At 58.7% G+C, this 57,671-nt stretch carries 50 protein-coding genes and 5 tRNA genes (2 of these 55 only partly in view); 34 read left to right on the top strand and 21 right to left on the bottom strand.

Going from position 1 to position 57,671, the window contains the following annotated elements:
- Together IEU99_RS03420 and acpS are read left to right on the top strand one after the other, a co-directional pair.
- Window positions 1–5,927, top strand: the 3' portion of a protein-coding gene (locus IEU99_RS03420; protein ID WP_128889327.1) for a type I polyketide synthase. It extends 3,109 nt beyond the left edge of the window; 5,927 of the gene's 9,036 nt are visible here — the last part of the coding sequence; the start codon falls outside the window, past its left edge; it ends in the stop codon at window positions 5,925–5,927.
- A gap of 87 nt (window positions 5,928–6,014) precedes the next feature.
- Entirely contained in the window at window positions 6,015–6,401 is a 387-nt protein-coding gene (acpS, locus tag IEU99_RS03415; protein WP_128889328.1) for a holo-ACP synthase AcpS, read from the top strand.
- Here the strand turns inward: acpS and IEU99_RS03410 are convergent.
- Both IEU99_RS03410 and bcp read right to left on the bottom strand, forming a co-directional pair.
- Window positions 6,398–7,012, bottom strand: a complete 615-nt coding sequence (locus tag IEU99_RS03410; protein ID WP_128889329.1) for a TetR/AcrR family transcriptional regulator — start codon at window positions 7,010–7,012, stop codon at window positions 6,398–6,400. The genes acpS and IEU99_RS03410 overlap by 4 nt on opposite strands.
- Before the next feature lie 23 nt (window positions 7,013–7,035).
- Window positions 7,036–7,512: a thioredoxin-dependent thiol peroxidase gene (gene bcp / locus IEU99_RS03405; RefSeq protein WP_128889330.1), complete on the bottom strand. Its 477-nt coding sequence runs from the start codon at window positions 7,510–7,512 to the stop codon at window positions 7,036–7,038.
- Between the two features lie 94 nt (window positions 7,513–7,606).
- Between bcp and IEU99_RS03400 the strand changes: the two genes are divergently transcribed.
- Window positions 7,607–7,882 (top strand): DUF3618 domain-containing protein, encoded by a 276-nt coding sequence (locus IEU99_RS03400; protein ID WP_123959645.1) that lies wholly within the window; start codon window positions 7,607–7,609, stop codon window positions 7,880–7,882.
- A 69-nt stretch (window positions 7,883–7,951) separates the two neighbouring features.
- Here IEU99_RS03400 and IEU99_RS03395 read toward each other — a convergent pair whose 3' ends face one another.
- Both IEU99_RS03395 and IEU99_RS03390 read right to left on the bottom strand, forming a co-directional pair.
- Window positions 7,952–8,506 (bottom strand): nicotinamidase, encoded by a 555-nt coding sequence (locus tag IEU99_RS03395; protein WP_128889331.1) that lies wholly within the window; start codon window positions 8,504–8,506, stop codon window positions 7,952–7,954.
- A gap of 251 nt (window positions 8,507–8,757) precedes the next feature.
- A tRNA-Lys gene (locus tag IEU99_RS03390) sits at window positions 8,758–8,830 on the bottom strand.
- 478 nt (window positions 8,831–9,308) lie between these two features.
- On the opposite strand from IEU99_RS03390, the gene IEU99_RS03385 reads away from it, so the two are divergent.
- Window positions 9,309–10,490 carry a L,D-transpeptidase gene (locus IEU99_RS03385; protein WP_188358277.1) on the top strand — a complete coding sequence of 394 codons (1,182 nt, stop codon included), beginning with the start codon at window positions 9,309–9,311 and terminating at the stop codon, window positions 10,488–10,490.
- Window positions 10,491–10,764: 274 nt separating this feature from the next.
- Here the strand turns inward: IEU99_RS03385 and IEU99_RS03380 are convergent.
- The 6 genes from IEU99_RS03380 to IEU99_RS03355 form a co-directional block, all read right to left on the bottom strand.
- A tRNA-His gene (locus IEU99_RS03380) sits at window positions 10,765–10,837 on the bottom strand.
- 51 nt (window positions 10,838–10,888) lie between these two features.
- Window positions 10,889–11,518, bottom strand: coding sequence for an oligoribonuclease (gene orn, locus IEU99_RS03375; RefSeq protein ID WP_128889333.1), 630 nt, complete (start codon window positions 11,516–11,518; stop codon window positions 10,889–10,891).
- Window positions 11,519–11,545: 27 nt separating this feature from the next.
- Window positions 11,546–12,346, bottom strand: a complete 801-nt coding sequence (gene cmrA / locus IEU99_RS03370; protein ID WP_128889334.1) for a mycolate reductase — start codon at window positions 12,344–12,346, stop codon at window positions 11,546–11,548.
- A 40-nt stretch (window positions 12,347–12,386) separates the two neighbouring features.
- Complete coding sequence (locus tag IEU99_RS03365) at window positions 12,387–12,641, bottom strand: MarR family transcriptional regulator (RefSeq protein WP_128889335.1); 255 nt, start codon at window positions 12,639–12,641, stop codon at window positions 12,387–12,389.
- Window positions 12,641–14,587, bottom strand: coding sequence for a ferrous iron transport protein B (feoB, locus tag IEU99_RS03360; protein ID WP_128889336.1), 1,947 nt, complete (start codon window positions 14,585–14,587; stop codon window positions 12,641–12,643). The genes IEU99_RS03365 and feoB overlap by 1 nt, the downstream gene beginning before the upstream one ends.
- 52 nt (window positions 14,588–14,639) lie before the next feature.
- Window positions 14,640–14,987: a FeoA family protein gene (locus tag IEU99_RS03355; protein ID WP_128889337.1), complete on the bottom strand. Its 348-nt coding sequence runs from the start codon at window positions 14,985–14,987 to the stop codon at window positions 14,640–14,642.
- Between the two features lie 256 nt (window positions 14,988–15,243).
- Between IEU99_RS03355 and IEU99_RS03350 the strand changes: the two genes are divergently transcribed.
- The 7 genes from IEU99_RS03350 (at window position 15,244) to ald (ending at window position 22,370) form a co-directional block, all read left to right on the top strand.
- Window positions 15,244–15,317, top strand: a tRNA-Arg gene (locus IEU99_RS03350).
- Window positions 15,318–15,497: 180 nt separating this feature from the next.
- Window positions 15,498–17,558 (top strand): bifunctional copper resistance protein CopD/cytochrome c oxidase assembly protein, encoded by a 2,061-nt coding sequence (locus IEU99_RS03345; protein ID WP_128889338.1) that lies wholly within the window; start codon window positions 15,498–15,500, stop codon window positions 17,556–17,558.
- A 173-nt stretch (window positions 17,559–17,731) separates the two neighbouring features.
- Window positions 17,732–18,211: a single-stranded DNA-binding protein gene (locus IEU99_RS03340; protein WP_128889339.1), complete on the top strand. Its 480-nt coding sequence runs from the start codon at window positions 17,732–17,734 to the stop codon at window positions 18,209–18,211.
- Window positions 18,212–18,342: 131 nt separating this feature from the next.
- On the top strand, window positions 18,343–20,013 hold the full coding sequence (gene ettA / locus IEU99_RS03335; RefSeq protein ID WP_128889340.1) for an energy-dependent translational throttle protein EttA: 1,671 nt from the start codon (window positions 18,343–18,345) through the stop codon (window positions 20,011–20,013).
- Window positions 20,014–20,193: 180 nt separating this feature from the next.
- The gene (locus tag IEU99_RS03330) at window positions 20,194–20,616 is read left to right on the top strand and encodes an acyl-CoA thioesterase (RefSeq protein ID WP_128889341.1); all 423 of its coding nucleotides are present in this window, start codon (window positions 20,194–20,196) and stop codon (window positions 20,614–20,616) included.
- Entirely contained in the window at window positions 20,600–21,214 is a 615-nt protein-coding gene (locus IEU99_RS03325) for a DUF8185 domain-containing protein (RefSeq protein WP_229718359.1), read from the top strand. The genes IEU99_RS03330 and IEU99_RS03325 overlap by 17 nt, the downstream gene beginning before the upstream one ends.
- A gap of 82 nt (window positions 21,215–21,296) precedes the next feature.
- The gene (ald, locus tag IEU99_RS03320; protein ID WP_128889342.1) at window positions 21,297–22,370 is read left to right on the top strand and encodes an alanine dehydrogenase; all 1,074 of its coding nucleotides are present in this window, start codon (window positions 21,297–21,299) and stop codon (window positions 22,368–22,370) included.
- Here ald and IEU99_RS03315 read toward each other — a convergent pair.
- Entirely contained in the window at window positions 22,367–23,251 is an 885-nt protein-coding gene (locus tag IEU99_RS03315) for a DMT family transporter (protein ID WP_128889343.1), read from the bottom strand. The two genes, ald and IEU99_RS03315, sit on opposite strands and share 4 nt — an antisense overlap.
- The gene (locus IEU99_RS03310; RefSeq protein WP_128889344.1) at window positions 23,251–23,631 is read right to left on the bottom strand and encodes a globin; all 381 of its coding nucleotides are present in this window, start codon (window positions 23,629–23,631) and stop codon (window positions 23,251–23,253) included. The genes IEU99_RS03315 and IEU99_RS03310 overlap by 1 nt, the downstream gene beginning before the upstream one ends.
- 107 nt (window positions 23,632–23,738) lie before the next feature.
- Between IEU99_RS03310 and IEU99_RS03305 the strand changes: the two genes are divergently transcribed.
- Window positions 23,739–24,890, top strand: coding sequence for a cystathionine gamma-synthase (locus tag IEU99_RS03305; protein ID WP_128889345.1), 1,152 nt, complete (start codon window positions 23,739–23,741; stop codon window positions 24,888–24,890).
- Between the two features lie 95 nt (window positions 24,891–24,985).
- Here IEU99_RS03305 and pepN read toward each other — a convergent pair whose 3' ends face one another.
- Window positions 24,986–27,598, bottom strand: coding sequence for an aminopeptidase N (pepN, locus tag IEU99_RS03300; RefSeq protein WP_128889346.1), 2,613 nt, complete (start codon window positions 27,596–27,598; stop codon window positions 24,986–24,988).
- A 72-nt stretch (window positions 27,599–27,670) separates the two neighbouring features.
- On the opposite strand from pepN, the gene IEU99_RS03295 reads away from it, so the two are divergent.
- Together IEU99_RS03295 and IEU99_RS03290 are read left to right on the top strand one after the other, a co-directional pair.
- On the top strand, window positions 27,671–28,294 hold the full coding sequence (locus tag IEU99_RS03295; RefSeq protein WP_128889347.1) for a mycothiol-dependent nitroreductase Rv2466c family protein: 624 nt from the start codon (window positions 27,671–27,673) through the stop codon (window positions 28,292–28,294).
- Window positions 28,295–28,304: 10 nt separating this feature from the next.
- Window positions 28,305–28,769, top strand: a complete 465-nt coding sequence (locus tag IEU99_RS03290) for a ribose-5-phosphate isomerase (RefSeq protein ID WP_128889348.1) — start codon at window positions 28,305–28,307, stop codon at window positions 28,767–28,769.
- A gap of 149 nt (window positions 28,770–28,918) precedes the next feature.
- Here IEU99_RS03290 and IEU99_RS03285 read toward each other — a convergent pair whose 3' ends face one another.
- Entirely contained in the window at window positions 28,919–29,137 is a 219-nt protein-coding gene (locus IEU99_RS03285) for a helix-turn-helix transcriptional regulator (RefSeq protein WP_128889349.1), read from the bottom strand.
- 189 nt (window positions 29,138–29,326) lie between these two features.
- Window positions 29,327–29,479 (bottom strand): hypothetical protein, encoded by a 153-nt coding sequence (locus tag IEU99_RS03280; protein ID WP_188358276.1) that lies wholly within the window; start codon window positions 29,477–29,479, stop codon window positions 29,327–29,329.
- A 547-nt stretch (window positions 29,480–30,026) separates the two neighbouring features.
- Here IEU99_RS03280 and IEU99_RS03275 point away from each other — a divergent pair.
- Window positions 30,027–30,848, top strand: a complete 822-nt coding sequence (locus tag IEU99_RS03275) for a DUF2326 domain-containing protein (RefSeq protein WP_229718358.1) — start codon at window positions 30,027–30,029, stop codon at window positions 30,846–30,848.
- Between the two features lie 243 nt (window positions 30,849–31,091).
- Window positions 31,092–31,226 carry a helix-turn-helix domain-containing protein gene (locus IEU99_RS10960; protein ID WP_229718357.1) on the top strand — a complete coding sequence of 45 codons (135 nt, stop codon included), beginning with the start codon at window positions 31,092–31,094 and terminating at the stop codon, window positions 31,224–31,226.
- A 270-nt stretch (window positions 31,227–31,496) separates the two neighbouring features.
- Here the strand turns inward: IEU99_RS10960 and IEU99_RS03265 are convergent, their stop codons facing one another.
- Window positions 31,497–32,189, bottom strand: coding sequence for a metalloregulator ArsR/SmtB family transcription factor (locus IEU99_RS03265; RefSeq protein ID WP_206731214.1), 693 nt, complete (start codon window positions 32,187–32,189; stop codon window positions 31,497–31,499).
- 126 nt (window positions 32,190–32,315) lie between these two features.
- On the opposite strand from IEU99_RS03265, the gene arsD reads away from it, so the two are divergent.
- Both arsD and arsA read left to right on the top strand, forming a co-directional pair.
- Complete coding sequence (gene arsD, locus IEU99_RS03260) at window positions 32,316–32,738, top strand: arsenite efflux transporter metallochaperone ArsD (protein WP_229718356.1); 423 nt, start codon at window positions 32,316–32,318, stop codon at window positions 32,736–32,738.
- Window positions 32,729–34,501, top strand: a complete 1,773-nt coding sequence (gene arsA / locus IEU99_RS03255; protein WP_128889351.1) for an arsenical pump-driving ATPase — start codon at window positions 32,729–32,731, stop codon at window positions 34,499–34,501. The genes arsD and arsA overlap by 10 nt, the downstream gene beginning before the upstream one ends.
- A 496-nt stretch (window positions 34,502–34,997) precedes the next feature.
- Here arsA and IEU99_RS03250 read toward each other — a convergent pair.
- A tRNA-Gly gene (locus IEU99_RS03250) sits at window positions 34,998–35,069 on the bottom strand.
- 169 nt (window positions 35,070–35,238) lie between these two features.
- On the opposite strand from IEU99_RS03250, the gene IEU99_RS03245 reads away from it, so the two are divergent.
- From IEU99_RS03245 to clpX, 6 genes are all read left to right on the top strand, one after another.
- Window positions 35,239–35,312: transfer RNA gene (locus IEU99_RS03245), tRNA-Pro, on the top strand.
- A gap of 70 nt (window positions 35,313–35,382) precedes the next feature.
- Window positions 35,383–36,723 (top strand): trigger factor, encoded by a 1,341-nt coding sequence (gene tig, locus IEU99_RS03240; RefSeq protein WP_128889352.1) that lies wholly within the window; start codon window positions 35,383–35,385, stop codon window positions 36,721–36,723.
- 136 nt (window positions 36,724–36,859) lie between these two features.
- Window positions 36,860–38,116 carry an HNH endonuclease signature motif containing protein gene (locus IEU99_RS03235; RefSeq protein ID WP_128889353.1) on the top strand — a complete coding sequence of 419 codons (1,257 nt, stop codon included), beginning with the start codon at window positions 36,860–36,862 and terminating at the stop codon, window positions 38,114–38,116.
- Between the two features lie 126 nt (window positions 38,117–38,242).
- A complete protein-coding gene (locus tag IEU99_RS03230) occupies window positions 38,243–38,842 on the top strand; it encodes an ATP-dependent Clp protease proteolytic subunit (protein ID WP_128889354.1) in 600 nt (199 codons plus the stop codon).
- A gap of 15 nt (window positions 38,843–38,857) precedes the next feature.
- The gene (locus IEU99_RS03225; RefSeq protein WP_128889355.1) at window positions 38,858–39,487 is read left to right on the top strand and encodes an ATP-dependent Clp protease proteolytic subunit; all 630 of its coding nucleotides are present in this window, start codon (window positions 38,858–38,860) and stop codon (window positions 39,485–39,487) included.
- Between the two features lie 131 nt (window positions 39,488–39,618).
- Window positions 39,619–40,893, top strand: a complete 1,275-nt coding sequence (gene clpX / locus IEU99_RS03220; RefSeq protein ID WP_128889356.1) for an ATP-dependent Clp protease ATP-binding subunit ClpX — start codon at window positions 39,619–39,621, stop codon at window positions 40,891–40,893.
- Between the two features lie 69 nt (window positions 40,894–40,962).
- Here the strand turns inward: clpX and IEU99_RS03215 are convergent, their stop codons facing one another.
- The gene (locus IEU99_RS03215; protein ID WP_371869466.1) at window positions 40,963–41,649 is read right to left on the bottom strand and encodes a TetR/AcrR family transcriptional regulator; all 687 of its coding nucleotides are present in this window, start codon (window positions 41,647–41,649) and stop codon (window positions 40,963–40,965) included.
- Window positions 41,650–42,070: 421 nt separating this feature from the next.
- Here IEU99_RS03215 and IEU99_RS03210 point away from each other — a divergent pair, with 421 nt between their 5' ends.
- From IEU99_RS03210 to IEU99_RS03190, 5 genes are all read left to right on the top strand, one after another.
- Window positions 42,071–43,045, top strand: coding sequence for a malate dehydrogenase (locus IEU99_RS03210; RefSeq protein ID WP_128889357.1), 975 nt, complete (start codon window positions 42,071–42,073; stop codon window positions 43,043–43,045).
- A 76-nt stretch (window positions 43,046–43,121) separates the two neighbouring features.
- Complete coding sequence (locus IEU99_RS03205) at window positions 43,122–45,833, top strand: valine--tRNA ligase (protein ID WP_128890781.1); 2,712 nt, start codon at window positions 43,122–43,124, stop codon at window positions 45,831–45,833.
- Window positions 45,830–47,305 (top strand): bifunctional tetrahydrofolate synthase/dihydrofolate synthase, encoded by a 1,476-nt coding sequence (folC, locus tag IEU99_RS03200; protein WP_128889358.1) that lies wholly within the window; start codon window positions 45,830–45,832, stop codon window positions 47,303–47,305. The genes IEU99_RS03205 and folC overlap by 4 nt, the downstream gene beginning before the upstream one ends.
- On the top strand, window positions 47,302–47,727 hold the full coding sequence (locus IEU99_RS03195; RefSeq protein WP_128889359.1) for a DUF4233 domain-containing protein: 426 nt from the start codon (window positions 47,302–47,304) through the stop codon (window positions 47,725–47,727). The genes folC and IEU99_RS03195 overlap by 4 nt, the downstream gene beginning before the upstream one ends.
- 368 nt (window positions 47,728–48,095) lie before the next feature.
- Window positions 48,096–49,514 (top strand): cation:dicarboxylate symporter family transporter, encoded by a 1,419-nt coding sequence (locus tag IEU99_RS03190; protein WP_128889360.1) that lies wholly within the window; start codon window positions 48,096–48,098, stop codon window positions 49,512–49,514.
- A gap of 67 nt (window positions 49,515–49,581) precedes the next feature.
- Here the strand turns inward: IEU99_RS03190 and IEU99_RS03185 are convergent, their stop codons facing one another.
- Window positions 49,582–50,490 carry an ornithine cyclodeaminase family protein gene (locus IEU99_RS03185; protein ID WP_128889361.1) on the bottom strand — a complete coding sequence of 303 codons (909 nt, stop codon included), beginning with the start codon at window positions 50,488–50,490 and terminating at the stop codon, window positions 49,582–49,584.
- Window positions 50,491–50,493: 3 nt separating this feature from the next.
- Entirely contained in the window at window positions 50,494–51,417 is a 924-nt protein-coding gene (locus tag IEU99_RS03180) for a pirin family protein (protein ID WP_128889362.1), read from the bottom strand.
- An 81-nt stretch (window positions 51,418–51,498) separates the two neighbouring features.
- Here IEU99_RS03180 and ndk point away from each other — a divergent pair, with 81 nt between their 5' ends.
- The 5 genes from ndk (at window position 51,499) to obgE (ending at window position 57,248) form a co-directional block, all read left to right on the top strand.
- Window positions 51,499–51,909, top strand: coding sequence for a nucleoside-diphosphate kinase (gene ndk / locus IEU99_RS03175; RefSeq protein WP_128889363.1), 411 nt, complete (start codon window positions 51,499–51,501; stop codon window positions 51,907–51,909).
- A 334-nt stretch (window positions 51,910–52,243) separates the two neighbouring features.
- Window positions 52,244–54,859 (top strand): Rne/Rng family ribonuclease, encoded by a 2,616-nt coding sequence (locus IEU99_RS03170; protein WP_128890782.1) that lies wholly within the window; start codon window positions 52,244–52,246, stop codon window positions 54,857–54,859.
- 166 nt (window positions 54,860–55,025) lie between these two features.
- Window positions 55,026–55,331, top strand: a complete 306-nt coding sequence (gene rplU, locus IEU99_RS03165; protein WP_123934923.1) for a 50S ribosomal protein L21 — start codon at window positions 55,026–55,028, stop codon at window positions 55,329–55,331.
- 42 nt (window positions 55,332–55,373) lie between these two features.
- Entirely contained in the window at window positions 55,374–55,634 is a 261-nt protein-coding gene (gene rpmA, locus IEU99_RS03160) for a 50S ribosomal protein L27 (RefSeq protein WP_128889364.1), read from the top strand.
- A gap of 96 nt (window positions 55,635–55,730) precedes the next feature.
- Complete coding sequence (gene obgE / locus IEU99_RS03155) at window positions 55,731–57,248, top strand: GTPase ObgE (protein ID WP_128889365.1); 1,518 nt, start codon at window positions 55,731–55,733, stop codon at window positions 57,246–57,248.
- 23 nt (window positions 57,249–57,271) lie between these two features.
- On the opposite strand, the gene IEU99_RS03150 is transcribed toward obgE, so the two are convergent.
- Window positions 57,272–57,671 carry the final stretch of an alpha/beta hydrolase gene (locus IEU99_RS03150; protein WP_128889366.1) on the bottom strand. Its footprint extends 719 nt past the window's final position, so 400 of the gene's 1,119 nt are visible here — the last part of the coding sequence; its start codon lies off the right edge, out of view; the stop codon is at window positions 57,272–57,274.

The following is a 57,671-nucleotide window of genomic DNA, read 5'->3' as shown; positions in this document are numbered from 1 at the left end:
CAGCCGATGTATTGGTGGGGAAGGCCTGGCCGGCAATCTTCGCTGCTGTAGCGGCAGCCCGTGTGCCCGGCCACGATGCCGCACGCGTTGTCGAAGGCATGCTCAACCTGGTGCACCTCGAGCACCACATCACCATGCTCGACCAGCGCATCGTGCGCGCAGGCACCCATATCGCCATTGAGGCACGCGCCGAAGAAGTCCACGACACCACCATTGGGCGCCTGGTACTGATCCGCGCCGAACTTCGCGTTGATGGCGAAGTATGCGCGAAGCTCTCCGAGCGCATGGCCATCCGCGGACGCCGCGGCTCCGATGTGGCCAGGACCAATACCTCGGCACTGCCAAGTGTTGCAGATGCACCACGCTCCTTCCGCGCCCAAGCCAGGCTCAAAGCACCGCAATCCATGCGCGCCTTTGCCGCTGTATCCGGTGATCACAACCCCATCCACACCTCAGATACCGCAGCCGCACTCGCCGGCCTGCCGGGTGTGATTGTGCATGGCATGTGGACTTCCGCCATGGCCGAATTGGTGGCTTCGAGTGCTTATGCGGATGAGACTGTGAGCACCCCTGCCGCCAAGATCAAGGAATTTACTGCCACGATGCTGGCCCCGGTACTGCCTGGGCAAGAAATTGAGTTCCTCGTAGAGCGCAGCGGCATTGATACCCGCCCAGGCTGCGGTGAAGTGCGCGAAGTTACCGCCACCGTCAACGGCACCGTCGTGCTTAGCGCAACTGCCGTGATGGCTCAAGCACGCACCTTCTATGCCTTCCCCGGACAGGGCATCCAACATCAGGGCATGGGCATGGAGGCGCGTTCTCGTAGCGCGGCGGCCCGTGAGGTTTGGGATCGCGCCGATGCGCATACCCGAAACCAATTGGGCTTCTCGGTGCTGCACATTGTGGAGCACAACCCCACCGAGGTGCGAGTCCAAGGCGAAACCTTCACCCACCCGAAGGGCGTGCTCTTCTTAACGCAATTTACCCAGGTGGCCATGGCTACCCTTGGCGTGGCACAAGTCGCTGAGATGCGTGAGGCTGGAGTGCTTCAAGAACGCGCATTCTTTGCAGGCCACTCGGTAGGCGAGTACAACGCGCTGGCCGCCTTTGCAGGCGTGCTGAGCCTGGAAAATGTGCTCGAAATTGTCTACCGCCGCGGGCTTACCATGCACCGCCTCGTGCAGCGCGATGAAGAAGGCAACTCCAACTATGGCCTTGCTGCCTTGCGTCCTCACAAGATGGGCTTAAGCGCGGCGGAAGTCTTTGAGTATGTGCAGCAGTGCAGTGCCGACTCGGGTGAATTCCTAGAGATTGTGAACTTCAACCTCGAGGGCAAACAATATGCGGTGGCCGGAACCGCCAAGGGGCTTCGTGCTTTGGCCGCCGATGCTGAAACTCGGGCTCCCGGTGCACGTGCCTTTATCCAGATCCCCGGTATCGATGTGCCATTCCACTCCACGCAATTGCTCGACGGTGTGGATGATTTCCGCGAGCACCTCGATCAGCTCATCCCCGAAGATGTCGACCTCGATGTCCTCGTTGGCCACTATGTGCCGAACTTGGTGGCGCGTCCCTTCGAGCTCAGCCGCGAGTTTGTCCAAGCCATGTGCGATGTGGTGGACGCGCCGGTGCTGCACGGCATCATTGAAGATTTCGATGCTTGGGCCGAAACCCCAGTCAAGCTGGCGCGCACGCTTCTGGTGGAACTGCTGGCCTGGCAATTCGCCTCACCGGTGCGCTGGATTGAAACCCAGGATCTCCTCCTTGATGCCGAAGAAGCCGGTGGCCTTGGCGTGGAGCGCTTTGTAGAAGTTGGTGTGGCGAATGCGCCTACCTTGTCTAATCTTTTGGCTCAAACCCAGGCGCTGCCAAAGCACCGCGATGCCAATGTTGAGATCCTCAATGCTGAGCGCGACCGTGCCATCGTCTTTGCCACCGATGAGCTCCAGCGCGTCGTTGCTGAGCCGGTCGAAGATGAGGCTCAAGCACCCGAAGCCGCACCGCAACCCGATGCCGCAGTACAGGCTGCGAACCAACAACCCACCGAGGTGTCCGCGGCAGCGCCGAGCGGGGGACCGCGCCCCGAGGATCTTCAATTTGGTCCGGCAGAAGCAACGGCGATGCTGATCGCTTTGTGGACGAAGGTGCGCCCCGATCAAATGGCGCCGAATGATTCCATCGAAGCACTGGTAGAAGGCGTTTCCTCCCGCCGTAACCAGTTGCTGTTGGACCTGGGCGTGGAGTTCGGGCTTGGCGCCATCGATGGTGCGGCCGATGCGGAATTGGCGGATCTGAAGGCCACGCTCAACCGCATGGCAAAGGGCTATAGCCCCTTTGGTCCCGTGCTCAGTGACGCTATTAGTGATGCGCTGCGTCGCATCACCGGCCCCACCGGCAAGCGTCCTGGTTATATCGGCGAGCGCGTGTCCCAGACCTGGGAACTTGGGCCCGGCTGGGTGCAGCACGTTACTTCCGCGGTGGTGCTTGGCGCCCGCGAAGGCGCATCGCTGCGCGGTGGCGATCTTGCCACCTTAAGCCAGGCAGCACCTTCCAATGCCTCCGAATTGGATTCGCTTATCGACGAAGCGGTCAAGACCGTGGCCGCTGCACATGGGGTCCAGGTGGCACTGCCAGGTGGTGGCGGCGCAGGTGGCGGCGTGGTCGATTCTGCTGCTTTGGGCGCATTTGCTGAGCAAGTCACCGGCGAGCAGGGCGTCTTGGCTGCCACTGCGCGCACCATCTTGGAAAACCTTGGCCTCAACGACGCATCGAGCCATGATTTCGCCCCGAGCGATAGTGATGCCGCGGTGGTGGAGCTGGTGAGCAGGGAGCTCGGCTCCGATTGGCTGCGCCAAGTTGCCCCGAGCTTTGATGCCAATAAAGCCACGCTCATCGACGATCGCTGGGCCAGTGCCCGCGAGGACCTCTCGCGTATTGCCGCTGGTGAGCAGCTCGATGTCTCCTTCCGCGGCGCCGGAGAAATTGTTGCAACCCAGGCCGAATACCTAGGCCTTGATTGGGCGGCACAGCAGGCACGCGATGCATCGAAGCTGGACTACGCCGATGATGTTGCCGTGGTCACCGGCGCATCACCTGGATCAATCGCTACCGCCGTGGTAGAACGCCTGCTGGGTGGCGGCGCAACGGTGGTGCTGACCACCTCCTCGCTCAACCACGATCGCCTGGAGTTTTATAAGCAGCTCTACCGTGGCGCAGCCCAAGGGCAGGCAGCCTTGTGGGTGGTGCCAGCAAACCTTTCCTCCTTCAGCGATCTCGACGCACTGGTGGAATGGATTGGTGCCGAGCAGGTCGTCACCGTCAATGGCGCATCCAAGGTGCTCAAGCCTGCACTGGTGCCCACCTTGCTCTTCCCATTTGCAGCACCACGAGTATCGGGTTCCTTGATGCAGGCAGGTGCGCAATCGGAGCTGCAGATGCGCCTACTGCTGTGGTCGGTAGAACGCCTGATTGCCGGTTTGAGCGGCATTGGCCATGGCACCCATGTGGGCGAGCGCCTGCATGTGGTGCTGCCCGGTTCGCCAAACCGTGGTCGTTTCGGCGGCGATGGTGCCTATGGCGAGTCCAAGGCTGCGCTCGATGCGCTGGTGAATCGCTGGCATGCAGAAAGCTCCTGGCAGCCCCACACCTCCTTGGTGCACATGCTCATTGGTTGGGTCCGGGGCACCGGACTCATGGGTGGCAACGACCCGCTGGTCGAGGCCGTTGAAGCCGCTGGCGTGCAGACCTACTCCACTCAGGAGATGGCTGCCAAACTGGTGCAACAGATCAGCCCTGAGGTGCGTGCCCAGGCAGCGAAGGCACCTGTAGAGGTCGATGCCACCGGCGGCCTTGGCCAATCAGATGTGAATTTGTCTGAGCTTGCCCAAAAGGTACGCGCGGAACAAGGCGCGCAGGAAGACGTCGAAAAGCAACAACGCACCCTCCAAGCACTGCCGAACCTTCCAGAGGTACTTGCTGGCAACGCCCCGGACTTCCAGGGGCAGGTCAGCCAATCCCTCGATGAGATGGTGGTGATTGTTGGTACAGGCGAGCTCGGGCCTTGGGGTTCGGCGCGCACGCGTTTCGAAGCCGAGCTGCAAGGTGATCTCTCTGCCGCCGGTGTGGCCGAATTGGCCTGGACCATGGGACTGATTCACTGGGATCAGGATCCAACACCCGGCTGGTATGACCAGGAAGATCAACCGGTTGAAGAAGCCGAAATCTACCAGCGCTTCCACGATGAGGTGCTCGCGCGCGTCGGTGTGCGCCGCTACCACGATGATTTCGGGATGGTGGATAACCTCGCCCCTGAGCTGACCAATGTCTACCTCGACCGCGACCTAAGCTTCAATGTCGCAGATGAGGCCACCGCCCGCAGCTTCGTGGAGTCGGAACCGGAAAGCACCACCGCGCTTTTCGACGAAACCACTGGCGAATGGGTAGTAACGCGCAAGGCAGGTTCTGCTGTTCGCGTGCCAAGGCGCATGACCATGAGCCGTTTCGTTGGCGGGCAAATCCCTGAGGGCTTCGATCCTTCCGTCTACGGTATTCCCGCCGATATGGTGGATAACCTCGACCGCGTGGCGCTGTGGAACATCGTGTGTACCGTCGATGCATTCCTCAGCGCAGGCTTTAGCCCCGCAGAGCTTTTGGCAGCCATGCACCCGGCACGTGTTTCCTCCACCCAAGGCACCGGACTTGGCGGCATGCAGTCGATGCGTTCGCTGTATATCGACGGCATGTTGGCAGAACCTCGCCAAAACGACATCCTCCAAGAGGCCCTGCCCAACGTGATGGCGGCGCACGTCATGCAGTCCTATGTGGGTGGTTATGGTCAGATGATCCACCCCGTGGCTGCTTGCGCCACCGCCGCTGTGTCGGTGGAAGAAGGCGTAGACAAGATCAAGCTCGGCAAGTCCGACTTTGTGGTTGCAGGCGGCTACGATGACCTCTCCATCGAGGGCATCACCGGCTTCGGCGATATGGCAGCCACGGCTGATTCCAATGAACTTGCAGCCAAGGGCATTGAAGATCGCTACTTCTCCCGCGCCAATGATCGCCGACGCGCAGGCTTCGTTGAATCCGCAGGTGGCGGCACCGTATTGCTTGCCCGTGGTTCCGTGGCCGCCGATCTGGGCTTGCCGGTGCTTGGCGTTGTTGGTTTCGCAGAATCCTTCGCCGATGGTGCGCACCAATCCATTCCGGCCCCAGGCCTTGGTGCATTGGGTGCTGCACGAGGTGGGCGCGATTCCCGCCTGGCCCGCGCACTCCAGCAAGTCGGTGTTGGCGCAGATGATGTGAAGATCGTGAGCAAGCACGATACGTCCACCAATGCCAATGACCCGAACGAGTCTGACCTGCATGAGCGCATCGCCCGCGCCATCGGACGAAGCGAAGGCAACCCGCTGTATGTGATCTCTCAAAAAACGCTCACCGGCCATGCCAAGGGTGGCGCAGCGGCATTCCAGCTCGTGGGGCTCACCCAGGTGTTGGCCACGGGTGTTGTTCCGGCCAATATGAGCCTGGACTGTGTGGATCCGGTGCTTGCAGAACATGAGCACCTGGTGTGGTTGCGTCGTCCCCTCGACCTTTCACGCCAAGCGCCCAAGGCAGGTTTTGTTACCTCACTTGGCTTTGGTCACGTCTCTGCCTTGATTGCCGTGGTGCACGCTGGTGCCTTCGAGGCCGCCTTGCTTGCCCAACGCGGCGAAGAAGCGCTGCAGCAATGGCGTTCACGTGCCCAGGCTCGTTTGCGCCAGGGTGCTCGACGAGTCCTCGAAGGCATGTATGGGGTGGCAACGCTGTATGAGCGCCCCAAAGATCGCAACCTTGGCAATGTCAGCGCCAAGCAGCAAAAGGAGCGCGAGGCAGCCATCCTGCTGGATGATCAAGCCCGCTTGATCGAGGGCGTGCTGAGAACTCACTAGGCCCTTGATGCTTTGGCCCCACCTTGAGGCAACCGCCGGGTGGGGCCTTTCCTTTTGGTGAAAAACTGACTGTGCCACACTACAGGCATGGTCATTGGCACAGATTTGGTGTACGTTCCTGAGTTCGCCCGCCAGCTCAGCATGCCCGGAAGCCGATTTGAGTCAGTATTTAGCGCACAAGAGCTTCGAGTGGCGGGGCAAAAGTCCGATAGGGCGCAGCACCTCGCGGGCCGCTGGGCAGCGAAAGAGGCATGCATCAAAGCCTGGGGGCAATCACGCTATGGCCAGCCGCCACTGCTTGAAGACGCACCATCGGTGTGGGCGGATATTGAAGTGGTGCCGGATGCCTTTGGGCGTGTGGCGTATCGCTTCCACGGCCACGTAGCCGAGCATCTTTCGCAGGCCAAGGTGGCCTTGAGCATTTCGCATGATGGTGATTATGCGATTGCACAGTGTTTGCTCGAGATGAGCTAATTCTGCGCTGCGTCGAAGAGGTAGGCGAGAATCATGCGCTTGATTTCGCGGACCGTTGTGTCAAAGCGAGCGTCATCGATGACCGCGAAATTCAACAGCGAGGTCATGGTGTGCACCAAGATGCGCGCAAGATCGCCGCGCTCGGCGTCGCTACGCTGCGGGGCAAGGGGGCGAATGACCTGGCCGAGCAGTTCTAACAGCGGGGCTTCGGTGGCAGCAGCCGTGGCGCGAGTGGCGGGGGTGGATTGCACCGCATGCCACACGGCCCTGCGCGAAGGGTCTGCGCGCCACATCAGCGCCAGGTGATCAATGAGCTCATCTAAGACCACGGGCCATTGCACGCCGGGGACTTGCTCAGCAAAGCGCTGCATCTCTGCGATGGCGCCGGCGGTGTCTTGGCGGTCGAGTTCGCAGATGAGAACGTATTTGTTGGCGAAGAAGCGATAAATGGTGCCGATGGGAACGCCCGCGCGTTTCGAAACCTCATCAAAGGTAAAAGACTCAAAGCCTTGCTCCACCAGCACCGCACGTGCCGCGGTGAGGATTCTTTCAAAAGACTCCCGGCTGCGCTGCTGGGCCGGGCGCCTCCGAGGCACCAAAATCTCGCTCATACTCAATGCACCTTGGCTAAAAGTTAGGAGGAGGGGAGATCCCGGATTAGGCGCGCAACGTGGCCAGTGGCTTTGACGTTGTACTGCGCAAGCGCAATGGTGCCGTCTTCTTGAATCAGGAAGGTCGAGCGGATTACGCCCTGGACGACCTTGCCGTAATTCTTCTTCTCGCCAAAAGCGCCATAGGCCTTCATCACGTCCTTGTCTTCGTCGGAAAGCAAGGGGAAGGTCAGCTCGTGGTCTTCGCGGAACTTGGCGAGTTTTTCAACCTTGTCGGGCGAGATTCCCACGACGGCAATGTCTTGGTCGTTGAGTTGAGTCAGCGAGTCGCGGAAGTCGCACGCCTCTTTTGTGCAACCTGGGGTATTAGCGCGAGGGTAGAAGTAGACGATGACTTTTTGGCCACGGAAATCTTCCAGGCTGGTGGTTTCGCCCTGGTCGTTGGGCAATGAGAAGGCAGGTGCGGGGTCGCCGACTTGGAGGCGAATCTGTTCAGTCATGGCTTTAAATGTACCGGCTTCGTGGAATTTGCTCTTGAAGTACTAAGGTATAAGGAGATCTCAAACAACGAACTTTTGCTAGGGAGTCCCTCAAGTGGCACGCAACATTGATGATATTCAGCGCGACATCGAGCGCACCCGCCGTCAGCTCGCCAGCACCCTGGACGAGATTGCAGACCGTTCCAAGCCATCGAACCTTGTCGATGACGCCAAGAACCAGGCAAGCGCCAAGCTGAAGGATCCGCAGGTGCAAAAGACCCTCCTGGGTATTGGCGCAGCCGTGGCCGGCTTGGTCATCCTCGGTGTTGTGCGCGGCCGCAAGAAGAACAAGGACCTCAAGGAGCTTCAGCGCCTGCTCGCTGAGCGCTAAACAAGGCCTTTTACAGCACGGAGATCGCTAGATGCCTCCGTGCTGTTTTTTGCTGCCCATTGTCAGGTATTAGGCAAGCTGCGCGCCGGTGCCAACCATCTCCTGGAAGGCCTGCTCGGCGGCTTCCTCACTCACCGGCGAACAGAGCTCTGTGAGCACTCGGACCTCAAAGCCTTCTTCAAGGGCATCGAGCACGGTCGCTTTGACGCAGTGGTCGGTGGCGATGCCGACGACGTCGATGATGTCGATGTCATGCTCACGCAACCAGCTTGCTAGATTGCTGCCATTGTCAGCCGCGCCCTCGAAGCCCGAATAGGCCGCGGTGTACTGGCCCTTATAGAAAATCTCTTGGATATGCTCAGCATCCAGGTTGGGGTGGAAGGCTGCACCCTCAGTCTCTGCCTTGCAGTGCACCGGCCATGAATCCTTGAAATCCGGCGAGTCGGAAAAGTGATCACCCGGATCAATGTGCCAATCCTTCGTCGCAACAATCGCGCTATAGCGATCTGCATGCTCGAGGATGTGGTCATTGATGGCTGCTGCTACCTCAGCGCCGCGCTCGGTGGCGAGGGAGCCTCCGGGGCAGAAATCATTTTGGACATCGACTACGACTAGGGCGCGCATCGCCCCTCCTAACTTTCTTCACAACTTTGGAAGTTTTAAGCCTACGTGGCATTGCGTGCTCTGTGGCCGTAGAGGAGCGGTTTTCTTGAGGTGTTTGCCGGAAAGCATCGGTGCTTTCTCGTCTTCGGTGCCCCAGCTTGGGTAGGGGAGCATGCAAAGCTCTTGAGAAATAACAGATGGGTTTCAGATGGCTCGGGATAAAAAAGAACCCGGCCACCGCGTGTTAAAACGCTGTGACCGGGTGTTTTCTGTGCGCCATCAGGGACTCGAACCCCGAACCCACTGATTAAGAGTCAGTTGCTCTACCAATTGAGCTAATGGCGCATCTTGTACAGTTCGGCGTGTTGGCCGCGCTGTGCAACGAAGAAGAATATAACAACGCCGCGAGCTATTTGTAAAATCGCCAGGTGAGAGCGTCAATTTGGCTTAAAAGTTTCTGCTCGGAATTTCTCCTAACTTGCTGCTGTTGATGTATCTACAAGCACCGCGCTAAAACTCGCTCATGTGTTCGACTCCTTGGGTCGGGCGCTAGGGGGTGTGGTGCCAAGATGAAGCTATGGAACCTGAGAAAGCATTGAGCAAAAGCGGGTGTGTCAGCGCATCTATAGCCTGCGAGAAGGCTGAAATGATATCGCTTTTCTGCAGCTCAAGGCATTTTCGGTGAAATGCTTCGAGAAAATAACAATGTGCTAACGCTTCGCGTTGTAAGTGCGTTGTTTTCGGTACTCCGGTTTACGATAGGAAACGCTGCGGTCGATACCGCGCGAAGTGACAGCGAATAGTGAAGGCTTGTGTGGAAGTTGTGAAATTGCCAAATGCACGTGGAGGGCGAACCGCATTTTTGAAGGTGGTAGGTGCAGTTGGAGCTGCTCTACTGCTCGCATCGTGCACCATCGGTACCAACGATGAGGCCCAAGACCAACAGCAGGAGGTAGAAAAGCAACATCCTCCTGTGGTGAGTGTGAAAGACGACGCTGAAGACATCAGCCCCATCAAGCCCGTTGAGGTGAAATCGGAGGGTGATGGCCTGGAAAAGGTCACCATGACCAACGAAGAGGGCAAGAAGGTCAAAGGCAAGATGTCCGGTGATGACCGAAGCTGGAGCACCGACGAGGTTCTTGGCTACGGGCGCACCTACACCGTTGAGGCAAAGGACAAAAACGGCGAGACCACCAAGTCCTCATTTACGACCCTCGCACCGGCATACACCGCCTATGGCGCCCTTTCTCCCATCGAGGGCTCCGAAGTAGGCGTAGGACAAACCATCGCTGTGCGTTTCCCCTACGCCATTGAAGACCGCAAGGCGGCCCAAGACGCCGTCGAGGTCACGACCGAACCGGCTGTGGAGGGTGCCTGGTACTGGCTGAGCCCCTATGAGATGCGCTGGCGCCCGGAGGACTACTGGGAGCCTGGCACCAAGGTCAAGGTAGACGCCAAACTCTACGGCAAGAACTTAGGTGGCGGAGTCTACGGCGAAGCCGACAATTCCACCGAGTTCACCATCGGCGACCGCGTGGAAGCCGTCGCGGATGACAACACCAAGACGATGAACGTCTACAACAATGGCGACCTGGTGAAGTCCATCCCGATTTCGATGGGCTCCGATCAGTGGCCTACTCCGAATGGCGTGTACATCATTGGTGATAAGAATCCGACCATGATTATGGACTCTGAAACCTATGGCCTTGCCCATTCCAATGGTGGCTATCGCCTCACGGTGAATTACGCAACGCAGATGTCATATTCGGGCATCTATGTGCACGCAGCCCCGTGGTCTGTGTGGGCCCAGGGTAGCCAAAACACCTCCCACGGCTGCATCAACGTCACCACCGAGTACGCGAAGTGGTTCCAGGATTACGTCAAGCGTGGCGATATCGTCACCGTGAAAAACACCATCGGCGGTGTGCTCAACGGTGCTGACGGTCTTGGCGACTGGAACATCGACTGGGACACCTGGAAGAAGGGCAACGCCGACCAAGGCTAAGCACCAAGACCTAAGTAAACAAGGCCTAAGTCTCAGCGCCCAACACCAGAGCGCACCTGCACTCGGCAAGAAGCCAACACTGCATCAGGGGTGGAACCAATTTTTAAGGTTCCACCCCTTCGTGCTTTTGCCAAACAGCACCTCTAAGAGGCACGCACCATGAATCGGGGGGTGCAGGGACTGGCTGCGACTGGCAACGCCAACAAACAGCCGCCCCCCCCCAGAGAGCAGAAAAGAAGGGCTGAAAGTTAAACTTTCAGCCCTTCATCTTAGGGGTGGCTGACGGGACTCGAACCCGCGACACCCAGGATCACAACCTGGTGCTCTACCAGCTGAACTACAGCCACCATTGCTGCTGTAAAAAGCAGCGATAGCAATACTAACCCATCGCCTGAACTTTACAAAAACTGCTGGTAAGAGGCGGTACTGTCCTCGGCTGCCTGCGCTGCTTCCTCGCTTGTGGCATCAAGACGAAACAGGCTGCGACGGTAATAATCTAACTCGCGCACAGACTCCACAATGTCGGCCAACGCGCGGTGTGCCATGCCCTTTTCCGGCTGGCGGTGATACACCCTGGGCGCCCATCGCTTTGCCAGTTCCTTAATCGAAGAAACATCCACCATGCGATAGTGCAGGGCGGCATCAAGGCGAGGCATGTGCTCGCGGATAAAGGAACGATCCGTCGCAATGGAATTACCGGCAAGGGGAGCGGGTTGATCCTCGGGGCAGTACTCGGCGATGAGCTTTAGTACTGCGTCTTCTGCTTCGGAGATGCTGATCGACGATGCTTTGATTTCCTCGGTGAGCCCGGAATCGTTATGCATGCGGGTAACAAAGTCATCCATCTGCGCGAGTTCTTCCTCGCTTGCATGCACCACCAGATCCACACCCGGCCCAAGAATATTCAGATCCGCATCGGTGACGAGAGCCGCCACCTCCACGATGACGTGGCGCTGAGGATCAAGGCCGGTCATCTCCAGGTCGATCCACACCAGGCGGTTATCTTTGGGCGAAAGCGTTTCAGACATACTCCCCATCCTAACTTTCCACCAAAGTTAGGAGAGGTTGGAGTAGAACTTGCCCATCACCGGAGCAAGCACCGCCGTCGGCGCCACCAGGGAAATGGCATTCATCGCCTTCGACAGCGGCCCTGGCACGACGCGTCGTTTGTTCTTGGCGATGGCTTCGAGCGTTTCGCGCGAGCAGGATTCGTAGGTGGTCCAGAGGAAGTCTGGCACGACTTTGTCTACTACTGATTGTTCTGCTTCGGGGATTTCCGCTTCGCGCACAGGCCCTGGGGCGAGCAGGGTGCAGTGCACGCCGGTGCCTTTGAGTTCGTAGTGCAGCGCCTCGGTAAAGGCATTGACTCCTGCTTTGGTAAAGACGTAGGTGGCGTTGTTGGGGATGGGCACGTTGCCGGCGGCTGAGCCGACGTTGCAGATGGCGCCTTCTTTCCGCTTGAGCATCTGCGGCAGCACCGCGTGGGTGAGTTCGAAGACGGCGGTGGCGTTGAGTTCAAACTGGGTGGTTTCGTAGTCCCAGTCTTGATCCTTGAAGGGGCCGAAGCTTGCGATGCCTGCTGAATTGATCAGGATATTGACTTCGGTGTTTTCTAGCTTTTCGACGAGCCCCTGGCGCGCCTCGGGATCCGCCAAGTCGCAGGGGTAGGCGATCGCATCGACGCCGTGGGCGGCGTGAAGCTCTTGAGCGAAGGCCTCGAGCACTGCTTTTCTGCGGGCAACGAGCATGACGTTGTAGCCCATGCGCGCAAGATCTTTTGCCATGGCATAACCGATGCCTTGGCTGGCGCCGGTGATGACGGCGTAGGCGTTGATGCTTGGTTTGGGCAATGCCATGAAAGCTCCTTGATCAGCGGTTGTGACAGTGCCCTTCATCCTAGTGCTTTGGCCCTGGGGCTTTGAGCGTGAGCGTGGTCAACCCCCTGCCGCAGGTGGCGCTTTCATGTGTGCAGTGCATCGCGCAGCTTGTGCATGCGGAACTATCGCGACTACTTGCCAGGTATCCGGTATCGCTGAGGTGGCCAAGGGCGGCGCTAATGGTGCTGCGGGATAATCCGGTGGCGCGTTGAATTTCTGGCACTGTGCGCGCACCATCGCGCATCGCCTGCGTTACTGCCGAAAGCGGCCCCATTAGAACCACACCTTGAGCAAGTGGAAGGTGGCAACGGCCAGCACCCAGGCGGAGGTCAATTGGATGACCATGCCAAAGAGCATCCACTTGGTGCCGATTTCTCGTTTCTGCGCAGCAAGGGTGGCAACGCACGGTGTGTAGGAAAGCAGGAAGATCATAAAGGCCCACACAGCCGCGATGGTGTGACCACCTGAGGCTTCCTTGAAATCCTGACGCACTGCCTGAGCAAGAGGCGAGGAGGCTTGTTCGTTGGGATCGGCGTCGGTGACGTCGTCAAGCTGATAGGTCTGTGCCCACGAAGAAATCACGGCCTCTTTGGCTACAAAACCCGTGAGCAAGGTGCCAGAAATGGACCAGGATCCAAAGCCTGCGGGCTCAAACACCGGGGCGATGGTCTCAGAGACGCGCCCATAGACGCTGTCTTGGGGTGGAAGATCATCATCGGCGAAGCCATAGCCGCCAACCACGGGGGTGGATTGCAGGAGGAAGACCACTGCCACCGTGGCAACGATGATGCCTCCGGCGGTGTGCAGGAAGCCTTTGAGGCGTACCCACATCACCGACAAAGCCAAGCGCAGGCCGGGGAATTGATACACGGGCAGGTCGATCACCAACGGTTCGGTGCCCATGCGCCGCCACAGCGTGTGCTTCATGCCAAGGCCCACCAAAATGACCAGGGCAATGGAGATCACGTACATGGCAAACACCACGCTGCCTGCGTGATCCGGGAAGAAGGTGGTGGCTAACATCACGTAGACGGTCAGGCGCGCTGAACAAGAAGTAAAAGGAATCAGCAGGGCGGTGAGCAAGCGCTGGCGGGGCTGGCCTAACACGCGCGTGGCCGAAATGGCTGGCACATTGCAGCCGAAGCCCACAATCAAAGGGATAAAGGCTTTACCGGGTAGACCGATGGCCTTCATCAAACGGTCGGTGACCACCGCGGCGCGCGACATGTAGCCCGAATCTTCCAAGACCGCGAGGATCAAAAACATCAGCGCCATCAGTGGTGCGAAGGTCAGCACCATGCCCACGCCACCGATGAGGCCATCGACAATCAGGCCGGTGAAAAATGGGTGCGATAAGCCAATGGTCTCAAGGAAGGAGCGGGCGGTATCGCTGACCGGGCCGCTAAAGAAGGATTCGAGCGAATCCTGGAAGGGGGCAGCCACCGTCGTGGTGATCTGGAATACCAGCCACATGCAGGCCAAAAAGAGTAAGGGGCCAAACAGTGGGTGCAAGGCTACGGCGTCGATTTTTTCCGTGGCGCTTCGCTTTTGTTGCTCCTTGGCATCCAGGGCTGCGGTTACGGCGTCTTCTACCCAGGCAAAGCGGGCATCGGCAAGCTCGAAGGCATCCTCACTTCCCGGGGTACGCAGGGTGCGTTTGGGTTGTGTCAGGCGCTTGGCCACGGCCTGTTCCACCGCCGCTAAGTTTGAGCGGCGTCGAGGATCAACGGCAAGCACCGGCACGCCGAGCGTTTCGCTGAGCTTTTCCGTATCCACGGTGCTGCCATAGCGTGCCGCAACATCGGCCTTGGTCAGTACCACCACGATGCGGTGATCTTGTTCTGCAAGCTGGGCCACCATATACAGGCTGCGGCTTAAGGCGGTGGCATCAACGGCCACAAGCACGAGGTCTGGGCGATCCTCCGGGGCGCATTCCACCACCAATTCGCGGGTGAGTTCCTCATCCGGGCTGATCGGATCAAGGGAATAGGCGCCGGGGAAGTCGATCACATCGTAGGTGCCAGATTGGGTGCGCCAGGCTCCGCGGCTGACCTCCACCGTGGTGCCCGGCCAGTTGCCCATTTTCGCCTTCGCGCCGGTAAGGCCATTAAACAAGGTTGATTTGCCCGCGTTGGGTGCACCAACGAGCGCAATAATCGGCGCGCCTTGAGGTGCCGGATTCGATCCGTGACTTTCGCAATGGCAAGTGGAGGTGGACATGCTTGATCATCCCTCGTGAACAGTAGGGCAGTAGTTGCATCGGTGTGCGGGCTTAGGCCACGTGCACAAGCATTTCGGCTGCGGTAGCGCCGTCGACTGCGTAGCGCGTGGTGCCGATCTTGAGCACTCGGCCACCGGCGCTCGTCTTTTGGGTAACAGTTACGTGCATGCCAGCGCGTAACCCGAGTTCTGCCAATCGTCTCTGGGTAGTGGAAGAAAGCTTGTGCTGGGCAATGCTTGAGATGGTGCAGGTGCGTCCGCAGGGGACGGCGTTGAGAGTGAATGTTTCCGTTTCGCCCTGGCATTCTGGGCACTGGAGGGTGTCGTTGGTGCCATTGGTGCAACGTTGTTGGGCTTCGCGTGAGCGACGTCTCAACGTCTTGGCGAGTGCTCCAAACATGACTGTGCTCCTTAGTTGGCGCCTTTCACGGCGCCATGTGGAAAACCCTGAGCTTGTTTAGGCTGGGCTACACTTGCTTATGTTTCCGAGCCTACTAGGCGAGCCTAAGCTTTGTGAGCTCAGCTTTTGTGTAATCAATCACCGTGCAACCCTGGGGTAGTGGGGCAGAAAACAGCACGCCCGCTATTCCAGCAACTGCTGAGCAACTGGGGTTTTGAAGCCTCCTTATTGCCTGCGGTAGGATGCTGTGCGCAATGCCTCCATAGCTCAGTGGATTAGAGCAGTCGGCTTCTACCCGATTGGTCGCGGGTTCGAATCCTGCTGGGGGCGCAACTTCACTCTTTCCCCCGTGGCACTAGGCACGGGGGTTCTTTCATCCCCTTGGCCATGCCCCTCGGCTTTCATCCCCCCCCCGGCCATGACCCTTCACTCAGGCAAGCAAACCTGTGCACAAGCGCCAAGGGACAAGCAAACGCAGCACTGTAACACCCAAGGGTTAGGCTAGTGAGCATGCTTTCTGCGCAACAAGCCTCCAACGTTCGGTCAATGTGGCCGCTGTACCTGTTGTTCTTCCTCGTTGCCGGTTCAGTAGGCGCAATGATCTCCTGGGGCTTTTTGTCGGAATCGCTGGCAGCCCTCGGCATCCCAGATCCCGGTCCATTCACTACCGCCGGCCTGCCATTTTTCCGCGCCGTGGGGTGGCTCATGGCGGCACTGGCCACCGGATCATTTCTGGCCTCCACCTTCCTCATCTCCCCGCAACCTGCACCCAACCTGCTCAAAGCACGGCTTTCTGTGGACGGTGCACTCGCTGCTCGCACCGGCTCAGTGGCGGCCTTGTGCTTCGGCTTCATCTCCTTATTGATGATCCCCCTGGTGCTTTCCGACGTCTCCGGCCAGCCCTTCAGCGAGGCCGTACAGCCCGATATGTGGCCAATGGCCATTGAGCGCGTCTCCGCGGCATTTGCGTGGATGTGGTCGGCAATCTTCGCCTTTATCATCGGCATAGCCTCGCTGTTGAGCAGGGCATGGCGCACCCAGTTTTTCTGGTTCATCGGTTCGATTCTGATCATCGTCCCGCTCGGGCTCGAAGGACACTCCGCAGCCGGTGGCGATCACGACTACGGCACCAACTCCTTGCTCTGGCACCTAATCTTCATGCTGCTGTGGGTCGGCGGGCTCATGGCGCTGATTGCTCATGCTCGTCGCTTAGGCCCAGGGCTGCCCACCGCGGTTCGCCGCTATTCCGCCGTGGCGTTGTGGTCGGTGATCGTGATGGCCATCTCCGGTGTGGTCAATGCGGCCATCCGCGTTCGCTTTGAAGATCTCCTCAGCTCCGGCTATGGGCGCCTGATCGTAGCCAAAGCACTCCTGACCATCGTCCTGGCACTCTTTGGCCTCATCCATCGCAAGATGACCATGCCAAAGCTGCGCCAAGCAGACACCCGCGGGCGCGCCTTTACCCGCGTGGCCATCGTGGAAGTACTGGTGATGGCCGCTATTTCCGGTGTGGCCGTCTCCTTAGGGCGCACCCCGCCGCCACCGCCGCGGGTGGTGGACCTGAGCCCAATGGCCCTAGAGATGGGCTATAACCTCAGCAAACCCCCAACGTTCTGGGGTGTGTGGACGGTGTGGCGCTTCGACATCATGTTCTCCACCCTGGGCCTGATCATGGCCGGTGCCTATATCTATGGCCTGCTCAAGCTCAAAGCCCAAAATAAACAGTGGAAGTGGCAGCGCAGCTTCTGGTTCTTGCTTGGCTCTTTGGGCCTAGCGGTAGCAATGAGCTCGGGCGTTGGCCTCTACATGCCGGCGATGTTCTCCATGCACATGGTCACCCACATGGTGCTGTCCATGGTGATCCCGGTCTTCCTCGTCCTTGGCGCACCAATCACGCTCGCCCTTGAAGTGCTCACCCCGGGAAGCGAAGAAGAACCAGGGCCACGCGAATGGCTTGAGGCATTCATCCATTCAAAGACCATGCGCGTGCTCATGCACCCGGCGTTCAACACCATCCAGTTCATCACCATCTTCTACCTGCTCTACATCACCCCCCTCTATGAGCTGATGGTCTCTGAACACGCAGGCCACCTCTCCATGAACTGGCTATTCTTGCTGTCCGGCTATCTCTACTACTGGGAGATGATCAGCCCGGATCCCCGCCCGGTGCGCAACTCCGTGCTTTCACGCCTGGGGTGGCTGGTCTTCTCCATGCCCTTCCACCTCTACTTCGGCGTGTACCTCATGCAGCTTTCCACCGTGCTGGCGGGAGATTTCTACCAAAGCCTCAACCTGCCGTGGCAGATGGACCTCATGCAAGACCAAAACGTCGGCGGTGGCATCGCCTGGGCTTCGGGAGCATTCCCGCTGCTGGTGGTCTTCGGTGCCCTGTTCCTGGAATGGCTGCGCGAGGATCGTCGTGAAGAGCAAAGCTATGAACAGCACGTGCAAGAAGATGGCGAAGACGAACTCGATGCCTATAACGCCATGTTGGCCAATATGCATGAAGGCAAAACCGATGCCGTGAGCCAATACCACGAGCAGGAATTTAGGCACAAGGATTCCGAGTAATTTGTTCTGACTGTGGATAACTTCGCGGCGGGCAATGGGTTGCAGGCGCAGTTATGCACAGCTTGGTGCGGTGTGCGTGCTTGCCCCTGGCGCGTTCGTGGCGCTGGGGGTGAAGATGTGGCTACCGAGGCTCAGCCGATCTCGGGTACATCATGTAGAAGGGGGAATCATTCATGCACACCCAAACCACCATCATCGGCAATCTTGTCGAGGATCCGACCTATGTCCGTTTTGAAAATTCCTCGGACGGTCCAGGCCACAAAGTCTCGATGCGCGTGGCAGCCAGCAGGCGTCGTCTGCGCCAGGTTAATGGCAAAGAGGAGTGGCACGACGCCGATCAGCTCTTTATCACCGTTGAATGCTGGGGCGAGCTAGCGCTCAATGTGAAGCGCTCCTTACGCAAAGGCCACCCGGTGGTCTGTCTTGGCCACTTGATCACACAGAGCTGGGGTGAGGGCGAGGGGCGTCGTTCAGCGATTGTGCTTCGCGCAAACCACGTGGCTTTCGAGCTCAGTCGCTATCTCGTGGGCTCGAAGCGCACCGATGCCCAGGAGCATGTGCCGGATAAGGATCTCAGCTTTGCCGATGAAGTTGAGCCCGATCGAGTTATCGAGTCGAGCCGGAAGCAGGAATTGGCTGCGGCACCATTTTAGGGAGCTTTTCGACGTGCAAGGGTTTGCTTTGCACGTCGTTTTGCTTTGCCCGCTCAGCATTGCTTCTTCCATGCGGTAGCCTGTGAGGTCGGTAGAAAATTTCAACAAAGATCTAAGGGGCGAAACAACACATGGGCGAATTCATCTACACGATGAAAAATGTGCGCAAAGCCATCGGTGACAAGGTGATTTTGGACAACGTCACCATGGCCTTTTATCCCGGTGCCAAAATCGGTGTGGTTGGTCCTAACGGTGCTGGTAAGTCTTCGATTCTGAAGATCATGGCCGGCCTCGACCAGCCCTCCAATGGCGAAGCATTCCTCGACCCCGGCGCCACCGTGGGCATCTTGCTGCAGGAACCGCCGTTGAATGAGGAAAAGACGGTGCGCGAAAACGTTGAGGAAGGCCTCGGCGAAATTTTCGAAAAGAAGCAGCGCTACGAGCAAATCGCGGAGCAAATGGCCACCGATTACTCCGATGAATTGATGGAGGAATTTGGCAAGCTCCAAGAAGACCTCGACCATGCGGATGCATGGGAGGTGGATTCCAAGATCGAGCAGGCAATGGAAGCGCTTCGCTGCCCGCCATCTGATGAGCCCGTCACCCACCTTTCCGGTGGTGAGCGCCGTCGCGTGGCCTTGGCCAAGCTGCTGCTTTCCGAGCCGGATCTGCTCCTGCTGGACGAGCCCACCAACCACCTCGACGCTGAAAGCGTGCTGTGGCTAGAAAAGCACCTGGCCGATTACAAGGGTGCGGTGCTCGCCGTGACCCACGACCGTTACTTCCTCGATCACGTCGCAGGCTGGATCTGCGAGGTAGACCGCGGCAAGTTGTACCCCTATGAGGGCAATTACTCCACCTACCTGGAAAAGAAGGCCGAGCGTCTCGAGGTTGCTGGCAAGAAGGACCAAAAGCTTCAGAAGCGCCTGAAAGATGAGCTCGCATGGGTTCGTTCCGGTGCCAAGGCGCGCCAGGCAAAGAACAAGGCACGTCTGGCTCGCTATGAGGAGATGGCCGCCGAAGCCGAGCAGTACAAGAAGCTCGACTTTGAAGAAATCCAGATCCCGACCCCGCCGCGCCTGGGTAACCAGGTTGTGGAGGTAAAGAATCTGACCAAGGGCTTTGATGGCCGCACCTTGATTAAAGACCTCAGCTTCACCCTGCCGCGCAACGGCATTGTCGGTGTGATCGGCCCGAATGGTGTGGGTAAGTCCACGCTGTTTAAGACGATCGTGGGCTTGGAAGAGCCTGATTCCGGTGAGGTGAAGGTTGGCCAAACCGTCAAGCTGTCCTATGTGGACCAGGGGCGTGAGAATATCGACCCCGAGAAGACGGTGTGGGAGGTTGTCTCCGATGGGCTCGACTTCATCCACGTCGGCCAAAACGAGATGCCTTCTCGCGCATACCTGTCCGCCTTCGGCTTTAAAGGCCCAGACCAGCAGAAGCCTTCGAAGGTGCTCTCCGGTGGTGAGCGCAACCGCCTGAACCTGGCACTGACCTTGAAGCAGGGCGGCAACTTGATTCTGCTTGACGAGCCCACCAACGACCTGGATGTGGAAACCCTCGGTTCGCTGGAAAATGCGCTGCAGAAGTTCCCCGGCTGTGCTGTGGTGATTTCGCACGATCGCTGGTTCCTCGACCGCACTTGTACCCACATCCTCGCCTGGGAAGGCAATGTGGCAGAAGGGCAGTGGTTCTGGTTCGAAGGTAACTTCGAAGATTATGAAAAGAACAAGGTTGAGCGCCTTGGTGCAGAAGCTGCACGTCCGAGCCGCGTGACGCACCGCAAGCTAAGCCGCTAGAAAGCGCATGCCCTACCATCCCCTCCTGTATCGCAGGAGGGGATGTTCTGTGTCTTCCCATGTGGGTGCGCACTCATTCCAATGTGCTTTTGTGGCAAAAAGTAGTTTTCGCGCTAAGGTGGTGTAGTTCACCTTGGTGGACCGCTATTGCTCGTATATGACAAGGACTTTGTTCTAGGTATGTCTTCATCTGATTACGCCACCGTTCACGAAAGCTTGATTCCCTTGCGCTGGGGTGACTTCGACCGCTTTGGGCACGTCAATAACGCGGCCTATGTTGAGCTTGCCCAAGAGGCGCGGCTGCGCTGGGCGCAGGACGAATTTGGGGCGGAAGGCTTTGATATCCCGCCGGTATTTGTGCGAAAGATCGAAGTTGATTACCTGCGCCCGATGATGCCCTCGACGGATAAAGTGCGCGTTGAGACGGTGGTGACCAATATCGGCCGCTCCTCGTTTACTACGCGACAAACGCTGCACGACGGCGAAGGGCATGTCTGCGCCACCGTACACACCGTGCAGGTGGCGATTGATCTGCCTACTTCCAAGCCAAGGCAGATCACCGAAAAGGAGATGAAGGTACTCACCCGTGGACACTCCTCCTAAGATTGCAGGAATGTTCGAAGGTCAGCATCGTCCAACTGTGCCAAGCGGAAATTTCTCGGCATTACTTCACCGCGCCCAGCGCCTCGACGCCCAGGCGCTGCTGAGGGTTCGCCAGCGTGATCACCGCCTGGCCCAGGCGTTTATCACCACCCCCTTCGAGGCCCTCCTCGCTATCGATGTGCCTCAAGATTGCGCCCTGGAGGAGGGCGTGATGGGTGTTGGTGACCTTCTTTCGGGCCACGTGGTTCGTCGAGAAGCTCAATGGCCCGGAGCCTTGCCGCCTGTCGAGGGTTTTTCTTTCCTTGACGAGGTGCCGGGGGAGGTGGTGGCGCAATTGGCCGAGGAGGGTCGCACCTTAGCCCGTGCCCATAGTGGCCCTTTGGGGGTGCCGCCGAGCCTGCTGGATCAAACGGTGCTGACCGTGGAGGGCCGCGAGGTGCCGATGCGTGTGATTTTCGCGTGTGATGTCTATGGTCTGATCCCGCCTGCTGATGTGTCTGCGCCTCGTCAGGTGCGTGTGAGTGCCGCCGGGCGCTGGTTGCGCGTGGATACGGTGGTGGCGAGTGCCTATTTCTCGCGGGGGCTGCCCCTCTTGTAGTTCGCTGGCTCACATGATTCAATGATGGTGTTTTAGATCACAGCGCGTCGCATCCAGGACGCGGACACGAAATGGAGACACCATGCGTATCGGAATTCCCAAAGAAGTCATGAACCGCGAAGGTCGCGTCGCCTTGCAGCCCCTAGGCGTGCAAGCACTGGTCAACGACGGCCACGAAGTCCTCGTCCAACGCGGCGCAGGCAGGGGCGCGGCCATGTCCGACGAAGAATTCCAAGCCGCCGGAGCACAGCTTGTCGACGTCGCCGACGCATGGGATACCGACCTGGTTCTCAAGGTGAAAGAACCCCAACCAGAAGAGTTTGAATACCTCCGCGATCAAACACTTTTCACCTACCTCCACCTCGCAGCATGCCCCGAGGTTGCCGAGGCCCTACTCAACGCAGGCACGACCTCCGTTGCCTATGAAACCGTCACCGACGCCCAAGGCGGACTGCCGCTGCTGGCCCCCATGAGCCAAGTAGCCGGAAGGCTCGCCACCATCGAAGGTGCTCACCACCTCCTCAGCCCCCAGGGAGGCCGCGGCGTGCTCCTGTCCGGCGTGCCCGGCACCAGCCCCGCAAAAGTCGTCGTCATCGGCGGCGGCCAAGTCGGCGCCAGCGCCGTCGCCATGGCCCACGGACTCAGAGCCCAAGTCACCGTCCTCGACGTCAACGCGCGCACCCTCGCGCACTTCGACGACCTCTACCACGGCCAAGTGCGCACCATCGTCTCCGACCCCGCCTCCATCCGCCAAGAACTTCTCGACGCCGACCTCGTCATCGGCGCCGTCCTCGTCGCCGGCGCCAAAGCCCCCGTACTTGTACCCGACAGCCTGGTTGCCGACATGAAACACGGCAGCGTGCTCGTCGACGTCGCCATCGACCAAGGCGGCTGCTTCGAATCCTCCCGCAAAACCAGCCACGAAGCCCCCACCTTCCAAGTGGCCAACTCCCTCATGTACTGCGTGCCCAACATGCCAGGCGCCGTCGCCAATACCTCCACCCGCGCCCTTTCATCAGCCACGCTGCCCTACGTTCGCGCCATCGCAGCCGGCGGCGTGGACCAAGCATTCGAGCGCTTCCCGGGGCTTAAAGGCGGGTTGATGACGCGCCACGGCCAACTGCTCAACGAAACCGTCGCCGCCGCCCTCTCCTAACTTTTGCCAAAAGTTAGGAGGGAGACGCCTGCAGCCAAAAGCAGCAACCCCAACACCTGCATCCCCGTCACCCGGGCACCCCGCACCCAATCGACGACCACACTCGCTGCCATCATGCCGCCCAACGCTGCCATGACAGTCAGACCGGTACCGATTTGCGGTGCCAGGAGTGCATTGACGGAAACAAAACTTGCGCCGCAAATTCCACCGATCCACATCCACCAGGGTCCCAGCGGCCGAGTTATCCACAGATTTGGGCGCCAGCGCGGGTAACAGTTGACAAGCGTCAACGTGGCTGTTCCCACCACAAAAGACACCAGGGCGGCAGAAAGCGCGGAACCCAAACTGCGCCCAAGCTGGCCATTAATCGCCGACTGGGCAGCAAGGCACATGCCAAAACCGATGCCGGCAAGCTGCAGGGGCAGGTGGTGTTTGGCGCTGGTGGTGTTGGGGCGCCAGACACACGCAATCACTCCGATGAGCACCACGGCCGCTCCTAAGATTCGCAGAAAGTTAGGAGGGATAATAGGGGCGTCGAAAAGCCCGAAACTGTCGATGAGCAATCCGGCAATAATTTGTCCGCAAATGGGCAGCACCACGGTTTGAATGGCCCCGAGTTTTGGGTAGAGGATGATGTTGCCGCTTAACGCGATCACGCCGAGTGCCCCGCCGATGAGTGTTGATGGTGGTTGTGCGAGGACTTGGTGGAGCTGGGGGAGCGTGCCGGTGATGCTGGTGATGATGAGCAGTGCGATGGTGCCGACGCTGAAGCTGAGCAGGGAAGCGGATAGTGCTGTGCCGGTGGTGCGGCTGAGCCGGGTGTTGGCAATGGTTTGGATCGGCACGATGGCGCCGGCGAGGATCCCGATGGCAATGAGCATTAGCCCGCGGTGTTGATCAGCATGTAGGCGACTCGTTGCATGTGTTCGCGTAGGGCTTCGCGCTGGGGTGGTGCGATGTCGGTAGTGTCGATGGCTTCGTCCATGAGCTCAAGCCAGCGTTGGGCGGCTTTGGCGTCGATGCGGAAGTGGGCGTGGCGCATTCTGAGTCGGGGGTGGCCGCGCTGTTGGGAGTAGTCGCTTGGTCCGCCCCAGTATTGGGCGAGGAACATTCTGAGGCGGTCTTCGGCGCCTTCCCAATCGTCTTCGGGGTACATCGGGCCGATGATGTCGTCGTTGCGCACCGATTGGTAGAAGCGGTGGACAACGTCTCGGAAGGTTGCCTCGCCGCCGATGGATTGGTACACGGACTCGTCGTTCATGAGGTTTAGCCTAGAGGGGCATTTTTATTCATGGAACACCGCATGAATGAACCGCTTGGTCTAGTATGTGCGTACATATCATTGCCCCCGACCCATAAGGATGTTCCATGAGCCAGGGCTTTCACACCGCAGCCATTCACGGCGGCTACCACCCCGACAACCTCTACGGGCCTGTTAATACACCCATCTACGCGTCAACGACCTTTGCCCAAAACGGCATCAACGAACTGCGCGGAGGCTTTGAATATTCACGCGTGGGCAACCCCACCGTCGCAGCACTAGAGCGCACCATCGCCGCGTTAGAACAAGCCAAGTACTGTCGCGTTTTCGCATCAGGCATGGCCGCCACCGACGTCGCCCTGCGAACCCTCCTGCGCCCCGGCAAGCACATGATCTTGGGCCACGACGCCTACGGCGGCACCTTCAGGCTCATCGACAAGGTATTCGGTGACTGGGGAGTGGAATTCACCGTCGTGGACACCACCCAACCCAACGCCGTGCACGACGCGCTCAAAGACAACACCGCCGTCGTGTGGCTCGAAACGCCCACCAACCCCGCGCTGAGCATTACCGACATCGCGGACGTCGCAAAGCAAATCGAACAGCACGACGCCAAACTCGTCGTCGATAACACCTTCGCCACCCCCTACCTCCAACGCCCCCTCGAACTCGGCGCCGACGTCGTGCTGCACTCCGCCACCAAATACCTCGGCGGGCACTCCGACGTCGTCGGCGGCGCGCTGGTGAGCAACGACGCCGAATTCGACGAACTCGTCTACGGCTTCCAAGGCGACGCCGGCGCAATTAGCTCGCCTTTCGACGCTTACCTCACCGCCCGAGGCATCAAGACGCTCGCAGTCCGCATGGACCGCCACTGCGAAAACGCCCAAACGATCGCCGAATACCTCGAAGCCGACCCCCGCGTAGCCAAGGTCTACTACCCAGGCCTGGCCTCCAACCCCGGCCACGAGATCGCCAAGAAGCAAATGCGACGCCCCGGCGCCATGATCTCAGTGCTCTTCCACACCGAAGCCGACGCACGCAACTTCTGCCTCAACACCAAACTCATCCTGCTCGCCGAATCCTTGGGCGGCGTCGAATCACTCATCGAACACCCCGCCAGCATGACGCACCAATCCGTCAACGGCTCCACACTCGAGGTGCCGAAAGAGTTGGTGAGGATTTCTGTGGGGATTGAAGATATTGAGGATTTGCTCGACGACATCTCCTCCTCCCTCCAAACTCTTGAGCAAAGTTAGGAGGGGAGAAGCCCCTAACTGTGGATAACTTTAAGCCCCACTATCCAACCTGTGGATAAGTGGGGCAAAGTTTTTTCTTCTCCGCGCCCGCGTTCCTAGCCGCGGTCGACGCGCTGATTGTGCAGCGCTCGTTGTTGCTCGGCGTTGCCTTCGGCGATCACGCGCTGAAGCCCGGCCGGCAGTGAGCGTTCAAGGAACTTCGCCGAGCGCTCATGAGCTTCCTCGCTGGTGTCCCAGCCGGGGAATAAGCCGGTGACGGTCACCAGTGCCACCTCGGAGGACATGGCTTGCCAGAGGTGTTCGGCGTGCTCGTAGATGGCCTGGTTGAGGCCACTGAGCGCGTTGCTTGATGCTGGGGCACGGAGCCCTTCAATCTTGTGGCGTCGGTACAGGTTGGACATGGGGTTGTCCGGGTCGATGAGCTCTTCGAAAATCGCTTCTTTGACCTTCGCGTCCGGCTGGGCAGCTTCTGCTTTGATGGCAAACAGCTTGGCTGCCGAGGTGGGATCGGATTCCAGCAGCGCGTTGATTCGACGCTCTACCTCATCGCCGGTGATAAAGCCGTTGGCAATCAGGGCGATCAAAAGCTGCCAGCGCAGATCGGTGTCGACAACCACGCCGGGGATGGCGTCGGTGTCGTCGACAAGCAATTGCTCGAAGATCGCTGCGGTGGATTCCGACACCTGAATATTGGCCAAAGTTAGGAGGAAGGAGAGTTGGCGGTCGCTGCCCGGTGCGGCCTGCTTGGCCCCCTGGAGGCAAATGTCTTCAAGCAGAGCATTGCCGTGCTCGCGCGCCCATGCCGGGTCGGCGTAGGAGTGGAGGGCTCGGCGGGCTTGCATGAGGACTCGTTCAAGCACGGCGATGTGGGTTTCGGCGGGGGCGCCGCGTTGGACGAGCTGGAGGAAGTCGCGGGCGCGCATCGTGCCGGCGCGGGTGGCCTCCCATGCGGCGGACCAGCAGAGGGTGCGCGGCATGGCGTCGTCAATCTTGTCGATGTTGTTGAGCACGAAGTTGCTCGAAGCCTCATCGAGCTGCATGAGGCAGTAGGTGAGGTCGTCATCATTGACGAGCACCAGATCAGCGACCTCGCAGCCAACGAGCTCAGGCACCGGGGTTACAGCGCCTTCGACGTCCACCTCAACGCGCTTGAACCTGTGAACCTGATCGCCTTCGAGGCGGTAGAGGCCAACGGCGACGCGGTGGGTGCGCAGTTCGCCGGCGCCGGGGGCGGCGGGGCCTTGGTGGATTTCGAAGCTCGTATACTCTCCTAACTTTTGCTCAAAGTTAGGAGAGAGGGGGTTGACGCCTGTGGTCTTGAGCCATTGCCCGGCCCACCCACTGAGATCCCTGCCCGACGCGCTTTCGAGTGCTGCGAGCAGATCGTCGAAGGTGGCGTTGCCGTAGGCGTGCGTGGCGAAGTGTTGGCGCACTCCGGCGAAGAAGGCTTCGCGGCCGACATAGGCTTGGAGTTGTTTGAGTACGGATGCGCCTTTGGCGTAGGTGATGCCGTCGAAGTTTTGCTCGACGGTTTCGATGTCGCCTGCGTCTGCGGTGATGGGGTGTGTGGTGGGCAGTTGGTCTTGTTGGAGGGCCCAGGATTTTTCTACGTTGGCGAAGGTGACCCAGGCGTTGGTGTATTCGGTGGCTTCGGCTTGGCTGATGGCTGCTGACCAGGTGGCGAAGGATTCGTTGAGCCAGAGATCGCCCCACCAGCGCATGGTGACGAGGTCGCCGAACCACATGTGGGCCATTTCGTGCAAGATGGTGTCGCAGCGGCGTTCGTAGCGGTATTCGGTGACTTTGGAGGAGAAGACGTATTCGTCGCGGAAGGTCACGGCGCCGGCGTTTTCCATGGCGCCCATGTTGAATTCGGGCACGAAGAGCTGGTCGTATTTGCCGAATGGGTAGGCGATGCCGAAGTGGGCGTGGTAGTAGTCGAAGCCCTGTTTGGTTTCTTTGAAAAGCTTGTCGACGTCCAAATGCTGCGCAAGGGAAGCGCGGCAGAAAATCGACATGGGGATCTCGAGTGTGTCGGGCTGATCCTCGGGCGTGGTGTCGTAGCGGGTCAGCGTGCCCGACCAAGTATCGGATACCTCGTAGTATTCGCCCGCGCATACCGCGACGAGGTAGGTGGATAGGGGATAGTCGATGCGCGAGCGGTGCACGCTGTGATCCCCGGCTTCGGTGATATCGGCGGCAGCGTTGCTAATGACCTTCCAGTGGGAAGGCGCGGTGATTTCAAAATCGTAGGTGGCCTTGAGGTCTGGTTGATCGAAGCAGGCGAACATGCGCTTGGCGTCGGCAGTTTCGAACTGGGTGTAGAGGTAGACCTTGTCGTCTTCGGGATCCACGAAGCGGTGCAACCCCTGGCCGGAATTGGAATAGCGCGCGGTGGCTTCAATCATCAGCTCGTGAGCGCCTGCACGCAGATCCAGCGAGATGCCTGCTGCCTCCTGGTAGACGCCATCCGTGCGCGGCACGGCGGCATCGGTGATGTCGACGTCATCGAGCACCAATTTGTGGACGTCCTCGGCGCGCAGGTCGATAAAGGTGCTGCCGTCTTCGAGGGCTTCGAACGACACCAGCGTGCGCGAAGGGAAGGTCTTCTCCGAGGCAGTGAGGTCGAGGCTGACGTGGTAATTATTCACGCGCACTAGCGCTGCGCGTGCCTGGGCTTCGGCTTGGGTGAGATTGATTGAAGACACCTTTGTGCTCTTCCTCCTACAATTGGTTTCACATTCCCCTCCTAACTTACGCAAGGAATTACAAGGAGCACCATGAGTGAAAAAGTGACGTTCTGGTTCGATGCCACCTGCCCATTTTGTTGGATCACCTCCCGTTGGATGAAGGAGGTTGAACAAGTCCGTGACGTGCAGGTGCAGTGGGTGCCGATGAGCCTCGGCGTGCTCAACGAGGGCCGCGAGGAACTGCCCGAGGCGTATCGCGAGCACATCAAGGCCGCCTGGGGCCCTGCGCGCGTGGCCACCATCATTGCGCTGCAGGCACCGGATCGCCTCGACGATTACTACACCGCCATCGGCACGAAATTGCACAATGAAGGCCAAGGCGGCCGCAGTGGTTTCGGGGCCTATGACGATGTGATTGCCGCGACCCTCGATGAGCTCGGCCTCGACCCAAGCTTTGCGCAGGTGGCGAATACGCAGGACGTCGACAAGCAAATGCGCGACTTCCACCAGCAGGCCATGGACGCGGTCGGCAACGATGTGGGCACACCGGTGCTCAAACTTGGCGACGCAGCCTTCTTCGGCCCCGTGCTCACCCGCATCCCCAAGGGCGAGGAAGCCGGCAAGCTTTTCGACGCCTCCGTCACCCTCGGCAACTACCCCCATTTCTTCGAACTCAAGCGCTCCCGCACCGAAGACCCCCAATTCGACGCGTAGGATAACCCCCATGCGTGTATATCTCGGAGCGGACCATGCAGGGTTCGAAACTAAAAATGCCATCGCCAAGCACCTCGAAGCCCAAGGCCACGAAGTAATCGACTGCGGCGCCCACGAATACGACGCCAACGACGACTACCCCGCCTTCTGCATCGACGCCGCCACACGCGTCGTCGCCGACCCAGGCTCCCTCGGCATCGTCCTCGGGGGCTCCGGCAATGGCGAACAAATCGCAGCCAACAAAGTCAAAGGCGCACGCTGCGCCCTCGCCTGGTCACCAGAAACCGCCAAACTGGCGCGCGAACACAACAATGCGCAGCTCATTGGCATTGGTGGGCGGATGCACTCTGAACAAGAAGCACTCGCCATCGTCGACTCCTTCCTAACTTCCGCATGGAGTCAGGAGGAGCGACACCAACGACGCATCGACATTCTGAGCAAGTACGAAGACGACGGAGTGCAGCCCGAGGCTTAACAGCGCGAAGAAAAAAGATTTGGCCACTTATCCACAGGCGTGGGTAGGTGGCCGATTGTTATCCACAGGTTTTGGGTGTTGCGGGGTGAAAGTTTAATTTTCCGCTGCGGTGCATTCCCAACCCCCACCCTCCTAACTTCCTCCGGAAGTTAGGAGGGTTTTCGGCCTTGAGCGCGTTGCTCGACCCACGCTTTGATTTCCTCGGAATTCCAAAGCGTTAATCCATGAAGTTTTGCGGTGGGGGCGGGCGCCCGGCCTCGCCCTGCGTAGCTTGTGAAGGTGCCGCGGGCGGTGCCGGAATATTCCGCGCAGTCCACGGCAGTCCAGAGTTCGATACCGGTTTCCGCGTCAATGATCTTCGGTGTCATGACTCATATAGTAGAGGTCTTATTGAAAAAAGGGTAGTTCCCTGCTCAGTGTCCTTATTCCCCTGAACTGCACTTTTGCAGCTTTTAGATCTTGATAGGTGAGTCTTTTAATGACAATAAGCGTTTGCTCATGAGAAAAACCTCCGATCGCTTGCTTGCGTTCGGAGGTTTTATTTTGACCAAAGGTGGTCACGGGTCCGCTGCGACGACAAGCCACGCCCGATCATCGAGTTCCATCCCGGATTGAACATCATCGAAGGTGCCGACGATGCACAAAACTCGATTGGCAAAACCACCTTCATGCAGATCATCGACTTCGTCTACGGTGGTAGCCAGTTTCAAGAATCTGACGTAGTCCGCCTAGGAGGAGCTGTCGGCCACCACACCATCTATTTCACTCTGCACCTGCACGGTACCGACCACCACTACTCACGCTCCACGGAACGCTACGGCTATGTGACTACCTACGCCGACCCAGACTGGAAAATCGAGACGGGCAGCTTGTGCCACTGGAGCAGTATTCACAGTTCCTCCTTACTAGCTATGGGCTGGAATACACCGATACAACCTGGCGAGACATCGTCACCCGCTTGGCCCGTCTAGACGAGGAAGTGCTCGGTACCCTCGACTGGCCACTGGCTGCAGTCTCACGAGAATCCAACAAAAATGGCGCCCTGGTCACGCTCCGTCTGTTCGGTTCCCACGAAAAAGCAGTCACCGCTCAAAAACAAGTTGATGAGCTGACCAAAGATATCAATGCGATTCAACGCGTCTCCAACGGCGACTACATGCCTTATAGGGCCCTAAAGGCAAGACGCAACGAAAGACAGCCGAGCAGGAACTCGCCCACGCGCGAGAAGAATCTAAACAGCTCCGGCGCGGCAACGACTTGGACCTCTTCCAAGCAGAGATCCAGGCACGCAAGGAACGCGAATCAGCACGCGCAGTCCTTCGCCCGCTCACTACTAAGCTAGCCCAACTTGAGGGCCGGCTCGCCAACGTGACAACCCTCCTAGACGGAGGAACCCGCATCACCACCAGCGATCTCGCAGAGTTCTACACCTACTTCCCACAAGCCAATCACGAAAAGCTCGAGACCGTAGAGTTCTATCATCACGAACTCTCACGAATCCTTCGAAGCCAACTCGAAGAACAACAACACGTATACAGGGCGCAGATCGAACACCTCACGGAACAGATCCGGCAGAAGAAAGCACACATTCTGGCCTTAGGAGAATCTGCCTTCCTCGATGAGGAAACCTACAATCACGCCCTGGAAGTACACGGCACAGTACTGCGCCTCGAAGTCCAAATTAAAATCTACGACGAGAAAGAAGAACTCAGGAACCAGCGCAAGCACCTGCTCGAAGACCTCCTAGGAAAAGCAGTCACCGGGGCGATCACAGCCGACTTCAAGGCTGTCATGAATGAAGTCAACAGTGAGCTGTATCCGCACGGCGACCGGAAGGTATGCCCAAAGTTCCGGTTCAAGGTGACCACCAAGGGCATCAATTACGAGTTCGATCACTGCGGAGACCGGGGCTCCGGAGCAAAATCACGACACGTAGCCATCTTCGACGTCGCGATGCTCCGCCACACCCCACTGCCATTCCTCATCCACGACTCCGCAATCATCAAGCTCGTCGGGCACGCACCCGTCAGGGAACTGCTCAGCGTCTACATGCAGTCCGCATCTCTCCAGCAGAGCTAGTGAGCCAAAGCAAGTCTTCTTCTCCTTCGACGCAACAAAGGCATACGGCCAGCGCGCCGAAGAACTCGTCGAAGCCACACGAGTCATCCATCTTGACGACGGCGCCCGAGCACTCTACGGCTTCACCTGGAACACAGAAACGACTGACGAGAACAACTAGCCATGCCTATCACCTTCAAACCGCTATGGAAACTCCTCATCGACCTAGACATGACAAAAGGGGAGATGTGAACCCAAGCAGGCTTGCCCCCTGCTACCATCGCCGAACTTGGTAAAGATGGCGACGTTACCTCCGAAGTCCTCGCCAAAATTTGTATCGCACTGGACTGCCAACTCTCTGATATTGCAACCATCATTCCCGAGGAGCCTGCGGAATGAAATTCAATAAGAAAGCACATCCGTAAGTAAGTATTAGTTCGACAAAGTCGACACGAGGCTCACACCCTTAGATTGGACCGACAAACACAGGGCGAGGAGCTGCCTGAGAGAGTGATCCGAAGTGACATCCGGACTTCACCAAGAGCTTTTCACCGGCTCCACACGACTCTTATTAGAGCTACGGAAATCTGCGCGAGAACACTAAAAACGTCACTCTGAATACCTCCCGGTTGTACCAAGACTCTTTGCAACCAGAGAGGCTCATGGGGATTACCCTTGGGAGACTGTGTCCAGCAGTTCCTGGACGCGTGTTCTAATTTGGTCGATGATGACCCGCACTTCTTCGAGTGGACGATCGCTGGGGTCGTCGATCTCCCAGTCTTGATAATGGACTCCCGGGAAGAAGGGGCAGGCTTCGCCGCATCCCATGGTGACGACCCAGTCAGATGTTTTCACCTGTGCAGGGTCAAGTGGCTTGGGTTGAGAATCAGGTTGAAGGCCGAGCTCGGCAAGGGCGTCAACGACGACAGGGTGAACAACATCAGCAGGTTCAGATCCTGCCGACAGGATCGTCACCCCTTCTGGTGCAAGTTGCTTAGCTAACGCTGCGGCAATCTGGGAACGTCCGGCATTTTGCCGGCAGGCGAACAAGATCGTGGTTCCTGAGGTTGCGGCATTAACGTTCATAGCGGCTCCTGGGGCTAAGTTCGCGAGAAGATTTTGATCAAAGTCTGGGTTGAGCGTGAAGTACGCCCATTTCCCTCGCTTCTGTCTTTCGAGAACCCTTGCCTTCACCAGTTTGGCCAAGTGGTGGGAGATCGTCGATTGGCTCATGCCGAAGGCATCAGGAAAGTTGCATGCACACACTGGGGACGGGGCAGCCCGCCTCACCATCAAAGCTAACTGCAGTCGAGTGATATCACCCAGTGCCTTGAACTGCTCCACCCGGGTTTCAAGCGACACCGACGGCAAATCCACCTTACCTACGGGGCGGGTACACGTGCGACTATCATTCACTCCTCCACGATACCACATATTGACAGTTGTCGATATGTGAGTCTAGTATGTTATGTATCGATAATCATCGATATGACACGTGGAGGTACGAAGATGGCCAAGATTGAGATCTTTGACCCGGCGATGTGCTGTTCGTCGGGAGTATGCGGCGAGAACGTTGACCAGGAAGTCGTTGATGCGGCGGCGGCTGTGAGTGCCGCGCGAAAGGAAGGGGTGGACGTGGTGCGGCACAACTTGGCCAGCGCTCCGTTGGAGTTTGCATCCACTCCGGTTGTACGGGAGTTGCTTGAGTCTGAAGGGGCTGATTCTCTTCCTGTTGTGGTGATTGACGGCGAGATCGTCCTTAAGGGTGTGTATCCCACCCTGGCGCAATTGCGTGCGTGGGTGCGTCGAGATTCTGTGGGCAACTCCGATTCTCAGGTTGCACGTGACGGCCGATCGGAGCTTCCGGTGGCAAGCTCGTCGTGTTGTGGAGGTGCTTCGGGATGCTGTTGAGCCAGTGGCCGCCAACAACGAAGTTTCTGATGTTCACCGGCAAGGGTGGGGTCGGTAAGACGACCGTGTCATGCGCTACCGCTCTTTCACTAGCTGCGCAAGGGCGCAAAGTCTTGCTGGTTTCGACGGATCCCGCGTCAAATGTTGCTCAGGTCTTCGGTCAATCCATTGGATCTGAAATTACTGCACTAGGCGACGTTGTCGCCAGGGAGATGGGGATGGAGGTCAAGCTCGATGCGATCGAGATTGACCCGAACGTGGAGGCAGAAAAGTATCGCGAGTCGATTCTTGAGCCAGTTCGTCACCTTCTGCCGCCCGAAGTGCTGCGCGAGTCCGAGGAGACGCTCTCTGGCTCATGCACGGTGGAGGTCGCCTCATTCAACAGCTTTGTTGACTTCCTCGTCTCCCCAGACATCGTCGATGCCTACGATCACATTATTTTCGACACCGCCCCCACAGGCCATACGCTGCGGCTGCTCGCACTGCCGGGCGACTGGTCGTCTTTTATCGAGAAGGGGACCGGTGATGCTTCCTGCCTTGGCCCATTGTCAGGGCTTGATAAGCATCGGCAGACCTACGAAGATGCGGTCAATGCGCTGAAGGACCCTGCGCTGACCACTTTGGCGCTTGTGGCACGTGCTCAAGATTCCACTCTTCAGGAGGCTGAGCGCGCAGCCAGCGAGCTCTCGGAACTCGGGGTTACGCCGCAGGCGCTGGTTGTCAACGCACTCTTGCCCAAAGCAGACAACGACCCGCTCCACCGTAGGCTCATGCTCGGTGAGCAGAGCGTCCTCAAGGGGCTGGCGACCACCCATCCAGCGCTCAGTGGTTTGGCATGCTTCACGATTCCCATGAACCCTGAACCCGTCATGGGAATCAACGGGCTAACTACAGTTGCCCCGCAGTTCCATGAGAACGTGCCAGGCCTTGAGGAACTACCATCCGCCAAAGTTGCCGACATTAACGAAGTGGTGCAATCTGCCCTGTCTCAGGCAACAGAACAGATCATCGAAGGCGGCCCCAAAGTCGTTCTGACAATGGGTAAAGGTGGAGTAGGTAAGACGACCGTCGCGCAGGCACTGGCCATCTCTGTCGCTAGCAAGGGGTTGCCTGTGCTTCTGGCGACTACTGACCCGGCTTCACACTTGGATATGACTCTTCCGCAGAAATATCCAGGCCTCGATGTGGTCAGCATTGATCCGCACAAGGTCGTGGAAGACTATCGTCAAGAAGTGCTCAACACCAAGGGCGCGACACTGGATGCTGATGGCCGAGCACAGCTCATCGAGGACCTCGCCAGCCCATGCACAGAAGAAGTTGCTGTCTTCAGGGCATTCTCTGCTGTCCTAGAAGAAGCTGACCACCGCTGGGTCATTATCGATACAGCTCCCACCGGACACACCCTGCTGCTTTTGGACGCTACCGGCTCCTATCACCGAGAGCTCCTTCGCCAATCCGGGGCAACCGAAGGTAGCGATGGCACACTGACCGCTCTTATGCGTCTGAGAGACCAGGACCGGACATTCCCGATCCTGGTAACGCTACCCGAGTCGACTCCGATCTTGGAAGCCAAGGAACTCGCTGATGACCTCGCCCGCGCTGGTATTACCCCACGAGCCTGGGTCATTAACCAGTACCTACCAATGAACCAGACGCAGTCGACGTTCCTTCAACAACGAGCCACAGCGCAACACAACACCGTGGAGCGTTACCTCGCCACAGACCAGATGCACACCCCTATCTGGGAAATCCCGGTGGCATAGCCACATCAGAGCAAAGGTGGGGTGTCCGGGAGAAGTCGACTTCTGGACACCCCACCTTGATCGTTTCTAAGGGCGTTAAACAAGAACTCGATTGAGAGATTACATCTACTTAACGACATCGGGCAGGCTATCCCATGAGGCCTTTAGCGAATACTATGAGCAGACCGAAAACACTCGAGCGCCCAGACAATTACGCTTTCCCATGCGATATGCGAGCTCGGTGAATCGCTTCGCAAGCACCATCAAAGATAACGGCTTTCTAACCAACATCCTCACAGATACATCGGGAAACCATTTGACGCTAGGCCATACTTTTTGACGCTTCCTGCCTCAACCAGCCAAGCCACCCACTGAGAGGACACTCCGAAGGCCCGATCAGCCACCGACAGGGCCCCCGACCACGACACCCAAAAACCTCTCTAGAACAGCGAAAACGCCACCCCGGACACTTCCCGGAATGACCGGGATTCCTTGTATCCAGAGTGACGTTCTTTTGAGGGAATGACGGGAATCGAACCCGCGTCTTCAGCTTGGAAGGCTGAGGTATTAGCCACTATACGACATTCCCGAGGGCTTGCCTTGCCTGTTGAGTAACTCTAGGTTGCTTGCCCTATCGGGTGCAAGCTGCGTTCGGAAAGCTCGCATTGACCTGGGAATTTATAAAAGTTAGGAGGGGCGATTCAGTAGTTTGGGCTTTGTCTGTGTACACTGCTGAACCAGGCCTTGTAAGGGCTTCACGGGACGTGGCGCAGCTTGGTAGCGCACCTGCTTTGGGAGCAGGGGGTCGCAGGTTCAAATCCTGTCGTCCCGACAAAGGTCCCTCCATCGCTTTCAGCGTGGGGGGATTTTCAACGAAATCAATTTGAGCAGGAGTGTGACTCGTGAAGAGTTCCGTCGAAAAGCTGAGCGAGACCCGCGTCAAGCTCACCGTAGAGGTTCCCTTCGAGGAGCTGAAGTCGGAAATCGACCAGGCGTATGCCGCTTTATCGCAGCAGATCAACATCCCCGGCTTCCGCCGTGGCAAGGCGCCACGTCAGCTTATCGACGCTCGTGTTGGCCGTGGGCCGGTGCTGGAGCAGGTCGTGAACGACATGCTTCCCTCCCGCTACCAGCAGGCTTGTGAGGAGCACGAGCTTGCTGTGGTTGGTCAGCCCAGCATCGACATCACCAAGATCGAAGACAATGAACTCGTTGAGTTCACTGCCGAGGTTGATATTCGCCCCGAGATCAAGGTGCCGGACTTCTCCAAGATCGAGGTGACCGTGCCGGCGCTGAAGATCGACGACGAGGCCGTCGACAAGCAAATTGATCAACTTCGCGAGCGCTTCGGCGAGCTGAAAGACACCAAGCGCAAGCTGAAGACCAACGACTTCGCCGTCATTGACCTCTCCGCCACCGTCGATGGCGAAACCATCGACGAGGCCACCACCGAGGGCATGTCCTACCAGGTTGGCTCCGACGACCTGATCAAGGGTCTTGACACCGCCCTGCGCGGCCTGAAGACCGGCGAGTCCGCCGAATTCACCACCAAGCTCGAAAATGGCGAGCACGCCGGCGAAGAAGCCACCGTGACCGTCACCGTGCAGCAGACCAAGGAGCGCAAGCTGCCCGAACTCGACGAAGAGTTCGTCCAAATGGCCTCCGAATTCGACACCGTCGAAGAGCTGCGCGAAGCCACCAAGGAGCAGGTCGAGCAGCAGGCTAAGACCACCCAGGCCGGCGCCATCCGCGACGAAGTGCTCAAGGCCGCACTCGCCGAAACCGAATTCGAACTGCCCCAGGGCGTTGTCGACGAGCAGGTGCACGCACAACTGCACCAGATCCTCGGCCAGTTCGGTGGCGACGAGAAGATGCTCAACTCCATCCTCGAAGCCCAAGGCATGGACCGCGAAGAGTTCGACAACAACAACCGCAAGAACTCCGAAGAAGCCGTGCGCACCCAACTCTTCCTCGACGCAGTCGCCGAAGAAGAGCAGCCCGAGGTCAGCCAACAGGAACTCACCGACCACATCCTGTTCACCGCCCAGAGCTACGGCATGGACCCCAACGAGTTCGTCATGCAACTCCAGCAGTCCGGCCAAATCGCCAACGTCTTCGCCGACGTCCGTCGCGGCAAAGCACTCGCAGCAGCCATCTGCCGCACGAGCGTGACCGATGAAGAGGGCAATAAGGTTGATCCCGCCGATTACTACGGCGAAGAAGAAACCGACGAAGACTCCTAACTTCTCAGCAAACTTAGGAGGGGTTATCCACAGATTTCCCTAAATCTGGCGCCTAACCCCAAGTTATCCACAAGACCCACGCCCCTCGGCGTGGGTCTTGTTGCGTCACCACCTCGTTGATGCTCAGAATGCAGCCATGAAGGTCTCGGGGGCAATTGAAATTTTCGCATCGCGCGGTGTTGAGGTGGCGCGGTTTTTCTACCAACAGCAGGAATTGGGGCATAAGCGATCGGATATCGCGGCTGCGACGGGTTTGACTGAGTCGTGGGTTGGCAGCGTTTTAGCTTTAGGAAAAGTCCTGTTCGGCTTCAGCGAATCACCCATGCTGCGCGAACGCGCCATCGCGGTCGCAGAAAGAAACCTGCTCGGCATCGAGGTGCTCAAAGCTATCAACGCATCAGTGCGCTCCCTCACGCCCGCAAGTAGCCTGGGCAGAGAGGAACTCCGCCTCGAACTGTATCAATGGGCCGAGGGGCGCAGCGTGGCGGAAGTCAAAGCGCACGCCACCGCACGGGTTCGCGAACTCAACGGCGAAGAACACACCCCATGGCGACGCTCCTTAAGAATCTCCGCCACCGCAGACGCCGGCGGACAGCGCCACCTGCACCTTTCGCTTGCCGACGCCACCATGGCCCAAGTCGAATCCGACCTGCATCGCCAAGCCAGGGGGTTGCGCAAGCGCGATCCGAGCCTGAGCCATTCCCAAGCCATGGCCGACGCCGCCACCTCCCTCCTAACTTCTGGCGGAAATCAGGAGGAGCAGCAGCGGCTACCGATGGTCATCATCCCTATCACCGGCGCCCGCCACGCGGAGCACGGCCTGCTCTCAACCACCGACGGCGCCCAAATTCATTTTTCCGAGCTTGCCGACGCCATCCTGCACGACCATGGCCTGGCGCTGTTCTATGGCGAAAACGCCACCACCGGTGTGCCGGAACCCGTGGGCATCGTGCCTTTTGAACCAATCCACGACAATCCTGGGCGCTACGCCAACAACACCCAGCGACTGGTAGCACAGGCAGACCAAGTGTTGTGCGCAGACCCCGACTGCCACCGTCGGGCGGTCAATTGCCAGTTGCATCACGTACAGGCGGCGTCGAAAGGCGGCGTGACGAGCCAAGAAAACCTCGTCGCAGTCTGCGCCACTCACCACGGCGGAAACGACGACGACCCCGAAAAGCCAAAAAATGGGCGTTACGAGCGCTGCCCGAGCAGTGGAAGAGCAGGGCACAGGGCGCCCGGGGCGAAAGAAGTGCGCCAGAATCTCAGGCCGGCGGCAGCGAATTCGGCGAGAGCCATTGCACACCGAATGTTCGAAGAGTATCGAAACGACCCGGCTTGGCAGGAACTGGCCACCAACAAGATGCGCGCGCTCATCCAGAGGCTGGAATAGGCAAGACTCGCTGTTAGCGAACAGGCAACACCGAATGGCGGTGGGGGAGGTAACGTAGGTGCCATTCGATCGCCTCCCTCCTAACTTTGGGGCGGAGGCAGGATGTGATGAAGGAGAACCCCACCAATGTCTGATCTCACCCCTAAAGCACAGGGTGGCGCCGGCATGAATCTCAGCGATTCTGTTTATGAGCGCCTGCTTCGCGAGCGCATTATCTTCCTAGGAACCGACGTTAATGACGAGATTGCGAACAAAATTTGTGCGCAGATCTTGCTGTTGTCCGCTGAGGATCCAACTCGCGATATTTCCCTTTACATCAACTCACCTGGCGGTTCGGTCACAGCCGGCATGGCCATTTATGACACGATGCGATACTCCCCGTGCGATATCGCTACTTACGGCATGGGATTGGCTGCGTCGATGGGGCAGTTCCTGCTCTCCGGTGGCACCAAAGGCAAGCGTTATGCGCTGCCTCACGCCCGCATTATGATGCACCAGCCTTCTGCTGGCGTTGGTGGTACCGCCGCCGATATCGCTATCCAGGCTGAACAATTTGCTCAGACTAAGCACGAATTGGCTGAATTGATTGCAGAGCACACTGGCCAAACCTTCGAGCAGATCACGAAGGATTCTTATCGTGACCGCTGGTTTACCGCCCAGCAGGCCAAGGAATATGGATTGGTCGACCACGTCATCGAAACGGCCGAAAAGCCGCTGGCAAACTAAGGCAGGAGAATCAACATGAATCAAAACGGTATGCAAATGCCCGAATCGCGCTACGTCCTGCCTTCCTTTATTGAGCAGTCGGCGTATGGCACGAAGGAAACGAATCCTTACGCGAAGCTCTTCGAAGAGCGCATCATCTTCCTAGGAACCCAGGTTGATGACACTTCCGCCAACGACATCATGGCGCAGCTTCTCGTGCTCGAAGGGCTCGATCCCGATCGAGAAATCACCATGTACATCAATTCGCCAGGTGGTTCTTTCACCTCCCTTATGGCGATTTACGACACCATGCAGTACGTTCGCCCCGACGTGCGCACCGTCTGCTTGGGTCAGGCCGCTTCGGCAGCCGCAGTGCTGCTTGCCGCGGGTGCTCCCGGTAAGCGCGCCTGCCTTCCTAACTCGCGTGTATTGATCCACCAGCCGGCCACCGAAGGTACTCGCGGGCAGGTTTCCGACCTCGAGATCCAGGCCAAGGAAATCGAGCGCATGCGTGTGCTCATGGAAAACACTTTGGCACGCCACACCGGTCGTAGCGCCGAGCAGATCCGCGAAGACACCGATCGCGATAAGATCCTCACCGCTGAAGAAGCAGTCGAGTATGGCATCGTCGATCAGGTTTTTGATTATCGAAAAATGAACGGCTAGGTCATTGTTTGGCGTCCGTCTCCCCTCCTAACTTTCTTCGAAAGTTAGGAGGGGAGATTTGACGTAAGCACTAGAGTGTTTCTTAAACCTCCCAGCTTCTTCGACCTTCGGATTGGAAGTTTCTTCTTTTTATGACTCGTATTCAGGAAAGCGCTGATCTGCTCAAGTGCTCTTTTTGCGGCAAAAGCCAAAAGCAGGTGAAGAAGCTGATCGCCGGTGGCGGTGTGTATATCTGCGATGAGTGCATTGAGCTGTGTAATGAGATTATCGAGGAGGAGTTGGCCTCAGGCGCTGGTGAGCAGCTCGATTCGGATGATCGCCTGCCGCGTCCCTCTGAGATCTCTGCATTTTTAGACAAGTACGTGGTTGGCCAGGATGAAGCGAAGCGTGTTTTGGCCGTGGCCGTCTACAACCACTACAAGCGTGTGCGTGTCTTGGAGTCTGGGCGCCGTCCGAATGAGGACGATGCTGAGCTGCAGAAGTCCAACATTTTGATGCTGGGGCCTACGGGCACAGGTAAGACGTATTTGGCTCAGACGCTCGCTAAGCTTCTCGACGTCCCGTTTACCATCGCTGACGCCACTTCCTTGACCGAGGCCGGCTACGTTGGCGAGGACGTGGAAAATATCGTGCTGAAGCTGCTGCAGGCTGCTGACTTCGATGTGCAGCGCGCACAGCGCGGCATTATTTACATCGACGAGGTGGATAAGATTTCCCGCAAGTCGGATAATCCCTCGATTACTCGTGACGTCTCCGGCGAGGGCGTGCAGCAGGCCTTGTTGAAGATTCTCGAAGGAACCGTTGCATCCATTCCTCCACAAGGTGGCCGCAAGCATCCGAATCAGGACTTCATTCAGGTCGATACCTCCAATGTGTTGTTCATTGTCGCCGGTGCGTTCGCCGGTCTAGAAAAGGTCATCGCTGAACGTCGTGGCAAGCGCGGCATTGGTTTCGGCGCCGAACTAGGCGACGGCCAGCACAACCCCGATGCTGTCGACTTCCAGGACGTGCGCCCAGAAGATTTGGTGAAGTTCGGTCTTATCCCCGAATTCATCGGGCGCCTACCAGTGGTGGCCACGGTGCGTGACCTCGATGAGCCTGCCTTGATTCGCGTGCTCACCGAGCCGAAGAACGCCTTGGTCAAGCAGTACAAGCGCCTCTTCGAGCTCGACGATGTCTCCCTGGAGTTCGAAGAAGACGCACTGGCAGTCATCGCTCATAAGGCGGTTGAACGTGGCACGGGTGCGCGTGGTTTGCGCGCCATCATGGAAGAAATTCTCGTGCCCGTCATGTACGACATTCCAGACCGAGAGGATTTGGAGTCGGTGATCATCACCGCCGACGCTGCTCGTGGCGAAAGCGAGCCTAAATTCGTGCAGCGTGGCGGGGAAGAAAAAACTGCCTAAGGAGTAGAGACGACTCAGGGCCGTTGCAGCATCGCTGCAACGGCCCTTTCTCCTAACTTTCTTCGAAAGTTAGGAGAAGAGGTCGGAGGAGATTTCGTAGTCGCCAGATTTCTCCGCCGCTTCATCCTCCCGCTGCTCAGCCCCGCTGAGGTAGCTGGTAGCGGATGTGGTTTTGAGTGTGGAGGTTAAAAAGGCGAGGACTGCGTCGATGACGAGGCGGTTCATGCCTTGGGTGTTTTCCTCGTCCATCATGTCGATGTCGTAGAGGTTGATGGTGGTGGAGCGGGAGTTGATGCGAAAGACTGCTAGTGACGCGATGAGCGTGAATACGTCTTGGGCGGAGATTCCTGGGCGGAATGCTCCTGAGTCTTGGCCGAGCATGAGCAGTTTGTCGAGTTGCAGGGTGATGGCGGATTGGTCGGAGAGGGGAGTGGCCTCGGCGATTTTGCCGTAGTGGTGGAGGTTTTCCATTTGGAGCATGCGCACTGCTTCGGGGTTTGCCACGTAGGTGCGGTAGACCGCGTCGACGACTTTTTTCACTCCGTCGACAGGCACGGAGGATTCGAGCTGCATTTCTTCGGGGCTTGGGCGTAGGCGTTGCACGGCTGTTTCGAGGCAGCGGCGATAGAGGCCCTTTTTGTCACCAAAGTGGTAGTGAATCATTCGCTTGGACATGCCGGAGGTTTTGGCAATTGCTTCGAGTTTGGCGTCCGAAAAGCCCTTGGTGGAGAACATTGCTAGTGCGGTGTCGAGCACGTCTTCTGGTGTGACATTTTCGTTGTGTACCTGCTGATTGGCGTTTTTATTCTTTTCGCCGTTTCCCGTCACTGCTTTTTGCCTCCTGTGTACTCGCGGTCTGCGCTGCAATCGTTAGATTTGCAAGGTTTGCTCGTCATTGATCCTAAAGATGTGGGGTTGGATTGTCCTCAACTGTGACATGTGAGTCATGTGAAGCTTGGCTTTTATGTCCTTTTGGGGGTGATTTCGGCGCGGGAATGCCAACAATCGCCCTTGTGTGTTCGATCACTTGTGAGATATTCCGCAGAGCGCTGACCTGCGCTGAAGGTGAAGCTGCGGGGCATGCGTTCCCTGGGCGCGTTACCCTGGTGGGCGATGGTTCTCGCGGCTTTCCTAGTGCTGCGAATCTCAAACAATACTTCTTGAAGGAGTTGCACACATGAACGATGTGAAAAAGGTTGCCGTTACCGGTGCTGCTGGCCAAATCGCCTACTCCCTGCTGTGGCGTATCGCCAACGGCGACGTATATGGCAAGGACACCCCGATTCACCTCCAGTTGCTTGAAATTCCAGAAGCAGCCACCGCTGCCGAGGGCGTGGCAATGGAGCTGCTTGACTCCGCATTCCCCCTCCTGCGTGGCATCACCGTCACCGACGACGCCAACAAGGCTTTCGACGGCACCAACGCCGCCTTCCTCGTTGGCGCAAAGCCACGTGGCAAGGGTATGGAGCGCTCCGACCTCCTGGCCGCCAATGGCAAGATCTTCGGCCCCCAGGGCCAGGCGCTCAACGATCACGCCGCCGATGATGTGCGCGTGCTCGTCGTTGGTAACCCCGCCAACACCAACGCCTTGATCGCCCAGCACGCCGCCAAGGACATCCCCGCGGAGCGCTTCAACGCCATGATGCGTTTGGATCACAACCGCGCCCTTTCTCAGCTTGGTCAAAAGTTAGAAAAAGAGACCACTGAGATCGAGCACCTCGCTGTGTGGGGCAACCACTCCGCAACGCAGTTCCCCGACATCACCTACGCCACCGTTGGGGGCGAGAAGATCGTCGACAAGCTTGATCACGACTGGTACGTCAATGAGTTCATTCCGCGCGTAGCGAAGCGCGGCGCAGAAATCATTGAGGTCCGCGGTAAGTCCTCGGCTGCCTCCGCTGCTTCCGCTGCGGTGGATCACATGCACGACTGGATCAATGGCACTGAGCGCTGGGCATCGGCGGCCGTTCCTTCCGATGGCTCCTATGGCGTGCCCGAGGGCCTGATCTTCGGTCTGCCTACCGTTTCGCGCAACGGCAAGTGGGAGGTCATCGAAGGCCTCGAGCTCAACGACTTCCAGCGTGAGCGCATCGCAGCCAACGTGAAGGAATTGCAAGAAGAGCGCGATGCTGTCGCTGAGCTTCTGAAGTAAAACTTTCCTTCTTTCTTAAGCGCTCGTGGGCATAAGCCTGCGGGCGCTTTTCTCCTAACTTTTGGCAAAAGTTAGGATAGGGGGCGTGACTGCCAACAATGATGCATCGAATCCATCCGACCCCTCCACCCGCCTACCAAAATCTTGGGTGCCCCAAGACCACGAGGCTGATCTCTACCAGTCGTGGGTAGATGCGGGCTATTTCACTGCTGATGCCAGCAGCTCGAAGCCGGCGTTTTCCATTGTGTTGCCGCCGCCGAATGTGACTGGCCAGTTGCACATGGGTCATGCTTTGGACCATGCGTTGATGGACGCCATGGTGCGTCGTAAGCGTATGCAGGGCTTTGAGGTGCTGTGGCTGCCGGGTATGGATCACGCCGGCATTGCTACGCAGTCGAAGGTCGAGGCCATGTTGAAGGAGCGCGAGGGGAAGTCTCGTTGGGACTATTCTCGCGAGGAGTTCATTGAGCATGTCTGGGCCTGGAAGCGCGAGTATGGCGGCACCATTGGCGAGCAGATGCGTGCGATCGGCGACTCGGTGGATTGGTCGCGTGAGCGTTTCACCCTGGATGAGGGCTTGTCTCGCGCGGTGCAGACGATCTTCAAGCAGATGTTTGATCAGGGCCTGATTTATCGCGATTATCGCCTCATTAACTGGTCACCCGTGCTTGAAACTGCCGTTTCGGATATTGAGGTGGTGCACAAGGACGTCGAAGGCGAATTGGTCTCGATTCGCTATGGTTCGCTTGTCGACGATCAGCCCCACGTCATCGTGGCAACCACTCGTGTAGAAACCATGCTTGGCGACGTCGCCGTGGCCGTTCACCCCGATGATGATCGCTACCGCGATCTGGTGGGCACGAGCCTGCCGCACCCCTTCATTGAAGGCCGTGAGCTCAAGATCATCGCCGATGATTATGTTGATCCGGAATTCGGCACCGGTGCTGTGAAGATCACCCCGGCGCACGATCCCAATGACTACGCCATGGGCCAACGCCACGATTTGGATATGCCCATCGTGATGGATGCCAAGGGCCGCATCGCCGATACCGGCACCGAGTTCGATGGCATGGATCGTTTTGAGGCTCGCGTGAAAATCCGTGAGGCTTTGGCCGAGCAGGGTCGCATCGTCAAAGAGGTGCGCCCCTATGTCCACTCCGTTGGCCACTCTGAGCGTTCGGGTGAACCAATTGAGCCGCGCCTGAGCTTGCAGTGGTTTGTCAAGGTAGAACAGCTTGCCAAGATGGCCGGCGATGCCGTGCGTGAGGGCGATACCACCATCCACCCAACGAGCTCCGAGCCTCGCTACTTCGACTGGGTTGACGATATGCACGACTGGACCATTTCGCGCCAGTTGTGGTGGGGTCACCGCATTCCCATCTGGTACGGACCCGATGGGGAAGTGGTGTGCTGCGGCCCAGACGAGCAGCCTCCTGCAGGCTATGAGCAGGATCCAGATGTGCTCGACACCTGGTTCTCTTCGGCCCTGTGGCCGTTTAGCACCATGGGCTGGCCCGATAAGACCCCGGAGCTAGAGAAGTTCTATCCCACCTCCGTGCTGGTCACCGCCTACGACATCCTGTTCTTCTGGGTTGCTCGCATGATGATGTTTGGCACCTTCGCCGGTGTGCAAACCCCTGAGCTGCTTGGTGCCGGCAAGGATGGCCGCCCTGAGATTCCTTTCCATGACCTCTTCTTGCACGGCCTTGTCCGCGATGAGCACGGCCGCAAGATGAGTAAATCCCTTGGTAATGGCATCAACCCCATGGACTGGGTGCGCGACTATGGTGCCGATGCCTTGCGCTTTACGCTGGTGCGCGGCGCGAACCCCGGCGTGGATCTGCCGGTTGGTGAAGACGCAGCCCAAAGCTCTCGAAACTTCGCCACCAAGCTCTTTAACGCCACCAAGTTCGCCCTGCTCAACGGTGCACGCACCGGTGAGATGCCCGCGCGTGAGGAATTAAGCGACGCCGATCGCTGGATCCTCGATCGCCTTGAGCAGGTGCGCCAGCAGGTTGACGACTACCTGGATCGCTACCAATTTGCCAAGGCCAATGAACTCCTCTTCCAGTTCACCTGGGGTGAGTTCTGCGACTGGTACCTCGAAATTGCCAAGGTGCAGATCCCGCGCGAGGGTGAAAGCACCCAAGGCGAGAACACCAAGATCGTCCTGGGCAACGCCCTCGATGCCATCTTGCGTCTGTTGCACCCCTCCATGCCCTTCGTTACCGAGGTGCTGTGGAAGGCGCTCACGGGCGAGGAATCGCTTGTCGTTTCCCAGTGGCCGGGTGCCGAGCACACCAATGGTGGAGCTGCCAGCGATGAGCGCGCAGCCAAGCGCATGGATGATGTGCAAAAGCTCGTCACTGAGCTTCGCCGCTTCCGTTCCGATCAGGGCGTGAAGCCTTCTCAGCGCGTGCCCGCTCGCATTGACTTCGCGGCCGCCGATCTTGAGCAACAAGCAGCCCTGGTGCGCTCCCTTGCCCGTGTTGATGAGCCCGAGGATGGCTTTGCTGCCAGCGCGAGCATCGAGGTTCGCCTTTCGGAAGGCCCGCTTGAGGTGGCGCTGGATACGTCGGGGACCGTCGATAAGCAAGCAGAGCGCAAGCGCCTAGAAAAAGACCTTGCCGCAGCCGAGAAGGAAGTCGATACCACCGCCAAGAAGCTCGGCAATGAGAACTTCCTAGCCAAGGCGCCTGAGGCCGTGGTGGAAAAGATTCGTCAGCGCGCCAAGGTGGCCCACGACGAAGTTGAGCGCATCTCCGCACGCCTCAAGGAGCTTGCATGAGCGAAGTCGAACTCGACGCCAGCGGGCTTTCCTTGCCTATCGACGTCAACGATAAGCATGTCGAGGCGCCCAGCCAGGAGATCACGCAAGAAGATCTAGCAGCCCTTGCGGCGGTGGAGGCGGAACTCGATCAACGCTGGTCCGAGGTGAAAATCGACCCCACCTTGGATCGCATCCAGGCCTTGATGGATCTGCTCGGTAATCCAGAGCGCGCCTACCCGGCGATCCACATCGCTGGCACCAATGGCAAAACCTCCACCGTGCGCATGATCGAGTCGCTGCTGCGCGCCTTCCACCGGCGCACCGGGCGCACCACTAGCCCGCATCTGCAGCTTGTGACCGAGCGCATCGCCATTGATGGCCAACCCATCCACCCGCGTGATTATGTGCGCACCTGGGAAGAGATCAAGCCCTATGTGGAGATGATCGATGCGAAATCCGAGGCTGAAGGCGGGCCGAAGATGAGCAAATTCGAGGTGCTCACCGCCATGGCCTATGCGGCCTTTGCCGATGCGCCCGTGGATGTAGCGGTGGTGGAAGTTGGCATGGGTGGACGTTGGGACGCCACCAACGTGATCTCCGCCGACGTTGCCGTGATCACCCCCGTCGGTACTGATCACACCGAATACTTAGGAGAGACGATCGAGGAGATCGCCGGCGAAAAGGCGGGCATTATCAAGTCGCGCTGGGACGCCGAGGATCTGCTCACGCCTCCTGAAAATATCGCCATCGTGGCCGATCAGGATCCGGCCGCTATGCGCGTCATCCTCGAACAGGCGGTGTCTGTGGATGCGGCCGTGGCTCGTTTGGGCCAGGAGTTTGGGGTCGTGGAATCCCAGATTGCCGTGGGCGGCCAGCAACTGAGCCTGCGCGGTTTGGCCGGCGACTACGAGGACATTTTCTTGCCGCTTTCTGGGGCTCACCAAGCCCGCAATGCTGCGGTGGCCCTGGCTGCGGTGGAGGCATTCTTCGGCGCAGCCCCAGGAAAGCCCCTGGATCTTAATACCATCCAAGAAGGTTTCGGCACCGTCACCTCTCCAGGGCGCCTTGAGCGGGTGCGCAGCACCCCCAGTATCTTCGTTGATGCCACCCACAATCCTCACGGAGCTAAGGCTTTAGGAGGGGCCCTGGATCGCGACTTTGAGTTCTCCAGGCTCGTGGGCGTGGTGGGAGTGTTAGGCGATAAAGACGCCCGCGGCGTGCTCGAAGCCTTTGAGCCCCACCTGGCTGAGGTGGTCTGTACCCAAAACTCCTCGCCGAGGGCCCTAGCAGCCGAGGATCTGGCTGAATATGCCCGCGAGATTTTTGGTGAGGAACGCGTCCACGTCGAGCCCTACTTGCCGGGTGCGGTAGAGCTGGCGGTGGAATTGGCCGAAGACACCGACATCCAATCTGGTGCCGGTGTGATCATTAGCGGCTCGGTGGTCACCGCCGGGGAAGCCCGCACGCTGTTTGGAAAGGACCCCGCATGAGCAAGTCCGAGCAACCCATCGAATACGGCCCGCTTGGCCCAGGTCATGCTCCGGCCAAGGATCCGATGAAAGGCCTGCGAGGGGTGATGGCAGGCACCATGATGATGGAGTCGATCTCCTTTTATCTGGTGCTCACCGTGATCCTGCGCGTGGATGGCGGATCCTATTGGACCACCTTTAACTGGGTGTATGTCACCGCCGTTGCTACCGCGATGCTGTTGCTGAGCTTTATGCAGCGATTCTCGTGGGCAATCAAGGCCAATCTCGCCATGCAGGTCTTTGCCCTGCTTGGCTTCTTTGTGCACGTCTCCATGGGCATTATGGCCATCATCTTTATCGCCGTGTGGTGGTATCTGCTCTACCTTCGCAAGAACCTCATTGAGCGCATGAAGCGAGGTTTGCTTACCACGCAGCACATGTAGCGCAGCCTCATCCGTCAACGGGTCTGAGCACTGAAGCCTCCCTTTTGGGGGGCTTTTCTTTTTCCCTTCTTGGGGCGCTTCAACTATTTGCAACACCCAAGCTACCCCCTAAGAGGGGTAAGGAGACTTTGCTGATTTCTCGCCGCGCGCCACGCTAAGGGGTTAAAAACAGCACGTCAATGACGCTAATGCCAGGCGTTTGAGCCCCCGCGTGAGGCTTGGGCATTGATGGCTATCAAAGTGTTGCTCTTTCTGGTTTTTCCTACGGAAGGAGCCGGTCTTAATCTTTCCTGGTGGAGGTAGCCCGCTCACACAGAGCGCGGGTGAAACCGAGTGCTCCACATCTCAAAAGGAAACAAGCACAACCCATGGAAAAACTCTCCAGTTCTCCTAAGATTCCGGAGCCAAAAGGTGGGCACAAAGACCGCTCGCACTGGCTCTATATCGGCGTCATCATCGCCGTGATCGCAGGCATCATCTTCGGGCTTGTGGCACCGGATGCAGCCAAGGGCTTCAAAGTTCTCGGCACCGCCTTTGTCCACCTGATCGTCATGATGATCCCCGCCGTCATTTTCTGCACCATCGTGCTGGGTATTGGCTCAGTGCGAGCTGCAGCAACCGTCGGCAAAGCAGGCGGGCTTGCCCTTGCCTACTTCATCACCATGTCCACCTTCGCCCTCGCCGTGGGTCTGGTGGTAGGCAACCTCATCCAACCCGGCACCGGACTCAATATTGAGGCCTCCAAGGGCGCGGCCGATTCCCTCGTGGCCAAGAACGCAGCCGAAACCCACGGCACCGTCGACTTCCTGCTAGGCATCATCCCCACCACCATCTTCTCCTCGTTTACCAGCGGCAATATCTTGCAGGTGCTCTTTGTCGCCCTGCTCACCGGCTTCGCGGTGCAGTCCATGGGTAAACGAGGCGAGCCGATCCTCGGGGCCATCGCACACCTGCAGCGGCTTTCTTTCAAGATCCTCAACATGATCCTCTGGCTCGCCCCCATTGGTGCTTTCGGCGCCATCGCCGGCGTGGTTGGCCAAACGGGTATCGAATCGGTCAAGCAGATGGCCATCCTCATGATCGCCTTCTACATCACCTGCGTGCTCTTCGTCTTCGTGGTGCTCGGGCTGATCTTGAAGATCTTCGCCGGCTTTAACATCTTCAAGCTGGTCAAGTACTTGGCGCGAGAGTTCCTGCTGATCGTGGCCACCTCATCCTCGGAATCGGCCCTTCCTAACTTGATGCGCAAGATGGAACATGTAGGCGTGGATAAATCCACCGTCGGCATCGTCGTGCCCACCGGCTACTCCTTCAACCTCGACGGCACCGCCATCTACCTCACCATGGCCTCCATCTTTATTGCCGACGCCATGAACAAACCCATGGACATGGGCGAACAAATCGCGCTGCTGCTCTTTATGATCATCGCCTCCAAGGGCGCAGCCGGCGTGACCGGCGGTGGCCTCGCCGCGCTTACCGCCGGCCTGCAATCGCACCGCCCCGAGCTTCTCGACGGAGTGGGCATCATCGTCGGCATCGACCGCTTCATGTCCGAGGCCCGAGCCCTTACCAACTTCTCCGGCAACGCCGTTGCCACCCTGCTGGTAGGCAAGTGGACCCACACCGTGGATCGCCAGCGCGTCTACGACGTGCTCGACGGCAAGATCCCCTATAAGGAATTGCCCGAGGACACCCACGTGGACATGCACAACCCCACCGTCAGCAATGACCCGGCTGCCCAACTGCAGCCCACGCCACAGGTGGACATCGACAAATACAGCCACTAGCTGCCAATAGAAAGCACCCTCAAAGGATCGCACTGATCCTTTGAGGGTGCTGCGCTTCGTGGAAACGCTACTCCTTGCTCATCATGCCCACCGCAACAGCCAAATCTTCCCAGCTCATGCCGGTGCCTTTGAATACGCGCGGCTTGGTGTAATCCACCTCGACCTCGCCGAGCACCAGGTCCTTCAACGTGCGAAGGTCAGATTCGGCCAACGCACCGTCTTCAATCGCCATCACCACATCGCCGGCCTCACGCAGGGCAGTGGCCACGTCTTCAACCACCACGAGCGAACGCCCCATCAATTCGGCCGGTACTTCACGGCGATCAGTCTCATGCGAACCAATTGCCAAAACGCACACATCATCACGCACATCTGCTGCCTCAAACAGGGCAGAACCAGCAGAAGTAGCGCACACAATCACATCGGCATCGCGGGCATCGTCTTGAGCACCAACCCTTGCCGTAATGCCCATCTGCGCCAATTCGGCCACCGCAGCCTCCGCCTTGGTGTGGTCACGGCCAACCAGCACGCACTCGCGCACCTCACGCAGGTCCGCCAGCGCCCGGGCATGGCCAACACCCTGCGGGCCGGTGCCGAACACCACCAATTTGTCCACGGCGCCGGGTGCAAGCAGCTTCGAAGCCGCAAGCGCGCTCACGGCGGGAGTGCGAATATTGGTAATCGCCACGCCATCGATCATGGCTTGAAGCTGCAGCGTTTGGCCGTCGAAAAGCACATAGGTGCCATCGATCCTGGGCAGATCCGTGTTGCCGGGAGCCAGGCCGATAATTTTCACGCCGGCCCAACCAGGAATCGCTGCGGGCATGGACAGGATTTGGCCGGCGGGCACGGCGGTGATGCTGCGAGCCGGATCCTCGGCCGGTTCCACTCCTGAAGTTAGGGCGGAAGTTAGGAGGGAGAGAGCGCGGGCGGGAGAGATGGTTTCGAGTACCTCTGCATAATTAAAAATCTTCATACTTCACCTTTCTACCTGTGCCTGCGGCTTGCTGGGCACACGCGCCCGCATCGTGGCATTGGGCAGGGCAGGTGCGGGCAACCACGCAGGCCCTGTGCCCCGATAGCCCTCGAAGCTGCCAAAGCGGGCATCTTGGTTCTGCCATTGTTCGCGGTATTGCTCGATTTCTTCGTGGCTGCGCCCAATGAAGTTCCACCACATCACGAAGGGCTCTTCAAAGGGTTCGCCACCGAGGACCACGATGCGCGCCGGGGTATCGCCGGTGTTGCTGATGGTGCATTGCTGCTCGCCGATGCCCATATACGCCAATTCGGTCGGGGCAATGTGCACGCCTGCTACGTCAATGCGGCCGGTATCAACTAAGACGCCGTGTTCGAATGCTGGGTTGAGTTCGAGGGGCAATTGCGCGCCGGGATCAAGCACAATTTCGGCGCCGAGCAGGGGAGTAAAGGTCTGCACTGGGGATTCTTGGCCAAGCAAGGAACCGAGAAAGACGTGCGCATAGCCGCAGTCGATCGTGGTGCGTGGCACGTGATAGGTGTCGAGGCGGCGTTCGCTATCGCGATGTTCTTCGGGCAGCACGGTCCACAATTGCACCCCGTGCAGGCGCGTGGATTGGGATACTTCAGAATGCGAGATGCCGTGGCCTGCGGTCATGATCACCAGGTCGCCGGGGCGCACGAGGGCGTGATGATCGCCTGCATCATCGTGTTGAATTTCACCTTCGAACAGCCAGCTTACGGTTTGTAATCCAGTGTGCGGGTGCGGAGCTACATCCATGGTGAGCTCATCGGGTCCGTAGTGGTCTGCAAAGCACCAAGCGCCGATGGTGGGGCGTTGCCTATGCGGCAAGGTGCGGTGGACTGTCATGGCGCGAGGTCCGCCAAGAGGGACTTTGCGCGAGGTGATGCGCTCGATTGCGGTCATGGCATCATTATTGCGCTTTTCGACGTCCGGGGGTAGCCACCGAAGTCGCGATTTTTGATGCTTTCGCTAAAGTAACTGAACATGACTGAACGTACCCTGATTCTGATTAAGCCCGATGGTGTCGAGCGCGGCCTTGTAGGCGAGATTCTTGCCCGCATCGAGCGCAAGGGCCTCAAATTCGCTGCTCTGGACCTGCGCGTTGCTGATCGCGAAACCGCTGAAAAGCACTACGCAGAGCACGAGGATAAGCCCTTCTTTGGTGAACTTGTCGACTTCATCACCTCCGCACCGCTGATCGCCGGTGTGGTGGAAGGCCCCCGCGCCATCGAGGCATGGCGTCAGCTTGCCGGCGGCACCGATCCTGTGTCTAAGGCAACCCCCGGCACCATCCGCGGCGATTTCGCCCTTGAGGTGGCCTCCAATGTCGTCCACGGTTCCGACTCCGAGGAATCGGCAGCACGCGAGATTGGCATCTGGTTCCCGAACCTCTAAAAACCCCAAGCGTTGCGCTATTAGCGGCACCACCTCTTGCTAGGTGGTGCCGTTTGGCATTCCAAGGGAGGGGGTATGGAAGAATACGGGGTTAAGGATTGATGCTTCGCTCCGCCTGTTGTGAGTACAAAGGCGAGATCGCAGAACATCACCTTGAGTTTTAAACATTACAACTGCAATAACACGGCACCTGTGCGGCGGCGGCGATCACTGTGATGGATCGTTCAGCGCCCGGGAAGTCGAAGAGATGAAAGAAGGCTAAAGGCACGTGGCTCAAGGTAAACCAGGTCGCCCAAGAACCCGCCCCGAACCCAAGGCGGTAGACCCCAAGCAAGTGGCTGAAAAAGCCAAGCAATTCGATCGCGACAGCATCGGCGAAAAAACGCGAGTTTGGGCGCTGGCCCGCGAACTCGATGCAACCTCGCCCTATGTGGTGGAGGCGCTGCACGCCATCGGCATTGTCAAAGTGGCACAAGCTGCCCTTACCCCAGCCGAAGTTACGCGGCTGCTCGATCACCTCGCAGGTGATGGGCATACCCCCGGCGACGACGATAAATTGCGTCACCGTGTGGAAAAGAACGTAGAAAACGAGATCGAGCAGATCAAGCAAAAAGTCGATCGCGAGCTTGAGGCTGAGGTTGTCACCCCTGCCGAAGAAGCACCGATCATTCCCCAAGTAGAGGTGGAAAAGCCGGCACCCGTTGCCGCCGCCATCCCTGTGTTCATGCCTCCGAAGCCACTTGAGGTGGTTGAAGAAGCCGAGGAAGAAGACGAAGACACCGCAGCGAAGAAGCGCCGTCGCGGGCGCCGCGGCACCGGACGCGGACGCAAGCAAGAAGAGCGCAACGAAGAAGTCGAGCAGATCGAAGAGCCGAAGGCCATCGCCGGTTCCACTCGCCTTGAAGCGCAGCGTCGTCGCCGCGCAGAAATGCGCGATGAGCAGCGCAAAAAGCGCCACATCGTCTCTGAGGCTGAGTTCTTGGCGCGACGTGAATCCGTGGAGCGCACCATGGTGGTGCGCGAACGCGAACGCAAAGATCACCCAGGCACCGTGACCCAGGTGGGCGTGCTTGAAGATGGCATGTTGGTCGAGCACTTCGTCACCAGCGAAACGCAGGCCTCGATGGTGGGCAATATCTACCTCGGCCGCGTGCAAAACGTGCTGCCCTCGATGGAGGCCGCCTTTATCGATATCGGCCAGGGGCGCAATGCTGTGCTCTACGCCGGCGAAGTCAATTGGCGCTCCCTTGGCCTTGGCGGGCGTGGGCGTCGCATTGAACAAGCCTTCCACCCCGGCGACCAAGTCTTAGTGCAGGTTTCCAAAGACCCGGTAGGCCACAAGGGTGCCCGCTTGACCATGCAGGTCTCCTTGGCCGGGCGTTACCTCGTCTACGTCCCCGGCGGTCGCTCTGCGGGTATTTCTCGCAAATTGCCGGCAGGGGAGCGCGCTCGCTTGAAGAAGATCCTCAAAGATGTGATGCCGGAACACGGCGGTGCCATTATCCGCACCGCCGCCGAAGGCGTGCATGAGGATCAAATCGCAGCCGATGTGAAGCGCCTCGACACCTTGTGGAATCAACTTTCCCAGCGTGCCGAAAAGCAACGCGAGGCGAAATCCTCCCAGCCCGTTACCCTCTATGAAGAGCCGAACATGCTGGTCAAGGTCGTTCGTGACCTGTTCAATGAGGACTTCCACAAACTCGTCGTCGACGGCAAACGATCCTGGAACACGGTGCACGCCTACGTGCAATCCGTGGCACCGGAGCTGCTTGAGCGCTTAGAGCACTTCGATCGCAGCGAACACGATGGCCGCGATGCCTTCGAGGAATTCCGCGTCGATGAGCAGATCAAGAAGGCCCTTTCGCGCAAGGTGTGGCTGCCCTCCGGCGGCACCCTCGTGATCGACCGCACTGAAGCGATGACCGTGATTGACGTCAACACCGGCAAATTCACCGGCGCTGGCGGCAATCTGGAAGAAACGGTCACGCGCAATAACCTCGAGGCCGCAGAAGAAATCGTGCGCCAGATGCGCCTGAGGGATCTCGGCGGCATGATCGTGGTGGACTTCATCGATATGGTCTTGCCCGAAAACCAAGACCTGGTGCTGCGCAGGCTCACCGAGGCCCTGGGGCGCGACCGCACCCGCCACCAAATCTCCGAAGTGACCTCACTCGGCTTGGTGCAAATGACGCGCAAGCGCCTGGGCACCGGACTGCTTGAGACCTTTACCACCGAGTGCGAGCACTGCGAAGGCCGCGGCGTGATCATCCACGATGACCCCATCGAGGAGGTTGAAGAGCCCAAGAAGGCCCGCAAGAAGCACGACCATGGTGTGCGCCATCAAGATCCCAAGCGCCACCCAGCCGTGGTGGCCATGCACAAGGAAGAAGAAGACAAGCCGACCCTCGAGGAGCTTGCCAGCGCCGTCGTAGTGGATAACGACGCAGCGGAGTTGGAAGAAGAAACACCAACGCCGAAGCGTCAGAAGAAGCAGAAGCGCCGCAGCAGCCGCCGCGCGCAGAAGAACGACACCAGCGCCGAAGAGATCGCTCACGCAGCGTTGGAGAAGGCAGAAGCCGAAGAACCAGATGAGCCATCTGGTCGCGACCACATGCCGGAAACCTATGAGGAAGCGAAGCAGAAGTTCGAGGCCTCTCCGCGGCGCAAGCGTCGCGTGCGCGGCAATTCCCGTTCGGATCACAAGCCAAAGCCGGAAGACTTTGAGCCCAAGGCCGATGAAACTTCGCAACGCGCAGCCGAACAGCAGCCCGAGGAAACCCCCGAGGTGAAGGTGGTTTCGCGCAAGGGGCGTCGTCGAGCTATTCGACGCAGCCAGCCGCAGGTCGAGCGTGTGCAGAAGGGGAAACCTGAGCAAGAAAAGGGCGAAACTTCCCAGGCGAAGCACCCCCGTCGAGGCCGTCGGCGTGCGACTCGCAGGGCACGTCGATAAGCCAAGTTTGGCAATCGGCTGTGCTAAAGGGTAGTCTTTGACAGTCGCTGTTTTGCGCAGGTTTTGCCTGTGCTTTGAACAGCTTAGGAAACCAATAAACACCATTCAGGCGACTGGAACATCACCGGGTGCCTGAGCCGAGTAGAGATTAAGGGGTAGCCCTCGTATGTACGCGATCGTCAAGACCGGCGGCAAGCAGTACAAGGTTGCCGAAGGTGACCTCGTCAAGGTCGAGAAGATCGAGGGTGAGCAGGGTTCGACCGTTGCACTCACCCCGATCATGCTCGTCGACGGCGCCGATGTGACCACCAAGGCCGATGAGCTCGCTAAGGTGAGCGTCAACGCTGAGATCGTCGAGCAGGTCAAAGGCCCGAAGATCAAGATCCTGAAGTACAAGAACAAGACCGGTTATAAGAAGCGCCAGGGTCACCGTCAGAAGCTGACCCTGCTGAAGATCACCGGTATCAAGTAAGCCACACGGCCTTACGCAAGACCTTTTTAGGAGGGAAACCACATGGCACACAAGAAGGGTGCATCCAGCTCCAGCAACGGCCGTGACTCCGAGGCAAAGCGCCTAGGCGTCAAGCGCTTCGGTGGCCAGCGCGTGAACGCAGGTGAAATCCTCGTTCGTCAGCGCGGTACCAAGTTCCACCCCGGCGAGAACGTCGGCCGTGGCGGCGACGACACCTTGTTCGCGCTCAAGGCAGGCTCCGTGCAGTTTGCCACCAAGCGCAACCGTCGCACCGTGAACATCGTTGAGACCGTCGAGGTCTAAACGCTTCACCAAGAGCAACACTTTTTAGGAGAGCACCGCACCTTCCGAGGGTCGGTGCTCTCCTAACTTTTCAGCAACATTCAGAAAGGAAACACCATGGCGCGTTTTATCGACCGCGTAGTGCTCCACCTCGAGGCCGGCGATGGCGGCCATGGCTGTGCCTCCATCCACCGCGAGAAATTCAAACCCCTCGGTGGCCCAGACGGCGGTAATGGTGGACACGGTGGCGACATCATCCTCAAAGTGTCCAACCAGGTCCACACGCTCCTAGAGCTGCACTACCGCCCACACCTGCGCGCAAAGCGCGGCGGCAATGGCGCCGGCGACCACCGCAACGGTGCCCGCGGCGAAGACCTCATCTTGGATGTTCCCGTCGGCACCGTAGTGCTCGACACCGAGGGCAATGTGCTCGCCGATATGACCACGCTCGGCATGGAATTCATCGCCGCCAAAGGTGGCTACGGCGGACTCGGCAACGCCGCACTCGCCTCTGCCGCACGCAAAGCCCCCGGCTTCGCACTCAAAGGCGAACCAGGCGAAGCCCACGATGTGGTCTTGGAACTTAAATCCATGGCCGATGTCGGACTCGTTGGATTCCCCTCCGCCGGCAAATCCTCACTGATCTCGGTGATGTCTGCCGCGAAACCCAAAATCGGCGACTATCCCTTCACCACCCTCCAACCCAACCTCGGTGTGGTGGATGTGGGCCATGAATCCTTTACCATCGCCGATGTGCCAGGTCTTATCCCGGGAGCCTCCGAAGGCAAAGGCCTTGGCTTGGACTTCCTGCGCCACATCGAGCGCACCGCAGTGCTGGCCCACGTCGTTGATACCGCCACCCTCGAACCCGGGCGTGACCCCGCCTCGGATATCGAAGCGCTGGAAGCAGAACTTGCTGCCTACCAATCCGACCTCGACCAAGATTCAGGCTTAGGGGATCTGCGTGATCGTCCGCGCATCATCATCTTGAACAAGGCCGACATTCCAGAAGCACGCGAATTAGCGGAGTTCCTCAAAGAAGACCTCGAGCAACAATTCGGCTGGCCAGTCTTCATCATCTCGGCCGTCGCACAGCAGGGTCTTGAACCCCTGCGCTACAAGCTGATGGAACTCGTCTCCCAGGCGCGAGCCCAACGCCCAGCGCCCGAGGCAACACCGCGCCAAATCATCCGCCCAGAAGCAGTGGATAAGCGCTCCAAGAAGCAACGCCAAGACTTCGAAATCATCGAAGACCCAGAGGTCGAAGACGGCTTCATCGTGCTTGGCGAACGCCCAGCACGCTGGATTATCCAGACCGACTTCGAAAATGACGAAGCCGTGGGCTACCTCGCCGATCGACTCGCACGCATGGGCGTAGAAGACGCCCTCTTCAAAGCGGGCGCCCGCCCAGGCTGCACCGTCACCATCGGCGAAGTGTCATTCGAGTGGGAACCCACCATGAGCGCAGGCTCCGACACGCCACTTACCGGGCGCGGCACAGACCCCCGTTTGGCCCCGAATACACGCGTATCTGCAGCAGAACGCAAACGCGCCTCCCAGGCTCGCCGCGGACTCATTGATGAGTACGACTTTGGCGATGGCCAGGAGGCGGATCGTGAGCGCTGGCAGGGCTAACCCCTCCTAACTTTTGACGAAAGTTAGGAGGAGGTGACGTCGCGAAGCTCGGGGTCTTGGGAGAGCCAGTTATCCGGCCCCACATACACCTTCGCGGCTTCTGCATCATCGCGGACGGTGTAGTCGGCGAAGGAAATCACGAGCGCGTCGTAGATATTGGTGTCGCCGGCATCGAGGTAGAGGCCGTGCTCGGCGCCGCGGACAATCGCCCACCATTTCGGTCCGGTGGCGCGATCATAGGCGAGCTTGGATACAGGCCATGGCACGAGTGATTCGTGCTCTGCGGCCAGTACGAGGGTCGGCACGGGTGATGGGGGAGAAGCGAGCCCGAAGTCGGATGGGCCGGGGTTGATGCCAACGGCGCCGGCGACCGCTGCTTCAGTGCGACCGACCGAGTGGAGCAATTTATCAATCATGCCGGCT

The organism is Corynebacterium pelargi, from assembly GCF_014635485.1.
GTDB lineage: Bacteria > Actinomycetota > Actinomycetes > Mycobacteriales > Mycobacteriaceae > Corynebacterium > Corynebacterium pelargi.
The sequence above is the reverse complement of the archived record's forward strand: the minus strand, read 5'-3'. Positions and strand labels throughout refer to the sequence as shown.

Coding starts and splice junctions, on each gene's coding strand:
- IEU99_RS03395 (WP_128889331.1), bottom strand. CDS start 8,506: ATGCGCGCCCTAGTCGTAGTCGATGTCCAAAATGATTTCTGCCCCGGA.
- IEU99_RS03180 (WP_128889362.1), bottom strand. CDS start 51,417: ATGACCGCAATCGAGCGCATCACCTCGCGCAAAGTCCCTCTTGGCGGA.
- IEU99_RS03305 (WP_128889345.1), top strand. CDS start 23,739: ATGAGCCAGGGCTTTCACACCGCAGCCATTCACGGCGGCTACCACCCC.
- IEU99_RS03310 (WP_128889344.1), bottom strand. CDS start 23,631: ATGAACGACGAGTCCGTGTACCAATCCATCGGCGGCGAGGCAACCTTC.
- IEU99_RS03190 (WP_128889360.1), top strand. CDS start 48,096: ATGGAAAAACTCTCCAGTTCTCCTAAGATTCCGGAGCCAAAAGGTGGG.
- arsA (WP_128889351.1), top strand. CDS start 32,729: ATGCTGTTGAGCCAGTGGCCGCCAACAACGAAGTTTCTGATGTTCACC.
- IEU99_RS03195 (WP_128889359.1), top strand. CDS start 47,302: ATGAGCAAGTCCGAGCAACCCATCGAATACGGCCCGCTTGGCCCAGGT.
- IEU99_RS03365 (WP_128889335.1), bottom strand. CDS start 12,641: ATGGGGCCGCTTTCGGCAGTAACGCAGGCGATGCGCGATGGTGCGCGC.
- IEU99_RS03330 (WP_128889341.1), top strand. CDS start 20,194: ATGTCTTCATCTGATTACGCCACCGTTCACGAAAGCTTGATTCCCTTG.
- obgE (WP_128889365.1), top strand. CDS start 55,731: ATGGCGCGTTTTATCGACCGCGTAGTGCTCCACCTCGAGGCCGGCGAT.
- IEU99_RS03285 (WP_128889349.1), bottom strand. CDS start 29,137: ATGACACCGAAGATCATTGACGCGGAAACCGGTATCGAACTCTGGACT.
- ndk (WP_128889363.1), top strand. CDS start 51,499: ATGACTGAACGTACCCTGATTCTGATTAAGCCCGATGGTGTCGAGCGC.
- IEU99_RS03210 (WP_128889357.1), top strand. CDS start 42,071: ATGAACGATGTGAAAAAGGTTGCCGTTACCGGTGCTGCTGGCCAAATC.
- cmrA (WP_128889334.1), bottom strand. CDS start 12,346: ATGGCATTGCCCAAACCAAGCATCAACGCCTACGCCGTCATCACCGGC.
- IEU99_RS03345 (WP_128889338.1), top strand. CDS start 15,498: ATGCTTTCTGCGCAACAAGCCTCCAACGTTCGGTCAATGTGGCCGCTG.
- IEU99_RS03235 (WP_128889353.1), top strand. CDS start 36,860: ATGAAGGTCTCGGGGGCAATTGAAATTTTCGCATCGCGCGGTGTTGAG.
- orn (WP_128889333.1), bottom strand. CDS start 11,518: ATGTCTGAAACGCTTTCGCCCAAAGATAACCGCCTGGTGTGGATCGAC.
- folC (WP_128889358.1), top strand. CDS start 45,830: ATGAGCGAAGTCGAACTCGACGCCAGCGGGCTTTCCTTGCCTATCGAC.
- ald (WP_128889342.1), top strand. CDS start 21,297: ATGCGTATCGGAATTCCCAAAGAAGTCATGAACCGCGAAGGTCGCGTC.
- IEU99_RS03230 (WP_128889354.1), top strand. CDS start 38,243: ATGTCTGATCTCACCCCTAAAGCACAGGGTGGCGCCGGCATGAATCTC.
- rplU (WP_123934923.1), top strand. CDS start 55,026: ATGTACGCGATCGTCAAGACCGGCGGCAAGCAGTACAAGGTTGCCGAA.
- arsD (WP_229718356.1), top strand. CDS start 32,316: ATGACACGTGGAGGTACGAAGATGGCCAAGATTGAGATCTTTGACCCG.
- IEU99_RS03295 (WP_128889347.1), top strand. CDS start 27,671: ATGAGTGAAAAAGTGACGTTCTGGTTCGATGCCACCTGCCCATTTTGT.
- IEU99_RS03185 (WP_128889361.1), bottom strand. CDS start 50,490: ATGAAGATTTTTAATTATGCAGAGGTACTCGAAACCATCTCTCCCGCC.
- IEU99_RS03355 (WP_128889337.1), bottom strand. CDS start 14,987: ATGTTTGGAGCACTCGCCAAGACGTTGAGACGTCGCTCACGCGAAGCC.
- feoB (WP_128889336.1), bottom strand. CDS start 14,587: ATGTCCACCTCCACTTGCCATTGCGAAAGTCACGGATCGAATCCGGCA.
- rpmA (WP_128889364.1), top strand. CDS start 55,374: ATGGCACACAAGAAGGGTGCATCCAGCTCCAGCAACGGCCGTGACTCC.
- IEU99_RS03410 (WP_128889329.1), bottom strand. CDS start 7,012: ATGAGCGAGATTTTGGTGCCTCGGAGGCGCCCGGCCCAGCAGCGCAGC.
- IEU99_RS03315 (WP_128889343.1), bottom strand. CDS start 23,251: ATGCTCATTGCCATCGGGATCCTCGCCGGCGCCATCGTGCCGATCCAA.
- acpS (WP_128889328.1), top strand. CDS start 6,015: ATGGTCATTGGCACAGATTTGGTGTACGTTCCTGAGTTCGCCCGCCAG.
- clpX (WP_128889356.1), top strand. CDS start 39,619: ATGACTCGTATTCAGGAAAGCGCTGATCTGCTCAAGTGCTCTTTTTGC.
- IEU99_RS03290 (WP_128889348.1), top strand. CDS start 28,305: ATGCGTGTATATCTCGGAGCGGACCATGCAGGGTTCGAAACTAAAAAT.
- IEU99_RS03340 (WP_128889339.1), top strand. CDS start 17,732: ATGCACACCCAAACCACCATCATCGGCAATCTTGTCGAGGATCCGACC.
- bcp (WP_128889330.1), bottom strand. CDS start 7,512: ATGACTGAACAGATTCGCCTCCAAGTCGGCGACCCCGCACCTGCCTTC.
- IEU99_RS03225 (WP_128889355.1), top strand. CDS start 38,858: ATGAATCAAAACGGTATGCAAATGCCCGAATCGCGCTACGTCCTGCCT.
- ettA (WP_128889340.1), top strand. CDS start 18,343: ATGGGCGAATTCATCTACACGATGAAAAATGTGCGCAAAGCCATCGGT.